Here is a 57,671-nt window from a genome sequence, read left to right on the forward strand (position 1 = left end):
CCCTGGCCAGCAGCCGCTCCAACATCCTCGCGCTCATGGTGCCACTGCGGACGGACATGTATGTGCCGGTGATGATGGAGATCGCCATCGCGGTCGCCACCACCGCCCGCTCCCACGGCTATGACGTCCTGCTGCTCACCGGCGAGGAGGGCCCGGCGGCGGTGCGCCGGGTGACCGGCAGCGGACTCGCCGACGCCATGATCGTGATGGACGTGGAGCTGGAGGACGAGCGGCTGCCGCTGCTGCACGCGGCCCGCCAGCCCACCGTGCTGATCGGGCTGCCCGCCGACACCGTCGGCCTGACCTGCGTCGACCTGGACTTCACCGCCACCGGTGCGCTGTGCGCCGAGCATCTGGCGGACCTCGGCCACCGGGAGATCGCCGTCGTGGGCGAGGCCCCGGCCGTCTATGAGCGCCACACCGGCTTCGCCGAGCGGACCCTGGAGGGGCTGCGCCGCCGCGCCGCCGAGCTGGGGGTGCGGCTGCTGCACCGGCCGGGCGAGGGCAGCTACGAGTCCATGGACGGCACCCTCTCCCGGATCTTCGACGAGCGGCCCGGCACCACCGGCTTCGTGGTGCAGAACGAGGCGGCCATCGATCCGCTGCTCAGCCTGTTGCGCCGGCAGGGCCGCGCGGTGCCCGAGGACGTCTCGGTGGTCGCCATATGCCCCGAGCAGGTGGCCACCCAGGCGTCGGTGCGGCTCACCTCGGTGGCCATCCCCGCGCAGGAGATGGGGCGGCGGGCCGTGGCACTGGCCGTGGCGAAGCTGGCGGGCGGCGCCCCCGAGGAGCAGGTGACCCTGCTCGCCCCGGAGCTGACCGTACGGGCCAGCTCGGGCCCGGCGCCCGGCACGTCCTGACGCGACCCCGCCGGGCCGGTGGCGTACCGCCGCCGCGTGGCTGGCGGCGGCGGTACGCGGATGTCAGCTCGCGCTCACCCCGAAGCCGTTGGTGCGGAAGTCCAGACCGCCGGCCGAGGAGGTGATCTCGTAGCCGAACTGGACGTCGCCGATGGTCACATCGCCGAACCAGCCCTTGGTGTTCTTGATCCAGTTCACGATGGGCTTGATGTCCACGGAGCCGGAGGTGGAGTTCGAGGTGCGGATGAACGAGAAGACCTCATTGGCCCCGTTGCTGCCCTTGTAGACGCTCCAGGTGTGGCCGCCGAGGGTGACGTTGCCCTGGGCGGTGCCGAGCGGGCCGACCGGGCCGGTCTTGTTGACCCACAGCATGATCTCGTAGTCGTAGTTGGAGTCCCAGATGTCGTACGAGGTGTTGTAGGCGCCCGAGGACGGCACGGTGACGTTGTAGGTGCTGGTCAGCGTGGAGATGGCGCTGATCTTCTTGCCGACGACCTTCTTGGCGTTGGGGTAGGACTTGATGCCGCCGGTGTTCGGGTGGTTGGCCCACACTCCCCAGTCGCTGTAGGAGTTGGCCCAGATGGTCTGGGCTCCGGCGCCGGAGCCCCAGATGTTGTTGTAGAGGGTGTAGCCGCCGTTGGACCAGGTGCCCCACTGGTCCGAGGAGGACCAGGTCGCGGCCTGGGCGGGGGCGGCGGCGAAGCCGATCAGCGCGAGTAACGCGATCAGCGGGGTCAGGAAGAGCGTTCGAGCGGCTCGTTGCACGGGACCTTCCCTTTCGGATGAGGGGTTCGGGCGGAGGTTCGGGCAAGGGATTCGGGCGGAGCTTCAGGCAAGGGGTTCGGATGGGGCCAGGACCATGACCGCGAAGCGGTCCAGCCGGACGCTGGTGTGGTGCGCGCGCCCGGTGAGCAGATCCGTCCGCGCGGCCGGAGCGGACGGCAGGGGGACGACCGCCGGGGTGCGGCCGTGGTTGAGCAGGAAGAGATACGGGCCGCGCCGCACCGCCTCGACGCCCTCGGGGAGGCCGGGCAGCGCGGGTGCCAGCCCCGCCTCCTCGGCGGCGCGGCCGAGCAGGACGCGCAGGGCGGCGGGTTCGGGGAGGGTGGAGACGTACCAGGCGGTGCCGGTGCCGTAGGCGTTGCGGGTGACGGCGGGGCGGCCGTCGAGCTCACCGCCCTTGATCCGGGCTACCGGTTCGGCGGTGGACGGCTCCAGGTCCTCGGACCAGAGGGTGCCGTGGAACGCGCCCAGCCAGGCGCCCTCGGCGGTGAGCGTCTCGCCCTCGTCCAGCGGCCACCACTCGTGGACCGTACGGATGCCGAGGAGGCCGCGGAGGCGGCGGTCCAACCCGCCGGGGCGCACCCGGTCGTCCTCGTCGACGACGCCGGTGAAGAAGCCGCAGACGAGGGTCCCGCCGCCGCGTACATACGCCGCGAGGTTGTCCAGCGCCTCGTCGGTCAGCAGATACAGCTGGGGGACGGCGACGAGGGCGTAGTCGGTGAGGTCGGCGTGCGGATGGGCGAAGTCGGTGGTGAGGTTCCGCTCCCACAGGGCCTGGTGCCAGGCGCGCAGCAGCCGTTCGCAGGAGACCAGGGAGGAGGGGCGGCCGTCCTGGACGGTGGCCCACCAGGAGTGCCAGTCGTGCAGGATCGCGGCCCGCGCGGGGACGTCCGTGCCCGCGACCGGGGCCAGTTCGCGCAGCTCGGCGCCGAGTTCGCGCACCCGGGCGAAGGTGCGGCTGTGCTCACCGGCGTGCGGGACCATCCCGGAGTGGAACTTCTCGCTGCCCTGCCGGGACTGCCGCCACTGGAAGAAGCAGACCGCGTCGGCGCCGCGCGCGACGGCCTGGAGGGACCACAGCCGCATCAGCCCGTGCGGCTTGGGGTGGTTCACACCGCGCCAGTTGACCGGGCCCGCCGCCTGCTCCATGAGGACCCAGGGGCCGCCCGCCTGGGAGCGGGTCAGATCCTGGACCAGCGCCCCGTAGGCGACCGCGTGCGGGTCCTTGGGGTCGGGGTAGAGGTCGACGGAGACCACGTCCTCCTCCGCCGCCCAGGCCCAGCCGTCCTGGCCGATGAACAGCGGATGGAAGTTGGTGGTCACGGGGATGTGCGGGGTGCGGGCGGCCAGCGCGTCGCGTTCGGCGGTGAAGCACTCCAGCAGGGCGTCGCTGGTGAAGCGGCGGAAGTCCAGCGCCTGCCCGGGGTTGATCAGGTACTGGGCGCGGCGCGGCGGGATGATCTCCTCCCAGGAGTCGTAGCGCTGGCTCCAGAAGGCCGTCCCCCACGCCTCGTTGAGGGCGTCCAGGTCGCCGTACCGCGTGCGCAGCCAGCGGCGGAAGTGCCGGGCGGTCTCGTCGCACCAGCAGTGGGTGCCGTACTCGTTGCCGACGTGCCACATCCGCAGCGCCGGATGGCCGCCGTAGCGGTCCGCCAGGTCCTCGGTGATGCGCAGGGCGTGGTCGCGGTAGACGGGCGACGAGGCGCAGAACTGGTTCCGTGAGCCGTACCAGACGACCGTGCCGTTCTCGTCGCGCGGCAGGGTCTCGGGGTGGCGGGAGCCCATCCAGGGCGGCGGGGAGGCGGTCGGGGTGGCCAGGCACACCTCGATCCCGCCCTCGTGGAGCAGGCCCAGGACCCGGTCCAGCCAGTCGAAGTCCCGTGCGCCGGGGCGGGGTTCGAGCCGGGCCCAGGAGAAGACGCCGACGGTGACGGTGGTGACGCCCGCCCGGCGCATCAGCCGGATGTCGTCGTGCCAGACGCTCTCGGGCCACTGCTCGGGGTTGTAGTCGCCGCCGTAGAGGACGCGGCCGCGGGTGGCGTCGTTCAGGTCGGGCATACCGGCTCCCGTCTCGGGTCGGCTGGGTACGGGGCGACCGGCGTCAGCCCTTGACGGCGCCGGTGAGCATGCCCTTGGTGAAGTGCTTCTGGACGAAGGGGTAGAGCACCGCGACCGGGATCAGCGCGAGCACCATGACGGCCATCTGCACCGCCAGTCCGGGGATCTGCTGGGTGGAGATCATCTGGGACATGCCCTGCGGCGCCTGCTGCTTGATCACCAGCTGGCGCAGGATCATCTGCAGCGGCCACATGTCCTGGTCGTTGAGGTAGAGCATGGCGTTGAACCACTGGCTCCAGTAGCCGACCGCGTAGAAGAGCGAGACCACCGCGATCACGGCCTTCGACAGCGGCAGCACGATGCGGAACAGGATCCGCCAGTCCCCGGCGCCGTCGATCCGGGCGCTGTCGATCAGCTCGGGCGCGATGTTCTGGAAGAACGCCCGCAGCACCAGGACGTTGAAGACCGAGACGGCCCCGGGAAGGATCATCGACCAGTAGCTGCCCTCCAGGCCGACACCGGTGACCAGCAGATACGTGGGTATGAGACCGGCGTTGAAGAACATGGTGACCAGCAGCACCATCAGGATCGGCCGGTGCAGGAAGGACCCCGGGCGGGACAGGCCGTAGGCGCACAGGACCGAGACGACGGTGCTGATCACGGTGCCCACGGCGGTGAGCGCGAGGCTGACGAGCGTCGCCCGGGTCACCGTGCCGCCGCTCAGCAGCTCGGTGTAGGCGCGGAAGGTGATCGTCTTGGGGAAGATCACCAGCCCCCCGGCGTCGGTGATGGTCCGCTGGTCGGAGAGGCTGGTGACGATCACCACCCACAGCGGGCCGAGGATCGCCAGACACACCCCGGCCAGGGTGGCCCCCTTGAGCCCCTGGCCGACCCTGCCGGGCTCCTCCTCCCACACCGGTCGCCTCTCGTCGCGGCGCCGCCGCGCGGGCGGGGCAGCGGGTCCGGCCGGGGCCGCGGTCCGTTCGGTCACGGTCATTTCCGGTAGACCCCCTGCTCGCCGAGCAAATGAGCGACCTTGTTGGCGATCAGCACCAGCACCAGGCTGAAGACGCCCTTGATCAGACCGCCGGCGGCGGCGATCCCGTAGTCGGTGTTGGCGATGCCGACCCACCACACATAGGTGTCGAAGACCTCCGAGGCGCCGGGCCCCACCGCGTCGCGCTGGAGCAGGATCTGCTCGAAGCCGACGGTCAGCGAGTCGCCGACGCGCAGCACCAGCAGCAGGGCGACCACGGGGCGCAGCGCGGGCAGCGTGATGTGCCACATCCGGCGCCGGCGGTTCGCGCCGTCCACGGCCGCGGCCTCGTAGAGGTCCTGGTTGACGGCGGAGAGCGCGGCCAGAAAGACGATCACGCCCCAGCCCGCGTCCTTCCACACCAGCTGGGCGGTGATCAGGAACTTGAAGACGCCCGGGTCGGTCATCAGGTCGAAGCCCTCGTGACCGTGGGCGCGCAGCTGCTGGGCGAGCAGTCCGGCGCCGCCGAGCATCTGCTGGAAGATCGTGATCACCAGCACCCAGGAGAAGAAGTGCGGCAGGTACAGGATCGACTGCACCAGGCCGCGGACCTTGTCGCTGAGCACGCTGTTGAGCAGCAGCGCGAGCGCGATGGGCACCGGGAAGAACAGCACCAGCTGGATGAAGGTGATGGAGAGGGTGTTGGCGAAGGCGTCCCAGAAGCGGCTGTCCTCGAAGAGGAGGGTGAAGTTGTCGAGGCCCACCCAGGGGCTGGTCCACAGCCCCTGGGTGAACGGGTCGTAATCCTTGAAGGCGACCGTGGTCCAGAGCAGCGGGACGTAGGTGAAGAGCAGGAGCAGACCGACGGCGGGAGCGGCCATCAGCAGCAGGGTGCGGTCGCGGCGCAGCCGGTGCCACCATCCGGTGCGGGCCGCCAGGGCGCCACGGGCCCGCTCGGCCATCAGGCGCCGCTGCCGTTCTTCTCGAGGAGCCCCGCGTACCAGTCGCGGAGCCGGTCGCCGCCACCGCTGCGCCAGTCGCTGACGGCCCGCTGGGCGTCCTTGATCGACTTACGGCCCCGGGTGACGTCCTTCGCGAGGTCCTCGAACGGCGTGTAGAGCGAGGCGTACCGATTGGGCTCCTGGATCTGCATTCCGTAGAAGAGCGGTTTCCTGGCGAACTTGCCCATCCGCTGCATCCAGCCGCAGTAGTCCTCGACCATCTGCGGGAAGTCCGGATAGGCGACGCTCGCCTGCGGGGAGACGATGAAGCGATACGTGTCCTGGACGTCCCGGATCCCCGTGGCGTTCTTGACCGGTACGCCCTTCTTCATGTCGTGGTGCACGCCTTCGACGCCGTAGTCGATGAGGCGCTGCTCCTTGGTCCCGAAGGGCGCGGCGATGAAGTTCGCGAGGGCGAGGATTTCCTCGATCTGATCCTTGGAGAGTTTCTTGTTGAGGAAGGACCAGATCTGGGCGGGCGGGTCGAGATAGATGACCGGGTCGCCGCCGTCGGGGCCGAACCAGTCCATTCCCTGGATCTTGAAGTCGGGGTTGGGACCGGCCTGTTCGAAGGTGGCGCCGTACCACTTGGCGTCGCCGTCGTTGTAGAGGAGGGTCTGCCCGGAGGTGAAGCGGGTCAGCGCGTCATTGGCCTTGCCCGCGACCGCGTCGGGGTGGACATAGCCCCCGGCGAAGAGCTTGCGGCACCATTCCAGGGCCTCGAGATAGTTCTCGGTCTCGACCTTGTGGACCAGCTTGCCGTTCTTCTCGATCCAGTAGTACGGCTTCTCCCCCGGGCAGCCGAAGAACCGCTGCGCCGACCACCACATGTCGTCGCAGGCCCACACCTTGCTCTTGGGCCGGGTGATCTCCTTGGCCAGGGCGAGGAATTCCGCCGGGCTCTTGGGGACCTGATAGCCCTCCTTGGTGAAGATGTCCTCGCGGTAGTAGGGAATGACGCCGGTGAGCGGACGGGAGGGCATCGGCAGCCCGCGGAGCTTGCCGCCGAAGACGGACATCTGCCAGGCGGCGGTGGGAATGGCGGCGAGGTTCGGATATTTCTTGACCTTGTCACCGGAGAGATACGGGCCCAGATCGGCGAACTTGGCGCTGACCGCGCCATGAATCCGCCCGCCCATCTCCCACAGCGGAATCATCACGATATCGGCGATGTCGCCGGAGGCGAGGACGGCGCCGAGCTTCTCGCCGTAGGTGTTGCCGTCCTGCGGCTGGAGCTTGACCGTGGCGCCGAGCGCCTCGTTGACCGCCTTGTAGTAGGCGTTGTTCTTGGGCGGCGGGGTGCCCCAGAGCGGTTCGAACATCGTGTAGCTACCGCCGTGGCCGGGCTTGCCCCGCACGGAGGCGACCAGTTCGGCGGCGGGCGGCGCCTTGGTGTAGCCGGGGCTGGAGCCGTTGACGCCGGGGATGTCCGGGTCCGACACCTTCGAGGCCACATAGGTGGGCAGCAGGTTCTTCAGCTCCTTGCCGGAGGTGGTGCCGCCCTTGCCGGAGCCCTCCTCGGTGGAGCAGCCGGTGAGCAGCGGAACCCCTCCCGCGACGGCCGCCGCGGCAACCGCCGTGGCGGCCAGGAAGGTTCTCCGGCTGGGAGGGGAAGTGGAGGCCGAAGCCTGGGAGTTCGGCATTGCGTCAACCCTTCGTGGCGTGCCCGCCGTACGACCGATGGTCGAGTTGGCCGGGATTGATCGAAGATTGGTCGAAGCGCTTCGATATTGCGCCGAGATTAAGGCGGGGGGTGGGGTCGCGCAAGAGTGGTGGCGCAAGGTGCTGATGGGTTGTGTTCCCGTGGAGCCTTGACAGGGTGGACACGGTGCGCCCAGCATCGAAGCGCTTCGAATCGACAGTCGAATCGAGTCGATTCGACGTCAGGGGCCGGGGAAGTCGGCGCACGAGCTGGGGAAGAGGGGCCGTATCCGTGAGCGATGACGGTGATCTGATCACGCGTCCGCCCTTCCGCGATCCGCCCTTTCGCGATCCACGGCTGCCGGTGCGCACCCGCGTCGAGGATCTGCTGGCCCGGCTCACGCTGGATGAGCGGATCGCGATGCTCCACCAGTACGCGCCCGGAGTGGAACGGCTCGGCCTCGCGCCCTTCCGCACCGGACAGGAAGCGCTCCACGGCGTCGCCTGGATGGGCCCTGCGACCGTCTTCCCCCAGGCCGTCGGGCTCGGCGCGACCTGGAACCCGGAGCTGGTGCGGCGCGTCGGCGAGGCGGTCGGCCGTGAGGCGCGGGCCATGCGCGCACGCGATCCGCGGGTGGGCCTCAATGTGTGGTCGCCGACGGTGAATCCGCTGCGCGATCCGCGCTGGGGCCGCAACGAGGAAGGGTACGCCGAGGATCCGTACCTCACCTCGGCCCTGGCCACGGCCTACACCCGTGGGCTGCGCGGCGACCACCCGGATCGTTGGCGCACCGCGCCCGTCCTCAAGCACTGGCTGGCGCACAACAACGAGACCGACCGGGACACCACCTCCTCCTCGGTGCGGCCGCGGGTACTGCACGAATACGATCTGGCGGCCTTCCGCGGGGCGGTGCGGGCGGGTTCGGTGGCCGGGGTGATGCCCGCGTACAACCTGGTCAACGGGCGGCCCAACCACGTCTCTCCATATCTGCGCGAGCACTTGCGCACCTGGACCGGCCAGGAGCTGGTGGTCTGCTCCGACGCGGGCGCGCCGTCCAATCTGGTCGACTCCGAGCACTACTTCGACACCCATGAGGAGGCCATCGCGGCGGCCCTGCGGGCGGGGGTGGACAGCTTCACCGACCACGACCAGAACCCGTCGAGGACGATCGCGCGGGTGCGGGGCGCGCTGGCGCGCGGGCTGATCGACGTGTCCACGGTCGACACGGCGGTGCGGCGGCTGCTGGGGATGCGGTGTGCGCTGGGCGAGTTCGACGACCCCGGCGGGCAACCAAAGGAATGCGACGGTGCCTTCGACACCCCCGCCCATCGGGCGCTCGCCCTGGAGGCCGCCGAACAGGCCGTCGTCCTGCTCACCAACGACGGTCTGCTGCCGCTCTCCGAGAGCGCCGTCCGCACCCTCGCGGTCGTCGGTCCGCTCGCCGACGAGTGCGAGCTGGACTGGTACAGCGGCAGCCTGATCCGCCGCAGTACGCCGCGCGAGGCGCTGGCCGAGCGGCTCGGCGCGGACCGGGTGGTGTTCGCGGACGGCCTGGACACCGTACGGCTGCGCACGGCGGCCGGTTGGGTGCGGGTGCCGGACGCGGCGACGGAGGACGAGGGTCCGACGGAGGACGAGGGTCCGGCGGAGGCGGTGGGCTCGCTCAACCCGGCGCATGCGGCGGGCCGTACCGATCCGCCGCCGCTGACCGTCGGCGACACCCCCACCGATCTGTCCCTGGCCGACTGGGGCGGCGGTGTGCTCACCCTGCGCGCGCCCTCCGGCCGCTGTCTGACCGTGGCCGAGGACGGCTTCGTCCGCGCGGCGGCGGAGCAGCCCGGGGGCTGGGTGGTCCAGGAGACGTTCACGCTCGAAGCGCACCCCGGCGGACACCTCCTCAGGCACCTGGGGACGGGTGGCTACGTCTGTGTCGCCGCGGGCGGGCTGAAGGTTGCCGAACGTGACGGCGGCGAGGAGGGGACCGGGACCGTCTTCCGGCTGGAGGTCGTCGAGCGCGGCGAGGACGCGGTGACCCGCGCCGCCGCGCGGGCGGACGCCGTGGTGGTCGTGGCGGGCAACGACCCGCACATCGGCGGCCGGGAGACCGAGGACCGCACCACCCTCGCCCTGCCCGCCCAGCAGGAGCGGCTGTGGCGCGCGGCGCACGCCGCCAATCCGCGGACCGCGCTGGTGCTGACCTCGAGCTATCCGTACGCGGTCGCGGAGGCGGCCGATGCGCTGCCCGCGCTGCTGTGGACGGCGCACGGCGGCCAGGCGGCGGGCACGGCGCTGGCGCGGGTGCTGTTCGGGGACGTCTCACCGGCGGGGCGGCTGCCGCAGACCTGGTACGCCTCCGAGCACGATCTGCCCGATCCGCTCGACTACGACATCATCGCCTCGCGCGCCACCTATCTGTACTTCGACGGCGCCCCGCTCTTCCCCTTCGGGCACGGCCTGTCGTACACCGCCTTCGCCTACGGCGAGCTGTCGGTGCGGCGGGAGGCGGGGCTGACCGTGGAGTGCGAGGTCACCAACTCCGGTCCGTGCGACGGCGAGGAGGTGGTGCAGATCTACGCGAGCGCCCCGGGGTCGCGGGTCCCGCTGCCGCACCGCCGGCTCATCGCCCATCGCAGGGTGTGGCTGCGCCGGGGTGAGAAGGTGCGGCTGTTCTTCACCGTTCCGGTCGAGGACGCGCTGGGCTTCTGGGACGTGGCGCACGGCCGCTGGACCGTCGACCCGGGGACGTACGAGATCCACGCGGGCGTGTCCAGCACGGACCTCCGCGGCACCGCCACCGTTACCGTCGAGGGCCCGCCGCCCGCACCGCGCCCGGTGCTGCGGCGCGGTCTGGAAGCCGCGGACTACGACGCGGCGGACGGGATCGTGCTCGTGGACCGCGCCAAGGTCCGTGGGGACGCGGTGGCCTGCCATGACGGCGCGGTCGGCCGGCTGCTCTTCCGCGCCTGCGACTTCGGCGCGGGGGCGGTGTCGATGACGGTCGAGGCCGCGTACGAGGTGACTGGGGCGGGGGACGTCGCGGCGGAGGGCGCGACGGTCGAGGTGCACCTCGCCGACGGCACCACCCTGGCCACCGCCGCCGTCCCGCCCACCGGCGGCCGCTACGTCTACACCACGGTCCGCGCCGCCCTGCCCACGTCGCCGGCCGGCGTGCGGGATCTGCACATCACGCTGCGCGGCGGCGGCCTGAGACTGGCCCGTCTCGGCTTCTCCGGTTGAGGGTCCGGAGTGGCCGGGACGGGTCAACCCGCTGCCTTCCCCATACGCCGGGCCCCGCGGCGGGGCCCGGCGGTGGGTGGGTCAGAGGTCGAGGCCGGTGAGGACCATGACCCGTTCGTAGGTGTAGTCCTCCATCGCGTACCGCACGCCCTCGCGGCCGACGCCGGACCTCTTGGCGCCGCCGTAGGGCATCTGGTCGGCGCGGTACGAGGGCACATCGCCGATGATCACGCCGCCGACCTCCAGCGCGCGGTGGGCGCGGAAGGCGGTCCGCACCTCGCGGGTGAAGACGCCCGCCTGGAGGCCGTACTTGGAGTCGTTGACGGCCGCGAACGCCTCGTCCTCGTCCGCCACCTTGTGCAGGGTGAGCACCGGTCCGAAGATCTCCTCGCAGGAGACGGTGACATCGGCGGGGACGTCCGCGAGCACGGTCGGGGCGTAGCTCGAACCCTCGCGCTTGCCGCCGGTGAGCAGCTTCGCACCGGCCCGGACGGCCTCGTCCACCCAGGACTCGACGCGCTTGGCGGCGTCCTCGCTGATCAGCGGGCCGACATCGGTGGCGTCCTCGGTCGGATCGCCGGTGGCCTGCGCCTCGACGGCCGCGACGATCTTCGGCACGAGCTCCTCGTAGACGGACGCGTCCGCGATCACCCGCTGCACGGAGATGCAGGACTGTCCGCCCTGGTAGTTGGAGAAGGTGCCGATGCGGGTGGCCGCCCAGTCGAGGTCGGCCTCGGCGGCGTAGTCCGACAGCACGACCGCGGCGCCGTTGCCACCGAGCTCCAGGGTGCAGTGCTTGAGCGGCACCGACTCCTTGATCGCGTAGCCGACCTTCTCCGAACCGGTGAAGGAGATGACCGGCAGCCGCTCGTCCTGGACCAGCGCGGGCATCCGGTCGTTGGGCACCGTAAGGACGCTCCAGGAGCCCGCCGGGAGGTCGGTCTCGGCCAGCAGCTCACCGAGGATCAACGCGGACAGCGGGGTCGCGGGCGCCGGCTTGAGGATGATCGGCGTGCCGACGGCGATCGCCGGGGCGACCTTGTGGGCGCTGAGGTTCAGCGGGAAGTTGAACGGCGCGATGCCGAGGACGGTGCCGCGCGGGAAGCGGCGGGTCAGCGCGAGCCGCCCGGTGCCACCGGCGTCGGTGTCCAGCCGCTGGGCGTCCCCGCTGTTGAAGCGGCGGGCCTCCTCGGCCGCGAACCGGAAGACGGACACGGCGCGGCCCACCTCGCCGCGCGCCCACTTGATCGGCTTGCCGTTCTCGTCCGAGATCAGCCGGGCGATCTCCTCGCCGCGCTCGGCGAGACGGCGCGACACATGGTCCAGCGCGGCGGCCCGGACGTGCGCGGGGGACGCGGCGAACTCCTCACGCACCGCGTCGGCCGCGGCCACGGCCTCCTCGATCTGGGCATCGGTGGGAACGCTCACCACGCCGACGCGGCGGCCGTCCCAGGGCGAGGTGACCTCGAGCGTGCTCTCGCCCGTCGCCTTACGGCCGGCGAGCCAGAACGCGTGGGTGACAGCTTCGTGTGTGTCTGGCACAGCGGATCCCGACCCTTCTGAAGTGGTGTCTCTCCTCCCACCGTAGGCGTGCCCCGCCCGCTCGGCGTTTGTCCGAGGCGTAGCAGTCGGACGCGCGGGGGCTACGCAATGGCGTGCCGGAATGGGGAGGGACCGGGAGGAGGCGGGTATGGGCGGTGACCGGAGTGGGGCGGCTGGGGCGGTGATCGGGAAGAGTCGGCGGCTCGGGGCGGGGGCGAAGGCGGAGGTGGAGGCGAAGGCGAAGGCGGAGGTGGAGGGCGGAAGCGGGCGGTTCAGGTTCAGGCCGAGGTGCCGGGGGCCGTGGCCTTGAGGGCCAGCCAGAGCTCCATGCGGACGTCCGGGTCGTCCAGCGAGCGGCCCAGGATCTCCTCGACGCGGCGCATCCGGTAACGCAGGGTGTGCCGGTGGACGCCGAGGTCGGCGGCGGCCGCGTCCCACTGGCCGTGCCGGGAGAGCCAGGCACGCAACGAGGCGACCAGATCGCCCCGGCCGGTGGCGTCGTGCTCGTGCAGGGCGCGCAGCATGCCGTCGGCGAACGCCCTGACGGCGTCGTCGGCGAGCAGGGGCAGTACCGAACCCGCCGCCACCTGCTCGTGCTCGACCAGCATCCGGCCGCGGCGGCGCGCCACCGACAGCGCCTGCTCCGCCTGGCGGTAGGCGGCCGCGGCGGCGATGGGTCCAGCGGGGGCGGACAGCCCGATGACGAGCTCGTCGCCGCGGGGCGCGGCGACCGCGGCGCGGTCACGGGGGCGGGCCTTCGTACCCCGGCGGTCCTCGACGGCCCGGGCGTGCTCGGCGCATGCAGCGACCGCCGCCCCGCCGTCGGGGGCCAGCACGATGAGCCGCTCACCGTCGGGCACGACCAGCACCGACTCGCCGATACGGGCCGCGGCCGCCTCCATGGTGTCGACGAGCGTGCCGAGGGGATCGGCCGCCTCGGCTTCACCCGCGGCCGTGGTGGTCGCTTCGGTGGGGAGTTCCGCGGGGGCGTCGTCCGCGGCGGACGGCGCCGCGTGCGCCTGCTGGGCCGTACCGCCGGACGGCACCTCGGCGACCAGCATCCGGAACGGCGCGTCGAGCAGCCCGCCGTACAGCCGCCCGGCGACCGCCCGCGCATGGTCGGGCTCACCCGCGAGCAGCATCCGCAGCACGGCGGCGCCGAGCCGCTGCTCGGCCTCCTGGAGGGCGCGGGAACGCTCGGTGGTCAGCGTCAGCAGCGCGACCGCGGAGTGCACGGCGTAGCGCTCGGCGGTGCCCAGCGGCGCGCCCGTGCCGACCGCGAGCACCCCACGCGTACGGCGCCCGGTGCCCAGCGACTGGAGCTCCACCCGGTCGGCGACGGCCGAGTCCTCGGCCGGTTCCGCGCCCGTGGCCCCGGCCGGTCCGCAGCCCCCGCCGACCACGATGCTCGCGGGGCCGGGGCGGGAGCGCAGCCGCTCGACGTCGGCGGTGAGCCGGGCGGCGCGGCGCGCGGCCCAGTCGGGGGCGGCGGCGACCACGGCGCCGGAGACGTCGTAGAGCGCGGCCCAGCCGTCGAGGTGGGCGGCGAGCCGGGCGAGCAGCGCGGTGGGCCCCTCGGCGCCGATGGCGGCGCGGGTCAGCTCGCGCTGCGCCTCGAACCCGGCCGTCACGGCCCGGTACTGGTCCGCGGCTATCGCCGCGGAGACGGCCTTGCTGATCGCGATGAACGGGGTGCGGCGGGGCACGCCAAGCAGCGGCAGCCCCTCCTCCTTGGCGGCCGTGGCGAGCGCGGGCGGCACCTCGGCGTAGTTGACGCCGAGCGCGAAGCCGAGCCCCACCACTCCCGCGCCCACCAGCCGCCGCACATAGCGGCTCATCTCCTCCGGGTCATCCGCCTCGATCTGCATCGCGGTGATCAGGAGCAGTTCGCCGCCGTCCATATAGGGCACGGGGTCGGCCAGCTCGCTGACATGCGCCCAGCGCACGGGCGTCTCCAGCCGGTCCTCGCCCGCGAGGACGGACAGCTTGAGACCGGGATGGCGGACGAGTGAGGCGAGCGTGGGAGGCATGGCACCTTCGAAGCGAATGCGACGACTTGCGACGACTTCACCGTCCCGTATGAACGGCTACTGCCGATTCTGCCTCAATGGAGGAAAACGCGGAATTGACGGCCTGATTTCGCCACGGGTATGGCCGTGACGCTGCGGTTCCGGTGGCCCCGGCCACCATGGCGGCCGGGGCAACCGTGGCGACCAGAGCAGAGCGGCCAATGACGGCGATGAGGACCGACCGGAACGGCCGGAACGACCGCACCGACCGGAACGCCCGGAACGGCCGCCGATCACCCGCGCAGATCCACCAGAACCGGGGGCCCGCCCTCGCCCCTTACGGAGGTCACCGACAGCACCGCATGCCCCGGGGGGACCGCATGGGCCAGTTCCGAGGCGGACCAGCGCTCGCGCTCCACCGTCCGTACGGTCACCGACTGGGTGGTCACCGCCCTGCCGGTGGCGACCTTACGGATGAAGTGCAGGACCTTGGTGAGCGGCTCCTCGGCGATGATCTGCCGGTCGGTGACATCCCGGGTCTCGACCCACTCCGTCCCCCACACCTCGGCGAACCGCGCCCCGTCCCAGGTCGTCACCCCGGCACAGGCCATCCGGCAGCCGACCGCGCCGAGCAGCGCGCTGCGCAGTGACTCGGGCACGTCGTCGAGGGTGCGGAGGGTGAGCACGGCGCCCGCGTGGGCGGAGCGGAGCCGCTGGATGCCGCGCAGGGCCTCGGGAGTGATGGTGTGCGAGGCGTCGTCCAGGACCAGGCAGGCGAACAGCGAACGGTCGACCCGGCCCACGGCGCACTCGGTGAACTGCGCCAGGACCAGCCGCGCCAGCATCCGCGACGCCTCCGCATGGCCGCGCTCGGGCAGGTCGATACGGACCCGGAGGGGGTGTTCGAGGGCGCGGAGCGAGAACGGGCGGCGGTCGCCCGCGGTGTCGAAGAAATCGGCGAACGCGGGCCGGTCCAGCAGCGCGATCCGGTCCGCGAGCAGCGCGCCCACGTCCCCGGGCGCACCCGACTGCCGGACCCGCGCCTCCAGCTCACGGGCCTGCGCCCGCTCCCCCGCCTCGTCCAGCGCCTCACGCAGCGCGTTGACTGCCGTCTTGGAACCGTCCAGCAGCTCCCGCAGATCCGGGACGGACGGGAAGCGGCCGTGGGCGGCGCGGTAGGGGCCGAGCAACTGGGCCAGCGCGGTGGCGGCGCGCCGGCTGTCCCCGCCGGGCAGCGAGGCCGCCATGTCGCCGATCAGGGCCTCGGCGAGGATGCCCGCGGCCTCGTCGGGGTCGGTGGTGCCGCCGTAGAGGTCGAGGTCATAGCCGGAGTCGGGCCGGCCGATCTTCACGACGACGTCGAACGCCTCATCCGCCCCGAGCCCGGCCCCCGCCGCCCCGACCGCCACGACCGCGACCTGCCCGGCGAGCGCCTGCAGACACAGCGACTCCACGACGGGCCGCACCACCCGCCCCGTCTTCCCCGAACCGGGCGGCCCGACGGCCAGCAGCGAGGTGCCGAGCACCTCGGGATCGAGGGCGAGCCCGACGCCACGGTGCTGGTAAGGATTGCGGGGATCCTCAGCCGCGGTGCCGAGGCGGACCTGATGGGCGAGGAGATCATGCCGCGCCGTCCGGGCGGGCAGATCCCGCGCCCCGGACGGATGGCCGTACGAGGCGGCGCCATTGCGCAGCACGGTGTCGGTGAACGAGGCGAGCGAATTCCGCCCCGCCCGCACGGACTGCCAGGCGCGCTCGATCCGGGCGTGGTCGACGTCATTCATCGCCCCCCCGCGCGCGTCCGCCGCCAGCCGATCAGCCGCACTGTGGCCCCCCGCGGCCCGCAATTGCGGCCACTCCACCGGATCCCCCTCCGGCCGCCCCGCGGCAGCCGCCTCAGGAGCGGGCTCATCCCAGGCCCGCCGGAAAAGGGGCGCGACGTAACGGCGCCAGACCTCGGGCCAGTGGCCGACGCGACCGAAGATCACGGCGAGGACCCCTGCGAAGATGACTTGGTAGATGCGCCAAGCCCAGACGAACGCCATCTTGTCGTCGCCTTCGACCCAGGACTCCGGGGTCAGCAAGTACAGCGGCCAGAGGTAGAAGCTGCCGAAGTACTCGTAATAGATCAGTGACCAGACCAGCCAGCCGCACAGGGCCGAGATCAGGGCCCCGCTGAGCAGCCGCTGCCCCGGAATCCGATCCGGCTCCTCCGGTGCCTTCGGCTTGTGCTCGTACGTCCACACCCCCGGCCCCGCCTCGGATCGCGGAGCGCGCAGCCAGGCGACGAAGGACGGGCGGGCCGCGGGCGCGGGGACCGGAGGGGCGCCGGGGGCCGCCGGGGGCGCGGTCGGCGGCATCGGCGGCGGGGTGGCCGGAAAGGAAGGCGGGGATTGCGGAGGCGGGGGTGGGGGCGGGTTGTGGCGTGTGCTGCGTGGGTCGAACGTGCCCTCGGTGTCCATGTGCTGCCCCTTGCCCCCTGACCGGCTGTTCCTCGGCTTTCGCGCCATCGCTCAATCTAGTGTTCCCGCGCGGGGAGTTCAGCGACCCGGGCGGGCCCGTCTCACTCGCGGGGTCCGTAAGGCCGTCGTCGGGCTATGGCCGTCGCGGACAAGGAAACACGCGCAGTGCTCCCGAACGGAACATGCCTCATCCCTCGCCACGCCCATAGCCTGCGACTAAAGCCCCCTGTTCTTTCCCCTGGAGCCCGTCATGACCGAACTGTCCGGAGGCCCGGCCCTCCCCCAGGAGCGTCGCGTCGTCACCGCCATTCCCGGCCCGAAGTCGCAGGAGCTGCTCGCCCGTAAGAACGCGGCGGTCGCCAGTGGGGTGGGGAGTGTGCTGCCGGTCTTCACCGTGCGCGCGGGCGGCGGTGTGATCGAGGACGTGGACGGCAATTCGCTGATCGACTTCGGTTCCGGTATCGCCGTGACCTCCGTCGGCTCCTCCGCGGAGGCCGTCGTGCGCCGGGCGTCCGCGCAGTTGGCGGACTTCACGCACACCTGTTTCATGGTCACGCCGTACGAGGGCTATGTGGAGGTCTGCGAGGAGCTGGCCCGGCTCACGCCCGGCGACCACGCCAAGAAGTCGGCGCTGTTCAACTCGGGCGCCGAGGCGGTGGAGAACGCGGTGAAGATCGCGCGTTCGTACACCAAGCGCCAGGCGGTCGTCGTCTTCGACCACGGCTACCACGGCCGGACCAACCTCACCATGGCGCTCACCGCCAAGAACATGCCGTACAAGCACGGCTTCGGCCCCTTCGCGCCGGAGGTCTACCGCGTTCCGCTCGCCTACCCCTACCGCTGGCTGACCGGCCCGGAGAACTGCGCCGAGGAGGCCGCGGCCCAGGCCATCGACATGATCAGCAAGCAGATCGGGGCCGAGAACGTGGCCGCGATCATCATCGAGCCGATCCTCGGCGAGGGCGGCTTCATCGAGCCCGCCAAGGGCTTCCTGCCCAGGATCGCGGAGTTCGCCAAGTCCAACGGCATCGTCTTCGTCGCGGACGAGATCCAGTCCGGCTTCTGCCGCACCGGCCAGTGGTTCGCCTGTGAGGACGAGGGCATCGTCCCGGACCTGATCACCACCGCCAAGGGCATCGCGGGCGGTCTGCCGCTGGCGGCCGTCACCGGCCGCGCGGAGATCATGGACGCGGCGCACTCCGGCGGTCTCGGCGGCACCTACGGCGGAAACCCGGTGGCGTGCGCGGCGGCGCTCGGCGCGATCGAGACGATGCGCGAGCTGGACCTCAACGCCAGGGCCAAGCGCATCGAGGGGGTCATGAAGGGCCGCCTCGGCGCGATGCGGGAGAAGTACGACATCATCGGCGACCTCCGCGGCCGCGGCGCCATGATCGCAATCGAACTCGTGAAGTCCGGCACCAAGGACCCCGACCCCGCGGCCACGGCCGCCGTCGCCAAGGCGTGCCACTCGGCCGGGCTGTTGGTGCTGACCTGCGGTACCTACGGCAATGTGCTGCGTTTCCTGCCGCCGCTGGTGATCGGCGACGACCTTCTGAACGAAGGTCTCGACATCCTCGAGAGCGCCTTCGGCGAGCTGTGACTGTGAGTGATCGATGGGTGGCGTGAAGAAGATGTGCGGGGCCGATGACAGGTGGGTGATCGGTCTGTCGGGCGGGGCTTCGCTGCCGTACGGTCATTGCAGATGAGAGAAACACCCCGCTCGCAGGGGACTGCGGGCGATGCCGAGCCGGTGCTTCCCCAGCCCCGACCCGGCTGTGCCCTCGCGCACACCACTGGAGCCTCCGGCTCCGGATCTCCTCACCGATCGGACGGCCGCCCGCCCCAAACCCCCCGGGGCGCGCGGCACACCGATCGCCACGGCGGCCCCGGAACCACCCCCCCTGTTCCGGGGCCGCCGACTGTTCACTCCCCTTCCGCGCCACGGGCGCCCCTTTCCGCGCTCCGCACGCCCCTCGCACTGATCGCGTTGCTCGCGCTGTGCACCTGGCAGATCGCCGTCCACGGCCCCCTGCGCGCCTACGACGAACGGCTCGGCCGGGCGATCGCCGGCTCGGCGCTCCCCTCCCCCGTCGCCGAGTTCCTCGCCGACCTCGGCAATACGGCGGTCGCGGTACCCGTCCTCGCCGTCGCCATCGGCTGGGCGGCGTGGTGCACCCGGCGCGCGGAAGAGCCGCGCTGGTGGCTGCCGCCGCTGGCCGCCGCGGTGGCGATGGCGGCGGTTCCGGCACTGGTGGTTCCGTTCAAGGCGCTGATCGACCGCCCCGGCCCGCCCGGGCCGCTGGCGGACGAGACCGGATTCTTTCCCTCCGGCCATGCCGCGACGGCCGCCGTCGCCTACGGCGCGGTGGCGCTGCTGCTCCACCCTCTTCTGCGCCCGCGGCTCCGGCGGCCCCTCCTGGTGGCCGTCGCCGTGCTGAACCTCGCCGTGGCAGCCGGGCTGGTCCGGCGCGGCTACCACTGGCCGCTGGACACCGTCGCGAGCTGGTGTCTGTCCGGTCTGCCACTGTGGACGGTGCTCAGGGTCGGCCGTTTGAGCCACAGCGGTCAGCGGTCCAGTCCGGACTCGCGGACCCGACGGTCACCCCGGGCCGCGCCGAGCGACCCGGACTGACCACGGCGCGCGGGCTCCGCCCTCAGCTGTCGAACCCCAGCCCCACCTTGTCCATCGCCTTCAGCCACAGATTGCGGCGCCCGCCGTTCTCGTCGGCCCGGGTCATGGACCACTGGGTGATGCCGATGCCCGCCCACCGCACCGGCTCCGGCGGGAAGGGCAGGGGCTTGCTGCGGACCATCTCCAGGCGGGTACGCTCGGTGCGCTCCCCGGCGAGCAGATCGAGCATCACCTCGGCGCCGAACCGGGTCGCCCCGACGCCCAGGCCCGTATAGCCGAGCGCGTACGCCACCCGCCCCCCGTGCGCGCTGCCGAAGAAGGCGGAGAAGCGCGAGCAGGTGTCGATGGCACCGCCCCAGGCGTGGCTGAAGCGCACGCCCTCCAGCTGCGGGAAGCAGCGGAAGAAGTGCTGGGCGAGGGTGCGGTAGGTGGCGGGGTGGTGATCGTATTCGGCGCGCACGCGCCCGCCGTAGCGGTAGACGATGTCGTAGCCGCCCCACAGGATGCGCTGGTCGGCGGTGAGCCGGAAGTAGTGGAAGTGGTTGGCGGTGTCGCTGAGTCCCTGCCTGCCCCGCCAGCCGATCGCGTCGAGCTGCTCCTGGTTGAGCGGCTCGGTCATCAGCGCGTGATCGTAGACGGGGGTGACGTACGGGCGGACGCGGCGTACCAGCGCGGGGAAGGCGTTGGTGGCGAGCGCCACCTGGCGGGCGCGCACCCGGCCGTACGGGGTGCGGACGTCCATCGCCGCCCCGGCGCCGGCCAGCCGTGCGGCCGGGGTGTGTTCGTAGATCCGTACGCCCAGTTCGGCGCAGGCCCGCGCCAGGCCCCAGGCGAGCTTGGCGGGGTGCAGCATGGCCACGCCGCGGCGGTCCCACAGCCCGGCCAGGAAGGTGGGCGAGTCGACCTCGGCGCGCACCGCGTCGCGGTCGAGGAACTCCTGCTCGCCGACGCCGATTTCGGCCGCCAGCTGGGCGGCCTCGCGCAACTCCGCCACCTGGTACGGCTCGGTGGCCACGTCGATCTCGCCGGTGCGCTCGAAGTCGCAGTCGATGCCGTAGCGCTCGACGGCGGACTCGATGGCGTCGAGGTTGTGGTGGCCGAGCCGTTCGAGTTCGGCCAGTTCATCGGGCCAGCGGGCGGCGCCGTTGCCGAGGCCGTGGGTGAGAGAGGCGGCGCAGAAGCCGCCGTTGCGCCCGGAGGCGGCCCAGCCGATCTCCTGGCCCTCGACCAGGACCACCTCGCGGCCGGGGTCGCGCTCCTTGGCGATCAGGGCGGTCCACAGCCCGCTGTAGCCGCCGCCGACGACGAGCAGATCGCACTGCTCCTCCCCGACGAGGGCGGGGCGGGGGCCGGGCCTGCCGGGGTCGTCCAGCCAGTACGGCCGGTACGCGGCCCCGGCCAGGGCCTTCCAAGCGGACGGGGTGGGGGCACCCTCGCCCCCGGACGAGCGGGTCATGGCGTCCGTGGCCATGGTTCTCAGCTCCTCTTGCGGCGGGCGCCGGCCAGTTGGCCGACGAGAACGCACAACACCGCGACCGCGAACATCGCCGTTCCGATCACATTGATCTGCACGGGCGTGCCGCGCTGTGCGGATCCCCAGACGAACATGGGGAAGGTCACGGTCGAGCCGGCGTTGAAGTTGGTGATGATGAAGTCGTCGAAGGAGAGCGCGAAGGACAGCAGCGCGCCCGCGGCGATCCCGGGCGCGGCGATCGGCAGGGTGACGCGCAGGAAGGTCTGCACCGGGGAGGCGTAGAGGTCCTGGGCGGCCTGCTCCAGCCGGGGATCCATGGACATCACCCGCGCCTTGACGGCCGTCACCACGAAGCTCAGGCAGAACATGATGTGGGCGATGAGGATCGTCCAGAAGCCGAAGTCCACGCCCATGTTGAGGAAGAGGGTGGCCAGCGAGGCGGCCATGACGACCTCGGGCATCGCCATCGGCAGGAAGATCAGGCTGTTGACCGCGGGGCGGGCCCGGAAGCGGTAGCGGGCCAGCGCGAAGGAGATCATCGTGCCGAGGACGGTCGCGCCGATCGTCGCCCATATCGCGATCTTCAGGCTGAGCGAGAGCGAGCCGCACAGGTCGGCGACGCCGCACGGATCGGTCCAGGCGTCGGTGGAGAACCGCTGCCATTCGTAGTTGAACCGGCCGTTGGGCTTGTTGAAGGAGAAGACCAGGACGACGACGTTGGGCAGGATCAGATACGCGAGGGTGCCGAGCCCCGCGATGATCACCAGGTTCCGCCGTATCCAGCGCGTCAGGGCCGTCACACCAGGTCCTCCGTCCCGGACTTGCGGATGTAGACGGTGACCATCGTGAGGATGGCCGCCATGAGGATGAAGGACAGCGCCGCCGCCGTCGGATAGTCCAGCACCCGCAGGAACTGCGACTGGATGACGTTGCCGATCATCTTCTGGTCGGTGGAGCCCAGCAGTTCGGCGTTGATGTAGTCGCCCGCGGCGGGGATGAAGGTGAGCAGGGTGCCCGCGACGACGCCCGGCATGGACAGCGGGAAGGTCACCTTCCGGAAGATGGTGAAGGGGCGGGCGTAGAGATCTCCGGCGGCCTCGTGCAGCCGGGGGTCGATGCGCTCCAGGGAGGTGTAGAGCGGAAGGATCATGAAGGGCAGGAAGTTGTACGTCAGCCCGCAGACCACCGCGAGCGGCGTGGCCAGCACCCGCTGCCCCTCGGTGATCCCCAGATAGCTGGTCACGTCCAGGATGTGCAGCGAGTTGAGCGCGCCCACCACCGGGCCGCTGTCGGCCAGGATCGTCTTCCAGGCGAGGGTGCGGATCAGGAAGCTGGTGAAGAACGGCGCGATGACCAGGATCATCACCAGATTGCGCCAGCGGCCCGCCCGGAAGGCGATGAGGTACGCGAGCGGATAGCCGAGCAGCAGGCACAGCACGGTGGCGGTGGCGGAGTAGAGCACCGAGCGCAGGAAGTGCGGGTAGTACTCGGTGAGCGCGTCCCAGTAGGTCTGGAAGTGCCAGGTGACCTTGAAGCCCTCTTCGAGGGAGCCGGTCTGCACGGAGGTCGACGCCTGGTAGATCAGCGGCGCGGCGAAGAAGATCAGCAGCCAGAGGATGCCGGGGAGCAGCAGCCAGTAGGGCACCAGCCGCTTGCGGACGGCGGGCTTGATCAGGGGCGGCTTCTTCTCCCCCTCGACCGCCGGTGGCGCCTCGGGAGTCGCCGTAGCGCTCATGGGGCCTCCTCGTCCAGCTCCGTACCGGCGTCGATGTCCTGGGCCGCGTCGAGGCCGAAGGTGTGGGCGGGGTTCCAGTGCAGGACGACCTCGGCGCCGGGGACGAGTCGGGCGTCGCGCTCGATGTTCTGCTCGTAGACGGTGATCTCGGGGCAGTCCGGGGTGGTGATGAGGTACTGGGTGGAGACACCGATGAAGCTGGAGTCGACGATCCGCCCGGTGATCCGGTTGCGCCCCTCGGGGACGGTCCCTGCGTCCTCGGAATGGGCCAGGGTGATCTTCTCGGGACGCACCCCCACCAGCAGTTTCCCACCCGTGCGGACGGGCGCGCTACATCGGTCGGCGGGCACGGCGAGCTTGCCGCCGGCGGCGGAGAGCACGAGGTCGCCACCGCTCTTGTCGGTGATCTCGGCCTCGATGAGGTTGGAGGTGCCGAGGAAGTTGGCGACGAAGGTGGTGCCGGGGTTCTCGTAGAGCTCGGCGGGGGCGCCGCGCTGCTCGACCCGGCCGCCGTTCATCACCGCGACCGTGTCGGCCATGGTCATGGCCTCCTCCTGGTCGTGGGTGACATGGATGAAGGTGATGCCGACCTCGGTCTGGATGCGCTTGAGCTCCAGCTGCATCTGACGGCGCAGTTTGAGGTCCAGCGCGCCCAGCGGCTCGTCCAGCAGCAGCACCCTGGGGTGGTTGATCAGGGCGCGGGCGACGGCGACGCGCTGCTGCTGGCCGCCGGAGAGCTGCTGCGGTTTGCGGCGGGCGAAGTCACCGAGCTGGACCAGCTCCAGCATCTCCTCGACCTGCTTCTTCACCGATTTGACGCCGCGTCGGCGCAGTCCGAAGGCGACGTTCTCGAAGATGTCGAGGTGCGGGAAGAGGGCGTAGCTCTGGAAGACGGTGTTGACGGGCCGCTTGTGGGGCGGAAGGTCGGTGATGTCCTCGCCGGCCAGCCGGACGGTCCCGGTGGTGGGGTCCTCCAGGCCCGCGATCATGCGCAGGGTGGTGGTCTTGCCGCAGCCGGAGGCGCCGAGCAGGGCGAAGAAGGAGCCGGCGGGTATGTGCAGATCGAGCGGGTGGACGGCGGTGAAGGACCCGTAGGTCTTGCTGATCCGGTCGAGCCGGACGTCGCCGCCGGAGGTGGGCTGGGTCATGGCGGTGCGCTTCCTCGCTTGTCAGGCGCCGGTGAGCTTGGCGAACTTGTCCTCGAATGCCGCCTCTTCCTTGCTGGAGAGCGAGCGGAAGGAGTGGGACTTGGCGGCCATCTCCTCGTCCGGGAGGATCAGCGGATTGTCCGCCAGCGCCTTGTCGATCTTCGCGAGCTCCTCGCGCACGCCGTCGACCGGGCAGACGTAGTTGATGTACGCGGCGATCTTCGCGGCGACCTTGGGCTCGTAGAAGTAATCGATGAGCCGCTCGGCGTTCTTCTTGTGGCGCGCCTTGCTGGGGACCAGGAGGTTGTCCGTGGCCGTCATATAGCCGGCGTCGGGGATGGCGAACTCGATCTCGGGGTTGTCCGACTGGAGCTGGATCAGGTCCCCGGCCCAGGCCATACAGGCGGCGATGTCGCCCTTGGTGAGGTCGCCGGTGTAGTCGTTGCCGGTGAAGCGGCGGACCTGGCCCCGGTCGGACGCCTTCTGGAGGCGGGCGATCGCGGCGTCGTAGTCGTCGGCGGTGACCGTCTCGGGGTTCTTGCCCATGTCCAGGAGGGTCAGTCCGACGGTGTCGCGCATCTCGGTCAGCAGCCCGACCCGGCCCTTGAGCTTGGGGTCCTCCAGCAGCTGCGAGACCGAGGTGACCTTACGGCCGCCGGTGGCCTTCTTGTTGTACGCGATGACGGCGGGGATGCCGGTCCACGGGTAGGAGTGGGCGCGTCCCGGGTCCCAGTCCGGAGTGCGAAAAGGTTTCGCCAGGTTGGTGTAGGCATGGGGCAGTTGGGCGGGGTCCAGCGGTTGTATCCAGCCGAGCCGGATCATCCGGGCGGCCAGCCAGTCGGTGACGCAGATGAGGTCGCGGCCGGTGTCCTGGCCCGCCGCGAGCTGCGGCTTGATCTTGCCGAAGAACTCGACGTTGTCGTTGATGTCCTCGGTGTACTTGACCTTGATGCCGGTACGGCGCTGGAACGCGTCCAGGGTCGGATGGCGGCCGCCCTTGCCGACGTCCATGTACTCGGTCCAGTTGGAGAAGGCGAGCCGCTTCTCCTCGGCCGAGTGGTCATCCGAGGCGTTGTCCACCTCGGTGCGCCCTGCGGGCGGGATACCGCAGCCACCGAGCGCCCCGAGCCCGCCGACGGCGATCGCCCCGGCGCCTCCCGCACGCAGCAGGGAGCGGCGGGTGAGCGCCATACGGCCGCTGGTCATGGAGCGCCGCATCGCGGCGATCTGTGGTGGGGACAGGCTCTCGGGCTCGTGCCGTGCTTCCATAAGCTGTGCCTTTCGAGGGTGTCGGCCGGTGGCGGCCGGCCGAGGCCACGCGGAGGTGGCCGCACATTCAGGTCTGTCGGTCCCCGAAGACCGTGCGGTGCCAGTCCTTGCGGACCACCGCGGTGTTATCGGACATCACATGCTTGACCTGCGTGTACTCCTCGAAGGAGTACGCCGACATGTCCTTGCCGAAGCCGGATGCCCGCACCCCGCCGTGCGGCATCTCGCTGATGATCGGGATGTGGTCGTTGATCCAGACGCAGCCGGCCCGGATCTCGCGGGAGGCGCGGCCCGTACGGTAGACATCGCGGCTCCACGCGGAGGCGGCGAGACCATAAGGGGTGTCGTTGGCGAGCGCGATGCCCTCGTCGTCGCTGTCGAAGGGGAGGACGACCAGGACCGGGCCGAAGATCTCGGACTGCACGACCTCGCTGTCCTGGGGCGCCCCGGTGATGAGCGTGGGCCGGTAGTAGGCGCCCTTGGCGAGGTCGCCGCCCGGGGCCTCGCCGCCGGTGACGACGGTGGCGTAGCCGCGGGCCCGCTCCACGAAACCCGCCACGCGGTCGCGCTGGGTGTGGGAGATCAGCGGGCCGAGGTCGGTGTGCGGATCGAAGGGATCGCCGAGCCTTACGGTCGCCATGAGATCGGCGACGGCGGCGACGAACGCCTCGTACAGCGGACGCTGCACATAGGCCCGGGTGGCCGCGGTGCAGTCCTGTCCGGTGTTGATCAGCGCGCCCGCGACGGCGCCATGGGCGGCGGCCTCCAGGTCCGCGTCGTCGAAGACGACGAAGGGCGCCTTGCCGCCGAGTTCGAGATGGATCCGCTTGACGGTGGCCGTGGCGAGCTCCGCGACCCGCTTGCCGACCGCCGTGGAGCCGGTGAAGGAGGTCATCGCCACGCCGGGGTGGGAGACCAGGCGCTCGCCCGCCTCGCGGCCGGTGCCGCTCACCACGTTGACGACGCCGTCCGGGAGGCCCGCCTCCGTGGCCGCCTGGGCGAACATCAGCGAGGTCAGGGGCGTCAGTTCGGCGGGCTTCAGCACGATGGTGTTGCCCGCGGCGATGGCCGGGAGGACCTTCCACGCCGCCATCTGGAGGGGGTAGTTCCAGGGGGCGATGGAGCCGATGACGCCAATGGGTTCGCGGCGGACGTACGAGGTGTGGTCGCCGCTGTACTCGCCGGCGGCCTTGCCCTCCAGGTGGCGGGCGGCGCCCGCGAAGAAGGCGGTGTTGTCGATGGAGCCGGGCACATCGAACTCGGCGCTGAGCTTGATGGGCTTGCCGCACTGCAGCGACTCGGCGTGCGCGAGGTCGTCCGCCCGCTCGGTGAGCGCCGCGGCGAATCGGTGCATCGCGTCGGACCGCTCGCCGGGGGTGGCGCCCGCCCACTCGGGGAAGGCGGCCCCGGCGGCGGCCACGGCGGCGTCGACATCGGCCGTACCGGCGAGCCGGTAGCTGAACACCTGCTCGCCGGTGGCCGGGTCGACGACCGCGTGCGTGCCCTCGGAGCCGCCCTCGCGCAGCCGGCCCGCGATGTACTGGGCACCGTCGGCGAATCGCTCCGTCACGTCGAACCGCTGATCCATCGCGCTCTCCTCCGCCGATCCGCCCATAGGGGCACGGCGTAGCTACAACCGGAATTGATGGCCGATCCTGACAGAGGAGCAGCGCTTCAACAAGGGATTCCGTTGTTGCTTTTTGGTTTCGCGACGGATTCAGTGATCAGAGTGGGTCCGGCGTCACCGTTTCCGAGCCGGACCCCGGTCCGGACCGACGGATTGAGCAGCCGGTCCGGACGGCGGTCCGGGCGCCGTCTGGAAGACGGAGTCGATGGCGGCTAGAAGACGGAGTCGATGGCGGCGTCCAGCGCGGCGAGGTAGATCGCCGGGAGCACCATGCCGATGATGCCGCAGACCAGACCTGCGGTGGCCGAGCCCCCGTTGTTCGCCTCGCCGCGGCCGACCTTCCCCTTGCCGATGGCGCCGAAGATGATCGCCAGGATGCCGAGGATGACCGCGAAGACCCACAGGAAGTAGGTGATCCCGCAGACCAGACCGACGATGCCGCAGACCAGCGCGGCCGTGCCCATGCCATTGCTCAGCTGCATCGGCATCCCGGCCGCCCCCGGGTAGAGGGGCGGCGCGGCGGGGTAGCCGGCCCCGGGGTACGGCGGCTGCTGGGCCGGGGGCTGCGCCGGCGGCGGGGGCGCGGCGTAGGGATTGGCCTGTGGGTCGTACGGTCCCTGCTGTGGACCGGGTGTGTTGCTGGACATCGTCGGTCTCCCCTCCTGATTAACGTCCGGCAATGTTATGGGCAGGACTCATCCCTGGACAGCTCGATTGCGCAGGTCGGCGGGGCTGTCAGTGGCGGGTGCGAGAATCCTGGGCATGAAGACGAACGGGGTGGGGGATTCGGTTTCGGCGGAGGGGAGTCCCCCGGTTTCGGCGGACGGGGCCCCTCGGTCGGTCGAGGAGCTGGTCGAGCGGGCCGCGCGCGGTGACCGCCTGAAGTACGTCTGGTTCTGGGGGCATCGGCCCAGGCCGGATGGAAGCGTGGGTTCGGGGTGCTTCAGCCAGTGGTGGCCGTCGCCGTTCACCGTGGACGGGGTCACCTATGCGACGGCCGAGCACTGGATGATGGCGGGCAAGGCGCGGCTGTTCGGCGACGCGGAGGCCGAGCGCTCGGCGCTCGACGCCTCCCACCCCAAGCAGGCCAAGGACGCGGGCCGCGCGGTGCGCGGCTTCGACGAGGAGACCTGGCGGCGCCATCGCTTCGGGCTCGTGGTCGAGGGCAGTGTGCACAAGTTCGGCCACCCCCCGAGTTGCGCGACTATCTGCCGGGCACCGGGTCGCGGGTGCTGGTGGAGGCCAGCCCGGTGGACCGGGTGTGGGGCATCGGGCTGGCTGCGGACGACGAGCGGGCGGCGGACCCGGTCCGCTGGCGCGGGCTCAATCTGCTGGGGTTCGCGCTGATGGAGGCGCGTCAGCGGCTGATATCGGCGAGTGGGGGCGGGAGCACCGCAGGGGCCGAGACACTGGCATAGCCCGGGTCGTCATCGCTGCCCGAGTCGTCGTCCTCGGTGGCTATGTAGACGAAGATCATGACGACGCTCGCCACCACGGCGATCACCCCGAGGATCACCCCGGCCAGCGCCGAGCCGCCGTTGGTCGCCTCGCCGCCGGCCGCCCTGGAGCGGCCGAGCACCCCGAAGATGATCGCGAGCACACCGAGGACGATGCCGAGCACGATGCTCGCGAAGAGCACCAGGCCGATGATGCCGAGCACCAGGGCGGCCGTGCCATGGCCGTTGTTCGGCACATACGGCCCGCCCGGCCAGCCCTGGCCGTACGCCCCTCCGGGGTAGGCGGCACCGGGGTAGCCGGAGCCGGGGTAGCCCGTGCCGGGCTGGGCGGTGCCGGGGTAGCCCGTGCCCGGGTAGGCGTAGCCGGGATGGCCCTGGCCCTGCGCCCCGCCGTACGGCGACTGCTCGTACGGCGCCTGCTGCCCGTACCCGGGCTGGGGGTATCCGTTCGGCTGGGCGTATCCGCTCTGGCCGTACCCGTTCGGCGGGTAGCCCGCGGGGCCGTACGGCGCGGCGGGGTAGGCACTGGGCGTGCCCGGGCCGGTCGGCGCGGGCGGCGGTGGGGGCACCGCGCCCGGCGGGGTCACCTGGCCCCGCGGCCGTGCGGCGCTCGGCGGGGGCGGCGGAGGGGGCGGGGGCGTCGGGCCCGGCGGGGCGGGATGGGAGGTGAGGGTTGGCTGCTCGGCCACCCTGGGCCGGGGAGCGGGGACCGCCGGGGGCCGGGGCGCGGGTATGCCCGGCTCGCCCACACCTACCGCTCTGTCCGCCGCCTTGTCCGCCACGCCCGCGCCACCCGCCACGCCCGCACCGCCCGCACCACTGTCCGCCGCGTCCGTCTCCCCGGCGGCCTTGTCCATCGCGACCCGCCGCGCCGGCGGAGCCCACGGGTCGCGGTCGACCGGCTCGGGCTGCCTCGGCGGCCCGGGTCGCCGCTGCTCATCCTGCGGCTCGGACGGGTCGTGCTGGTCGGCCATGGAGCTCCCCACAAAGACGTCCGACCATGCTACGGCCTGTGGCGAGCCCGTCGGCGCCACACAATACGATGACCGGAACCCGCCGTCGGCGGGCGTCTCCCGGAGGTTTTGTTGACCGATCTGACCACCTTCATCGCCGGGCTGCCCAAGGCGGAGCTCCATGTGCACCACGTGGGATCCGCCTCGCCGCGCATCGTGGCCGAGCTGGCCGCCCGCCACCCCGACTCCAAGGTGCCCACCGACCCCGAGGCCCTCGCCGAGTACTTCGTCTTCCGGGACTTCGCGCACTTCATCGAGATCTACCTCTCCGTGGTGGACCTGATCCGCGACGCCGAGGACGTCCGGCTGCTGACCTACGAGATCGCCCGCGACATGGCCCGGCAGAACATCCGCTACGCCGAGCTGACCGTCACCCCGTACAGCTCGACCCGGCGCGGCATCCCGGACACCGCCTTCGTCGAGGCGATCGAGGACGCCCGCAAGGCCGCCGAGTCGGATTTCGGCACGGTGCTGCGCTGGTGCTTCGACATCCCCGGCGAGGCCGGTCTCGAGGCCGCCGAGGAGACCACCCGGATCGCCTGTGAGCTGAACCCCGAGGGGCTGGTCGGCTTCGGCCTCGGCGGTCCGGAGATAGGGGTGCCGCGCCCCCAGTTCAAGCCGTACTTCGACCGGGCCATCGCCGCCGGGCTGCGCAGTGTGCCGCACGCGGGCGAGACCACCGGGCCGCAGACGATCTGGGACGCCCTCGTCGAGCTGCGGGCGGAGCGCATCGGCCATGGCACCAGCGCCGTCCAGGACCCGAAGCTGCTCGCCCATCTCGCGGAGCACCGCATTCCGCTGGAGGTCTGCCCGACCTCCAACATCGCCACCCGCGCCGTCGCCACCCTCGGTGAGCACCCGCTGAAGCAGATGGTCGAGGCCGGGGTGCTGGTCACGATCAACAGCGACGACCCGCCGATGTTCGGCACCGACCTCAACACCGAGTACCAGGTCGCGGCCCAGCTGCTGGACCTGGACGCGGCGGGCGTGGCGGCCCTGGCCAAGAACGCGGTCGAGGCGTCCTTCCTGGACGCCGAGGGCAAGGCGCGGCTCTCGGCGGAGATCGACGCCTACACGGTGGTCGCGGGCCGATGAGACCGGCGGGGGCGGGATGCGTCCCGGTCGGCCACCGCGGCGACCCGTATGTGTGCCGTGAGAACACCCTGCCCTCGATCCGCTCCGCGGTGCGCGCGGGGGCGGGCGCGGTCGAGATCGACGTACGGCTGACCCGGGACGGTGTGCCGGTGCTGCTCCACGACGCCACGCTGAAGCGGCTGTGGGGCCGGGAGCGGCCGCTGTCCGGGCTGACCGCCGAGGAGGTGCGGCAGCTGACCGGCGGGGGCGTGCCGACCCTGCGCGAGGCCCTCGTCTCCGCCGGCTCCACCCGGCTGCTGATCGACCTGCCGGACGCCTCGGCCGCGCCCGCCGCCGTCGCCCAGGTGCGGGAGGGCGGGGCGGCCGGCCGGGTGTACTACTGCGGCGCGCTGGCGGCCCTGCACGCGGTGCGGCGCGCGGATCCGGACGCCGAGATCGCGCTGACCTGGACCACACTGGCCCCGCCGCGTCCGGCGCTGCTGGCCGCGCTGCGTCCCCGGTGGCTCAACTACCGCTTCGGGCTGGTCTCCCGCGAGCTGGTCGCCCGGCATCACGCCGACGGGCTGCTGGTCTCCGCCTGGACCGCCGACACCCGCCGGTCGATGTCCCGGCTGCTGCGGGCGGGCGTCGACGCGATCACCACCAACCGCGTCGCCGCGCTCACGGCCCTGGTCCGGATGTCCCCCCTTGGTCATGACGGATGACCCTGCCATGACCAAGTGACAAGCCCGGCGCGGGAATCGGCCCGCGCCGCACGGCCGGGGCGGACCTCGGCCCGCCCCGCGCGGGAATCAGCCCGGCGTCAGCCCGGCATCAGCCCAGGGACGTCATGACGTGCTTGATGCGGGTGTAGTCCTCGAAGCCGTACGCGGACAGATCCTTGCCGTAGCCGGACTGCTTGAAGCCGCCGTGCGGCATCTCGGCGACCAGCGGGATGTGGGTGTTGATCCAGACGCAGCCGAAGTCGAGGGCCTTGGACATCCGCATCGCGCGGGCGTGGTCCTTGGTCCACACCGACGAGGCCAGCGCGTACTCCACACCGTTGGCGTAGGAGATGGCCTGCTCCTCGTCCGAGAAGGTCTGCACGGTGATGACCGGGCCGAAGACCTCGTTCTGGACGATCTCGTCGTCCTGCTTGAGCCCGGAGACCACGGTGGGCGCGTAGAAGAAGCCCTTGTCGCCGACCCGGTGGCCGCCCGCCTCGACCTTGGCGTGCGCGGGGAGCCGGTCGATGAAGCCGGTGACCTGGGCCAGCTGGTTGGCGTTGTTCAACGGGCCGTACAGCACGTCCTCGTCGTCCGGCGCGCCGGTCTTGGTCTCGGCGGCGGCCTTGGCGAGCGCGCTCACGAACTCGTCGTGGATCGACTCGTGGACCAGCACCCGGGTGGCGGCCGTACAGTCCTGGCCCGCGTTGAAGAAGCCCGCGACCGAGATGTCCTCGACCGCCTTGGGGATGTCGGTGTCCTCGAAGACCACCACGGGGGCCTTGCCGCCGAGTTCCAGGTGCACCCGCTTGATGTCCTTGGAGGCGCTCTCGGCGACCTGCTTGCCGGCCCGCACCGATCCGGTGATGGACGCCATGGCGGGCACGGAGTGCTCGACCATCAGCCGACCGGTCTCGCGGTCGCCGCAGATCACGTTGAACACGCCCTGCGGATGGCCCAGCTCCGCCAGCACCCCGCCGATGATCTCGGCGAACAGCACCGTGGAGGCGGGCGTGGTGTCCGAGGGCTTGATGACGACCGTGTTGCCCGCCGCCAGCGCCGGGGCGAACTTCCATACGGCCATCATCATCGGGTAGTTCCACGGTGCGACCTGGGCGCACACCCCGACCGGCTCACGCCGGATGATCGAGGTGAGCCCCTCCATGTACTCGCCGGCCGAGCGGCCCTCCAGCATCCGGGCCGCGCCCGCGAAGAAGCGGATCTGGTCGATCATCGGCGGGATCTCCTCGTCCCGCGTGAGACCGATCGGCTTGCCGGTGTTCTCCGACTCGGCGGCGATCAGCTCCTCCGCCCGCGCCTCGAAGGCGTCGGCGATCTTGAGCAACGCCTTCTGCCGCTCGCCGGGCACCAGGTCGCGCCAGGCCGGGAAGGCGGCCTCGGCGGCGGCCATCGCCGCGTCCACGTCCGCGGCGCCCGACAGCGGCGCGGTGGCGTAGGGCTCGCCCGTGGCCGGGTTGACCACCTCCGTGGTCCGCCCGTCCGCGGCGTCCCGGAACTCTCCGTCGATGTAGTTGCGCAGACGACGCAGTTCGGTGGTCACGTGCCACCCCTCCTGTCAGCTGTCCGATGGGTGAGACACCCACAGTAGTCGCCGGTGCTGCGTTTTCAACATACCCGCCACACCAGAACGACGGAATCAGTGTTTTCAAGGTCCCTTAACGACGAAATTCATCGAAGAAGGGTTGCGACACGGGCGAGGCTCGTGCACAGTGAGGGTCGTGGCCACACCTGACAAGAACGGCACGCCGACCCTCGACTCCGTATCCCTGGCGATCATCGAGCAGCTCCAGGAGGACGGTCGCCGGCCGTACGCCGCCATCGGAAAGGCCGTCGGGCTCTCCGAGGCCGCCGTACGGCAGCGTGTGCAGAAGCTGCTCGACCAGGGCGTGATGCAGATCGTCGCCGTCACCGATCCTCTCACCGTGGGGTTCCGGCGGCAGGCGATGGTCGGCATCAACGTCGAGGGCGATCTCGACCCGGTCGCGGACGCGCTGACCGCCATGGACGAGGTCGAGTACGTGGTCGTCACCGCGGGCTCCTTCGATCTCCTGATCGAGATCGTCTGCGAGGACGACGACCATCTCCTCGAAATGATCAACAAGCGGATCCGCACGCTGCCCGGTGTGCGCTCCACCGAGAGCTTCGTCTACCTCAAGCTCCGGAAGCAGACCTATACCTGGGGAACGAGATAGCAATGAGCGCCGACCTCTCCAAGACGGCGTACGACCACCTGTGGATGCACTTCACCCGCATGTCGTCGTACGAGAACTCCCCCGTGCCGACGATCGTGCGCGGTGAGGGCACGTACATCTACGACGACAAGGGCAAGCGGTACATCGACGGCCTGGCCGGCCTGTTCGTGGTCAACGCGGGCCACGGCCGGGTCGAGTTGGCGGAGACGGCCTACAAGCAGGCCCAGGAGCTCGCCTTCTTCCCGGTGTGGAGCTACGCCCACCCCAAGGCCGTCGAGCTCGCCGAGCGGATCGCGGGCTACGCGCCCGGCGACCTGAACAAGGTCTTCTTCACCACCGGCGGCGGCGAGGCCGTCGAGACCGCGTGGAAGCTGGCCAAGCAGTACTTCAAGCTGACCGGCAAGCCCACCAAGCACAAGGTCATATCCCGGGCGGTGGCCTACCACGGCACCCCGCAGGGCGCCCTGTCGATCACCGGTCTGCCGGGGCTCAAGGCCCCCTTCGAACCGCTGGTCCCCGGCGCCCACAAGGTCCCCAACACCAACATCTACCGCGCCCCGATCTTCGGTGACGACCCCGAGGCGTTCGGCCGCTGGGCCGCCGACCAGATCGAGCAGCAGATCCTCTTCGAGGGCGCGGACACCGTGGCCGCGGTCTTCCTGGAGCCGGTGCAGAACGCGGGCGGCTGCTTCCCGCCGCCGCCCGGGTACTTCCGGCGGGTCCGTGAGATCTGCGACCGCCATGACGTGCTGCTCGTCTCGGACGAGGTCATCTGCGCCTTCGGGCGGCTGGGCACGATGTTCGCCTGCGACAAGTTCGGCTACGTCCCGGACATGATCACCTGCGCCAAGGGGATGACCTCCGGCTACTCCCCGATCGGCGCGTGCATCATCTCCGACCGGCTCGCCGAGCCCTTCTACGAGGGCGACAACACCTTCCTGCACGGCTACACCTTCGGCGGCCATCCGGTCTCGTCCGCCGTGGCCCTGGCCAACTTCGACATCTTCGAGCGCGAGGGCCTCAACCAGCATGTGCTGGACAACGAGACCGCGTTCCGCTCCACGCTGGAGCGGCTGCACGATCTGCCGATCGTCGGCGATGTCCGGGGGAATGGTTTCTTCTACGGCATCGAGCTGGTGAAGGACAAGGCCACCAAGGAGTCCTTCGACGAGGAGGAGACCGAGCGGATCCTCTACGGCTTTCTCTCCAAGGCACTGTTCGAGAACGGGCTGTACTGCCGGGCCGACGACCGAGGCGACCCGGTCGTCCAGCTGGCCCCGCCGCTGATCGCCGACCAGGCGGTGTTCGACGAGATCGAGCAGGTGCTGCGGTCGGTGCTGACGGAGGCGTGGACCAAGCTCTGAGGCTGCCAGGGCAGTTCAAGCCCCGGCGTCCCACGCCCAGTTCCACACTCAGCTTCACGCCCACTTGAGGGCGAACCACAGCTCCATACGGACGTCCGCGTCACCCAGGTCCACATCCAGCAGGGCCCCGGCGCGGGCGATCCGCTGACGGACCGTATTGCGGTGGACCTCCAGCGCCACCGCCGTACGGTCCCAGCTGCCGTGCAGCGACAGCCACACCCGCAGCGTCTCCAGCAGCGCCGGTGCGCCCTCGAGCGGCGCCAGCAGGGCCCGGCCGTGCGCCCCCGCCTCGGCCGGGTCCACCAGCGAGCCGACCCCGCCCGCGCGGGCCGGGCCGTCCCGCACCAGCGGCACCCGCTCGGCCACCGCCCGCCGCAGAGCGCGGGCGGCGTCGGCGGCGCCGCGCGTCAGGTCCGCGGCCGGTACGGGCGCCCCGACGCCCAGGGTCCAGCCGGGCTGCGCCCGAACCTCCCCCTCGCCCGGGACGAGGGCGCTCAGCGCGTCCCCGTCGAGGTCGACCAGCGGCGTCCCGAGCCCTGCCGCGAGCGCCGCCGTGGCCAGCAGCCCGTCGTCCCGGCCGCGACCGCGCCGCCGCCCGTGCACCACGGTCCACAGCCCACCGTCCTCCGGGGGCTCGAGAGACGTCCCGGGCTGCCCTGGCTGCCCCGGCGTGCCCGGCTGGGCTGACTGGGCTGACGTCCCCGGCTGCCCCGGCGTCCTCGATTGTCCGGGCTGCCCTGGCGTCCCCGGGTGACCTGGCTGCCCCGGTGTCCCCGGGGGTCCCGCCAAGGGACTCAGCAGCCCCGCCACCCGCGCTGGTTCGGCACCGAGCATCAGCCGCACCAGCGCCGATGTGCGCTCGGCCTCGGCCCCGACCACCCGGCGGGCCGTCAGCAGCGACAGCAGCACCACGGCCACCCCCACGATCGCCCCGTCCGCCCCGTCCCGCCGGGGTGCGCAGACGCCGAGCGCGAGCCGGTCCTCCGGCCCGGCCGGGCCGCCCAGCCCGTACGCGGTCAGCAGCAGCTCCTCACCGGCCGCCCCGGTCGCCCTGCCCGCCGCCGAGGACGGTCCCGAGCGCAGCCGCGCCGCGAGCGCGCCGAGCGCCTTACGGGCCTCGCGCGGCGGCCGCGGCCCGGCGGCCGCCAGCTCCGCGCCGTCCGGGGCGTCCGGACCGGCCGGGCCGTAGAGCACCGTCCAGGCCCCGAGGTGCTGGCCGAGCTGGCGCAGCACGGCCGGTACGGGGTGCGGGCGCGCCGCGGCCGTCGCCAGCGACTGCTGCGCCTCGGTGAGGCTCCGCAGCTCATGGTGGCGGCGCTCGGCCATCGCGTCCCATACGGCGCTCGCCACGGCCGTGAAGGTCGTCTGCCGGGGCACCTCCACCAGCGGCAGCCCGTGCCGGTCGCACGCCTCCGCCAGCGCACGGGGCACCGTTTCGTGCACCGGCGCGATGCCGAAGCCGAGCGCCGCAGCGCCCGCCTGGACCGTACGTGCCACATAGCGGTCCCAGTAGGTGCCGGCGCCCGCCGCCTCCGGGCAGTGCACCCCCGCGCTGAGCAGCAGCTCTCCGCCCAGCAGATACGGGACGGGGTCCTCCATCTCGCTGGTGTGGACGAAGTACACGGGCGTGTCCGTCTCGCGCCCGCCCGCGACCTGCCGCAAGCCCAGGGCGGGCTGGCGAAGGAGGGTGGAGAGCGGGACGGGGGCCGTCGGGGGGACGCGGTCGTTCATCACGGCGGGGCCTCGCGAGGGGATGGTTCGTACATCCCGGGGATCGGGAGTGGAGGAAACGTACACTTCCCGGACGCTTCGGCGACACCTAGGGTCTCCGTCACTCCCCACGTTTCCCCACACCCCCCCGGGGCTCGATCCCCGCGGATCACCGGGACCTCCCCGATCCCGTGCGTCTCCGCCCTCCCGACGCCCCGACCTCCCGACCGCCAGCCGACCCCCGCCGGACCGAGGAGCACCGCCATGACCGCTGTCGACTACACCGTGATCGTCGTCTATCTCGCGGGCATGCTCGCGCTCGGCTGGTGGGGGATGCGCCGCACCAGTTCCACCAGTGACTTCCTGGTCGCGGGGCGGCGGCTGGGGCCGCTGATGTACTCCGGGACGATGGCCGCGATCGTGCTCGGCGGCGCGTCCACCATCGGCGGCGTCGGGCTCGGCTACCAGTACGGGCTCTCCGGCGCCTGGATGGTCATCGCCATCGGCCTCGGGCTGCTGGCGCTGTCGGTCTTCTTCTCGGCGCGCATCGCCCGGCTCAAGGTCTACACGGTGAGCCAGATGCTGGACCTGCGCTACGGCGGCTCCTCCGGGCTGATCTCGGGCATCGTGATGTGGGCCTACACCCTGATGCTGGCGGTCACCTCGACCATCGCCTACGCCACCATCTTCGATGTGATCTTCGGGCTGGACCGGGTCGTCGCCATCGTGCTCGGCGGGGCGATCGTGGTCTGTTACTCGACCCTCGGCGGCATGTGGTCGATCACCCTCACCGACATGGTGCAGTTCGTGGTCAAGACGGTGGGCGTGCTGCTCCTGCTGCTGCCCATCGCGGTGGTGAAGGCGGGCGGCTTCGACGCGATGAAGGCCGAACTCCCACACGGCTACTTCTCCCCCATGGGCATCGGCGGCCAGACCGTCTTCACCTATGTGCTGATCTACTCCTTCGGCATGCTGATCGGCCAGGACATCTGGCAGCGGGTCTTCACCGCCCGCGATGACCGGGTCGCCCGCCTCGGCGGCACCGCGGCCGGTACGTACTGCCTGGCCTACGCGGTCGCGGGCGCGATCATCGGCACGGCGGCCAGGGTGCTGTACCCCAAGCTGGGCGCCCCGGACGACGCGTTCGCGACCATCGTCAAGGACGCCCTCCCGGTGGGTGTGAAGGGGCTGGTGCTGGCCGCCGCGCTGTCCGCGGTGATGTCCACCTCCTCGGGCGCGCTGATCGCCTGCGCGACGGTGGCCAACAACGACATCTGGGCCCGGCTGCGCGGCCGTACGCTCCGTACGGCCGGCGCCTCCCATGACGAGATCGGTGGCAACCGCGTCTTCATCCTCATCATGGGCGTCGCCGTGATCGGCATCTCCGTGGCGCTCAACGATGTCGTCGAGGCGCTGACCGTCGCCTACAACATGCTGGTCGGCGGGTTGCTGATGCCGATCCTGGGCGGGCTGCTGTGGAAGCGCGGCACGGGCGCGGGCGCACTGGCCTCGGTCGGTGTCGGCGGCCTCACGGTCATCGCGCTGATGGGGTGGAAGGGCATCCTCGCCAACGAGCCCATCTACTTCGGGCTGCTGGCCTCGCTGGTGGCGTATGTCGCGGTCAGCCTCGCCACCAAGCCGACGGACGCGGCGATCCTGGACGTCTGGCGGCGACGGCTGGCCGGTGAGCCCGCCGCCCCCGTCTCGAAGACCACCAGTCCGGCCACCGCAGGCGCCTGACACCGCATCACACTCGCTCTCTTCGATACACATCGTCAGAAAGGCACCAATCCATGCCCACCGCACAGCGCGCGCGTCACGGCGGCGATCTCGTCGTGGAGTCCCTCACCGCGCTCGGGGCGAGCACCGTGTTCGGGCTTCCCGGACAGCACGCTCTCGGGGCGTTCGACGCGCTGCGGCGGTCCGGGCTCACCTATGTGGGACTGCGGGTGGAGAACAACGCCGGGTTCGCCGCCGACGCCTTCGCGCGTGTCACCGGCACGGTGGCGCCGCTGCTGGTGTCCACAGGGCCGGGGGCGCTCATGACGCTCGCCGCGCTGCAGGAGTCGGCGGCGGCGTCCGCGCCGGTCCTCGCCATCGGCAGCCAGGTGCCGACGGCGGGGCTGGGTGGCGGGCGCAAGGGCTATCTGCATGAACTCGTGGACCAGAAGGCGTCGTTCCGCGACGTGGTGAAGTCGGTCCACACGGCCCGTACCGCCTCTCAGATCCCCTCCGCGGTCGCCGCCGCCTGGGCGTCCGCGCTGGAGGCCCCCGCCGGGCCGGTGTGGCTGGAGATCCCGCAGGATGTGCTGCTCGCACCGGTCTCCGTGCCGCCGGTGACCTCCCTGCGGGCCGAGCCCCGGCCGCTGTCGCCCCGGCCCGAGCTGACGGCGGAGGCGGCGAGGCTGCTGAACGCCGCCGAGCGTCCGGTGATCCTGGCCGGGGGCGGGGTGGTGCGCGCCGGGGCGCGGCAGGAGCTGCGGGCGCTGGCCGAGGTGCTGGACGCGCCCGTGGCGACGACCTTCGGCGGCAAGGGCGCGTTTCCATGGGATCATCCGCTCTCGCTCCAGTCCTGGCTGGAGGACGCGCACACCACCGAGTTCCTGGAGGACGCCGACGTCCTGCTGGTCGTCGGCTCCGGACTCGGTGAACTCTCCTCCAACTACCACACGTTCAGCCCGCGAGGCCGTCTCGTACAGATCGAGGCCGACCTCGGCAAGCTGGAGTCCAACCACCCGGCGCTCGGCATCCACGCCGACGCCCGCGAGGCGCTGGCCGCGCTCACCGAGGCCGTGACGCCCCGCCCGCCGGGCACCGCGGCCAAGGCCGCGGCCGGGCTGCTCACCCGGGTGCGGGAGCGGATCGACGCGCAGGGCCTGGAGCTGGAGCGGCGGGTGCTGGACGCGGTGCGGGACGCGCTGCCCGATGACTCCCCCAGCTTCTGGGACATGACGATCCTCGCCTACTGGGCCTGGTCCGCCTTCGATCCCCGTGCGGGCGCCCTGCACTCGGCGCAGGGCGCGGGCGGCCTCGGCTACGGCTTCCCGGCCGCCCTCGGGGCCGCCGCCGCGGACCGCGGACGGCCGGTGCTGGCCGTGTCGGGCGACGGCGGCGCCATGTACTCGATCGCCGAACTCGCGACCGCCCATCAGTACCAACTCCCCATCACCTGGCTGATCGTGGACGACGGCGGCTACGGCATCCTGCGCGAGTACATGACGGACACGTTCGGCGAGGCGACCGCCACCGAGCTGTCCCGCCCGGACTTCGTCGCGCTGGCCGAGTCCTTCGGCGTCCCGGCGGTCCGTACCACACCCGAGCGGCTGCGCACGGATCTCGCCGACGCCCTCGCGGCCCCCGGGCCGTCGGTCGTGGTACTGCCCGCGCTGCTGCGGATGTTCGCGCCCACCCACCTCGACCGGCCGGCCGACGGCGGCCCGGACGGCAGCCCCGACGGCGGCCCCGGTCCCGGTCAGCCCTGATCGGTGCCCGACCCCGATCAGGGCTGATCGGAGGAAAAGGGGGCCACCCGCGCCGAGCCTGGGCGCGGGGCCCCACCCGAGTCCTTACCGTGCCTGTGACCCATTGGCTCCGCGCTCGTTCACCCAACCGGGGGAATGAGACGGTCGCAGGTAAGGCGAGGTGCTCGGGATGGTGGCTCCGCCGGACGACGACATGCTCGCGGCACGCACCGTGTCGTACGCCTACGGCGGCTCGCCCGCCCTCACCGGGGTCTCCCTCGGCGCCCGGAAGGGTGAGATCGTCGCCGTCACCGGTCCGCGCGGCTGTGGCAAGACCACCCTCCTCGCCTGCCTGGCGGGCCAACTCGTGCCGGACAGCGGGGAAGTGTGGTTCAAGGGCGTCCCCGTGCACTCCCTCCCCCCACTCGGCCTCGAACGGCTGCGGCGCGAGCACTTCGGCTGGATCGGCACCGAACCCCAGCTCGTCCCCGAACTCACCGCCTGGGAGAACGCCGCGCTCGCCCTGATGCTGCGCGGCACCGGGCGCCGCGCCGCGAAGAGCGCCGCATGCGAATGGCTGGACCGGCTCGACATCGGCGAGTGCGCCCGGGCGCGGCCCGCCGCACTGCTGCAGTCGCAGCGCCAGCGGGTCGCGCTCGCCCGCGCGCTGGCCGCCGGGCCCGGCGTGCTCTTCGCCGACGAGCCCACCGCCCCGCTGCACCAGACCGACCGCGCCCAGATGCTGCGCACCCTCACCTCGGCGGCCCGCTCCCACGGCATCACCGTGGTCCTCGCGACACACGACCAGGAGGTGGCCACCCTCGCCGACCACACCGTCGCCCTGCTCGACGGGCGCCGGGTGGGCTCGGACCCCTCCGAGGCGGAAGGCAGGGCCGCGTGCTCAGCCTCCGCCTAGCCCGTGGCGCCCGCCCGTCGGTGCTGCTGCGGCGGTCGCTGGTCACCGTCGCGGCGGCGGGCGCGAGCTTTCTGCTGCTGAGCGCCCTCGGGTTCGCCTCGGGCCACCCGGACGACTCGCAGGGCGCGGTGGGGCGGCTGCTGTGGTGCCTCGTACCGCTGGCCGCGACCGTCCAGCTGGCCGTCGCCGTGGGCCGCGCCGACCCCAGCACCGGCCCTGGCCCCGGTTTCGCGGCGGCCGGAGCGGGCCCGGCCCGGGCGGCGCTTCTCGCGGCGGTCTCGATGGCGGCCGCCTGCGCGCTCGGCGGTGTGCTGGCGCTGCTGGTCTTCCTGCATCTGCGCGGCGATCTCGGGGACTCCTGGCTGGACTGGGCCGGAAGCGGGGCGGCCGGCCGGCGGCTCGGCGGCGGCCGGTCCCTGCCCTTGGCCGGCACGGTCACGCTGCTCGCCGTCGTCCCCGTGGCGGTGGGCGCCGCGTGCGCGGCCGGGCTGTGGCCCCGGCAGCCGAGGGCGGCGCACCAGCCGGTCCGCGGACCACGGGGCGCCCGCCGCCCGGCGGCCCCGGCCCGGCCCACCGTTGTGACCGGGCCGGTCGCCCCCCAGCCCCACCAGGCCACCTCCGGACTTCCCTGGGGCATCGCCCTGACCGCGGCCGGGCTCGCCCTGCAGGCGTACGCGAGCGGTGACGCGCCCCCGCTCCCCGACGCCCTGCTCGCCGTGCCGGGCCGGCTCGGCGGCAACCCGCCCGGTGTGGTGGGCGGCTGGGCCCTGGCGGCGCTCGGGCTGGTGCTGGCCGGGCCCGGCCTCACCCATCTGTGCGGCAGGCTGCTGGCCGTCGGGCGGCCTGGGGTGCTGCGGCTGCTGGCCGGGCGGTTGCTCCAGCAGGAGGCCGGGCTGATCGGGCGCCCGGTCGGCGCGCTGTGTGCCCTGGCCGCCGCCGGATTCACCGTCCTCGAACTGTACGGAAGGGCCTCCGGGCCGTCCGGCGCCCATGCCTTCGGCCCGCTCACCGGTCTGGGCGCGGCCCTGGTCACGCTGTGCGCCGCGGCTACGACCCTGACCGCGGTCGTGGAAGCGAGGAGCGCGCGCGAGCGCACGACGGCCGCCCTCGTCCGCCTCGGCGCCCCGGCCCGGCTGCTCCGCGGGGCGGCCGCGCTGCGCGCGACGGCGCTACTGGCGCTCCTGGTGCCGCTGGTCTGGGTGGTGGCGCATCTCACGGCGATGCCGTTCCACCGCTGAAAATCCCGGGTGTCGGTGTTCATGCCTGGATTGTGCGGCGAAGCGGCCCGGTCACGATTGCCCCAATCCACAGCCCCCCACCTCCGGTGTGATTAGCATGTCGGCGTGCAGGAACCAGACCGGGAAATAGAGTCCATCGAGGAGTTCGACCAGGTCGTCGCCCGCGGCACCCTGGCCGGGTTCCGGGTCCAGTCCGTGGACCTGACAGGCCGTACGGCCGCGCTCCTCTCCACCGACACCAGCGAGTCCGTCTTCCTCGGCTGCCCGATGGAGACCGAGGCGGCGGCGAAGGTCCGGGCCGGGGGCGCGCTGGTGTTCCCGCCGGTGCCGGATCTGCCGTTCGACCCGTACCGCGGCACCCTCTACTCCCCCGCGGAGCTCTTCGAAGGCCTCACCGAACACGGTTACGTGCGGACGCCGGACGCGCTCGCCTACGCCTGGTTCCAGCGGACCAAGACCGACGGCGACATCTTCGCCTCGATGCTGCGCTCCATCCACGACGACGCGGTCTCCGACGCGCTCGACGAATTCCTCGTCGGAACGCGGGTGGTGGGCGTCATGGGCGGCCACGCGCTGGAGCGCGGCTCCGACGGATTCGCGGGCGCCGCACGCCTCGGCCGGGCCCTGGCGCGGACCGGCCTCACGGTCGCGACGGGCGGCGGGCCGGGCGCGATGGAGGCCGCGAACCTGGGCGCCTACACGGCCCCGCACGAGGACGCGGTGCTGGACGAGGCGCTCGAACTGCTCGGCAAGACGCCCTCCTTCCGGCCGTCCATCGGGGCCTGGGCCGAGGCCGCCTTCGCGGTGCGCGAGCGCTGGCCGGACGGCGGGGCGTCGGTCGGCATCCCCACCTGGTTCTACGGCCATGAGCCGCCGAACGCGTTCGCCTCGCACATCGCCAAGTACTTCGCCAACGCCACCCGCGAGGACGGGCTGCTGGCGCGCTCGACCGCGGGCGTGGTCTTCCTGCCCGGCGCCGCCGGGACCGTCCAGGAGATCTTCGACAACGCGACGCCGAACTACTACGAGTCGCGCGGTGAGCCGACCCCGATGGTGCTGGTGGACCGGGACCACTGGACGCGGCGGCTGCCGACCTGGCCGCTGCTCGAAGCGCTCGCGGAGGGACGGTCCATGAAGGCCCGTATCGCTCTGGTGGACTCGGTGGACGAGGCGCCGGAGGCGCTGCTGTCGATGCTGGGCTGAACCGGCGTCGGGGAAGCGCTGAGTACCGGGGGAGGCGTACCAGCGGAGGGCAAGGAGGCCCCGGCTCAGGGTTCGGGGTCCAGGAGCACCACGTCGGCCGGGTCGATGACCACCCCGGCCCGGGCCCCCGCCTCCGGGGCGTCCCGCAGGGCGCACGACGCCTCCAGACGCGGCGCGGCCGGGTCCGGCAGCCGCAGGATGAGCGCCACATGGTCGCCGCGGAACGTGCGCGCCACCACGGTGCACGCCAGACCCTCCTCGGGGTCCGTCAGCCGCACCCCGGCGGGGCGGACCAGCAGCCTGCCGGGGCCCGGCCGGGAGCCGGGCGGCACTGGCAGCTTGCCCCATACGGTGTCGGCGACCTCGCCGTGCACGATCGCCTCGACCACATTGTCGAAGCCGAGGAAGCGGGCGACGAACTCGGTGGCGGGCCGCTGCCACACCTCCAGCGGGGTGCCGGTCTGGGCGATCCGGCCGTTCTCCATCACCACCACCCGGTCCGCGAGCGCGAACGCCTCCCCCTGGTCGTGGGTGACCGCGAGGACGGTGGTGCCCAGCCGTCCGAAGAGCTCGCGCAACTCCACCACCAGCCGCTCCCGCAGCCCCCGGTCGAGCTGGCCCAGCGGCTCGTCCAGCATCAGCAGCTTGGGCCGTGGGGCAAGCGCGCGGGCGAGCGCCACCCGCTGCTGCTCACCTCCGGAGAGCGAGTCGACGGGGCGGCGCTGGGCGCCCGGCAGCCCCACGAGCTCCAGCAGTTCGGCGACCCGGCGGTCCGCCTCCGCGCGCCCCATCTTGCGCATCCGCAGCCCGAAGGCGACGTTGCCGCCCACGTCCCGCTGCGGGAACAGCTGGTGGTCCTGGAACATGAGCCCCACCCCGCGCCGGTGCGTGGGCACCCCGCCCTGGTCGCGTCCGGCGAGCCACACCCGGCCGGTGTCGGGGCGCTGCAGTCCGGCCACCACGCGCAGCATGGTGGACTTACCGCTTCCGCTCGGGCCCAGCACAGAGACCGTCTCGTGCTCGGCGACCTCCAGGTCCACGGCGTCCAGCGCGTCGCGCCGGCCGAACCTTACGGTCACCTCGTCGAGTCGCAGCAGCGTCATTCAGAACTCTCCGGAACGGTCGGTGCGGATGCGCTCGAGCGCCAGCAGCGATCCGGCGCAGACCAGCATCAGGATCGTGCTCAGGGCCATCGCCTGTCCGTAGGTGAGCTGTCCGGCCCGGCCCAGGAAGCGGGCGATGGCCACCGGGAGGGTCGGATGGTCGGGGCGCGCGATGAAGACGGTCGCCCCGAACTCGCCCAGGGAGACGGCGAACGCGAAGCCCGCCGCGACCGCCACGGCCCGTCCGACCAGCGGCAGGTCCACCTCCCGCCAGACTCGCCACGGGGACGCCCCGAGCACGGCCGCCGCCTCCCGGAGCCGGTGGTCCACCGCCCGCAGCACCGGCAGCATGGTCCGTACGACGAAGGGCACGCCCACCAGGGCCTGGGCGAGCGGCACCAGGACCCAGGAGGCGCGCAGATCCAGCGGGGGCTCGTCCAGGGCGATCAGGAAGCCGAATCCCACGGTGACGGCCGAGGTGCCCAGCGGCAGCATCAGCAGCGCGTCGAAGCCCCGCACCAGCCTGCCCGCCTTACGGGTGAGCGCCGCGGCGGCGAGACCGCCCACGACGAGGGCGAAGACGGTGGCGACCGCCGCGTACCACAGGGAGTTCCCGACGGCCTCCATGGGAGCCACGAAGAAGGTGCCCCCACTGTCGGCGGCCGACCGCAGCGCCTCGTAGTAGGTGAACCCGTAGCCGTCCGGCCCGTTCAGCGAGCGCTCCACCAGCACCGCGAGCGGTGTCACGATCAGCAGCGCGACCATGGCCAGCACGCCCCACAGCAGCGCCCACTGGGCCGGGCCCTTCGGGCGGCGCGCGGTGCGGCCCGGGTCCACGAGCCGCAGGGCGCTCTCGCGACGCCTTACGGTCCACGCGTGCAGGGCCAACACGGCCGCGACCGCGGCGAACTGGACGAGGGTCAGCACCGCGGCCGTGGGGAGGTCGAGCAGTTGCGCGGTCTCCCGGTAGATCGCCACCTCCAGGGTGGCGTAGCGGGGGCCGCCCAGGATCTGGATCACGCCGAAGGAGGTGAAGGTGAACAGGAACACCATCAGCGCGGCGGCGGCCACGGCCGGGGCCAGGGCGGGCAGCGTCACCCGGCGCCAGGCCGACGGCCGGCTCGCGCCGAGCACCCGCGCGGCCTCCTCCTGACGCGGGTCGAGCTGGGCCCACAGCCCGCCCACGGTCCTGACGACGACCGCGTAGTTGAAGAAGACATGGGCCAGGAGGATCGCCCAGACGGAGGTGTCCAGCCGCACCCCCCACAGCTCGTCCAGCAGCCCGCCCCGGCCGAGCAAGGCCAGGAAGGCAGATCCGGCGACGACGGTCGGCAGGACGAACGGCACGGTCACCACGGCCCGCAGCAGCCCCTTGCCGGGGAAGTCGAAGCGGGCGAAGACATACGCGCCGGGCAGCGCCACCGCGAGCGTGAGGGCGGTGGACGCGACCGCCTGCCAGCAGGTGAACCACAGGACGTCCAGCGTCGCCGGATCGGTCACCACTTCGGCGATCCGGCCGAACCGCCACCGCCCGCCGACACGCAGCCCCCGGGTGACGATGGCGGCCACGGGATAGGCGAAGAAGACCGCGAAGAAGGCGAGCGGCACCGCCATCAGGGCGAGCCGGAGGGCGATCGCGCGACGGCCGCGGTGGTCCGCCGTGTCGGCCTTACGGTGGCCGTCGGCCTTCTTACGGTTCTCGCGGGGCTCTACAGGACCAGCGAGGACCATGTCTTGACCCACGGCTCACGGTTCTTGGCGATCTTCTGCGGCGCCAGGGTGGCCGAGTCGGCGATCCTGACCCCGTATCGGGTGAACAGCTCCGGCAGCTTGGCGTCCTCGCGCACCGGGTTGACGTACATGTTCAGCGGGACGTCCTCCTGGAACCGCTTGCCCAGCAGGAAGTCCAGCAGCGCCTTGCCGCCCTTGGTGTTGCCCGCGCCGTTCAACAGCCCGGCGAACTCCACCTGCCGGAAGCAGGTGCCCGTCGCCACCCCGGTGGGCGCCTTCGCGGGCTTGCTCTTGGCGTCGGCCACCTCGGCGGGCGGGCTGGAGGCGTAGGAGACGACGAGCGGCCGGTCGCCCTTGCCGCCGCCCGCCGAACCGGAGAACCGGTCGTAATACGCCTGCTCCCAGCCGTCGACGACCTCGACGCCGTTGGCCCGCAGCTTCTTCCAGTAGCCCTTCCAGCCGTCGTCGCCGTACTTCGCGGCCGTGGCGAGGAGGAAGCCGAGACCGGGGGACGAGGTTGCCGCGTTCTCGGTGACGAGGAGGTTCTTGTAGGCGGGCTTGGTCAGATCGTCCAGCGTCCGGGGCGGCGTCAGCTTCTTGTCGGCGAAGTACTTCCGGTCGTAGTTGACGCAGATGTCGCCGAAGTCGACGGGGGTGACGCGGTGCTCGGCCCGGTCGAGCTGGAGGGCCGCCGGGACCTTGTCGAGCCCCTTCGCCGTGTAGGGGGTGAACAGGTCGTTGTCGAGCGCGCGGGAGAGGAGCGTGTTGTCGACGCCGAAGAACACATCGCCCTGGGGGTGGCCCTTGGACAGGATCGCCTGGTTGACGGCGGCTCCGGCGTCGCCCCCTGCCTGCACGCGCACCTTGTAGCCGGTCTCCTTGGTGAACTCCTTGAGGACCGCCTTGGAGGCCGCGAACGAGTCATGCGTGACCAGGGTGACCGTCTTGGAGTCCGAGCCGCTCTTGGTGTCCTCGCCGCAGCCGGCGAGCGCCCCCAGGGCCAGTGAGCCGAGGAGGGCGGCCGAGATGGCACGCCGAAGCTGACTGTTCATGGTGATGCTGACTCCCTACGCCGGTATGACCCGGATCAGGTCCGAGGGTCTGCGGCCGTGCCGCACTCTCAGCGCTCTGAGCGCTCCCCTGTCGGAATGTTCACTTGTACGGATGTTCAGTTCTATGACGATCGCATGGCGCACCGATCCCCAGGCACCCTATCAGCCGGTGCTCAGCGCTCCGAAGCCGCCAGCTGCCCGCAGGCCCCGTCGATCTCCTGGCCCCGGGTGTCCCGGACGGTCACCGGCACCCCATGGGCCTCCAGGGCCGCCACGAACGCCTTCTCGTCCTCGGGCCGCGACGCCGTCCACTTGGAGCCTGGCGTCGGGTTGAGCGGGATGAGGTTCACATGCACCCGGTGGCTCTTGAGCAGCCGGCCGAGCAGATCGGCGCGCCACGCCTGGTCGTTGATGTCCTTGATCAGCGCGTACTCGATGGAGATCCGGCGGCCGGACTTCTCCGCGTACTCCCACGCGGCGTCCAGGACCTCGCGCACCTTCCAGCGGGTGTTGACCGGCACGAGGGTGTCGCGCAGCTCGTCGTCGGGCGCGTGCAGCGACACCGCGAGCCGGCACTTGAAGCCCTCGTCCGCGAACCGCAGCATCGCCGGGACGAGGCCGACGGTCGAGACGGTGATACCGCGCTGCGACAGACCGAGCCCATCGGGCTCGGGGTCAGTGAGCCGGCGGATGGCGCCGACGACGCGGTTGTAGTTGGCCAGCGGCTCGCCCATGCCCATGAAGACGATGTTGGACAGCCGGGCCGGACCACCGGGGATCTCCCCGTCCCGGAGGGCCCGCATCCCGTCGACGATCTGGTGCACGATCTCGGCGGTGGACAGATTGCGGTCCAGCCCCGCCTGCCCGGTGGCGCAGAACGGGCAGTTCATCCCGCAGCCCGCCTGTGAGCTGATGCACATGGTGACCCGATCCGGGTAGCGCATCAGGACGGACTCCACGAGCGTGCCGTCGAACAGCCGCCACAGCGTCTTGCGCGTGGTGTCGTCGTCACAGCTGATGTGCCGCACCACGCTCATCAGATCCGGCAGCAGCCCGGCGGCCAGCTTCTCGCGCGCCGCGGCCGGGATATCGGTCCACTGAGTGGGGTCTTCGGCAAAGCGCGCGAAGTAGTGACGCGACACCTGACCTGCCCGGAAGGGCTTCTCCCCGAGGGCGGCGACGGCCTCCCGGCGCTCGGCGGGTGTGAGGTCGGCAAGATGCCGCGGGGGCTTCTTGGCCCCACGCGGCGCGACGAAGGTGAGTTCTCCGGGCTTAGGCATGGTTTTCCCAGTGTCGCAGACGTACGAAGGGCCCCGCGCCGGGAGTGGCGCGGGGCCCGTGGGCGGGCGTGGTCAGCCGCCGCCCACGAAGATCACCAGCAGCAGCCACACCACCGGCGCGGTGGGCAGCAGCGAGTCGAGCCGGTCCATGATCCCGCCATGGCCGGGCAGCAGCTTGCCCATGTCCTTGATGCCGAGGTCACGCTTGATCATGGACTCACCGAGGTCGCCGAGGGTCGCGCTGACCGCGACGGCGAGGCCGAGCAGCAGACCCTGCCACCAGACGCCGTCGTCGATGAGGTACTGCATGCACAGCGCGCCCGCGACCATCGCGAAGGCCACCGCTCCCAGCAGCCCCTCACGGGTCTTGCCGGGGCTGATGCGCGGGGCCAGCGGATGCTTGCCGAAGCGCCAGCCCACCGCGTACGCCCCCGTGTCGCTGACCACGGTCAGCAGCAGGAAGGTCAGGACCCGCCACGGGCCGTCGTCGGTGTCGAGCATCAGCGCCACGAAAGTGGCCAGAAACGGCACGTAGAAGGCGGCGAAGACGCCCGCGGTGACATCCCTGAGGTAGTTGTCGGGCGGCTCGGTCATCCGCCAGACCAGCACGGCGAGCGCCGTAAGGGCGACCGCCACCACTGCTCCCTGGGCGCCGCGCACATAGCCGGCGACGACCATGGCGACCCCGCCGACGGCGAGCGGCACCAGGGGGACCCGGATGTCCTTGCGCTCGGTCAGCCTCGAGGTCAGCTCCCAGAGCCCGACCACCACCGCGACCGCCACCACGCCGACGAACACGGGCTTGTAGATGAAGAGCGAGGCCAAGATGATCACACCGAGGCCGATGCCCACCCCTATCGCGGCGCGCAGGTTCCGGCCCGCACTCTTCTTGCCCTGCCCGGCGCCGGCGCCACGCGCGCCGTCGGCGGAGGCCGGGTCGGGCGCGGGGTCGGAGGGCGTCGGCCGACGCCCGGCGGGCTGCCGGGGGCCGGGCTGCGGCTCCCGCTCGTCGCGGAAGAGGGGGCCGCTCAGCCGAGCGGCCCCCCGGTCACGGTCGGCGGCCTCGCCGGAGTCGCCGCCCGCGTGGGGCACGGTGGGCATGGGGCGAGTCTGCGCCGCCTCGCCCACCTCGTGCGCGGGACCCGCCGAAGAAGTGGGCACCTCCCAGCCATAGCCGGGGGAGGTGCCCTGACGGCCCGGTCCCCGGAGTCCGGCGCTTGGTGGGGCCCCCCAGGAAGAGTCGTTCATCAGACCTCGAGGAGCTCGGCTTCCTTGTGCTTGAGCAGCTCATCCACCTGCGCGACATACTTCGCCGTGGTGTCGTCGAGCTCCTTCTCGGCGCGGCGCCCCTCGTCCTCGCCGACCTCGCCGTCCTTGATCAGCTTGTCGATGGACTCCTTGGCCTTGCGGCGGACGCTGCGGATCGAGATCTTCGCGTCCTCGCCCTTGCCCTTGGCGACCTTGATGAACTCCTTACGGCGCTGCTCGGTGAGCTCGGGGAACACCACACGGATGATGTTGCCGTCGTTGCTCGGGTTGACGCCCAGATCGGAGTCCCGGATCGCCTGCTCGATGTTGCGGAGCGCGGTCTTGTCGAACGGCGTGACCACGGCCATCCGCGGCTCCGGCACCGAGAACGACGCCAGCTGATTGATCGGCGTCAGCGCACCGTAGTAGTCCGCCACGATCTTGTTGAACATCGCCGGGTGCGCACGCCCGGTGCGGATCGCGGCGAAGTCCTCCTTGGCGACCACAACGGCTTTCTCCATCTTCTCCTCGGCCTCGAGGAGGATCTCTTCGATCACCACTTGCTCCTGGTGTTATCAGTAAGCAGAGCCTCGCCCCTGCGTGCGTCTTCTCCTGCACGGTGTCCGACCGGCAGGCCGTTGTCCATCCCCCGTTCGAGCCGTCAGGCCCGGGAGCCCTGGTCGCTCACCAGCGTGCCGATCTTCTCACCCTTCACCGCACGCGCGATGTTTCCTTCGGCCAGGAGCTCGAAGACGAGGATGGGCAGCTTGTTGTCCCGGCACAGGGTGATCGCGGTGGCATCTGCGACCTTGAGGTCCCGGGTGATCACCTCGCCGTACTCCAGGGCGTCGAACTTCACCGCGTCGGGGTTGCGGGCGGGGTCGGAGTCATAGACCCCGTCCACGCCGTTCTTGCCCATGAGCAGGGCCTGCGCGTCGATCTCCAGCGCTCGCTGGGCCGCGGTGGTGTCCGTGGAGAAGTACGGCATACCCATACCCGCGCCGAAGATGACCACACGCCCCTTCTCCAGATGGCGCACCGCACGCAGCGGAATGTACGGCTCCGCGACCTGGCCCATGGTGATGGCGGTCTGGACGCGGGAGTCGATGCCCTCCTTCTCCAGGAAGTCCTGGAGGGCGAGACAGTTCATGACGGTTCCGAGCATGCCCATGTAGTCCGAGCGGGCCCGGTCCATACCGCGCTGCTGCAGCTCAGCACCGCGGAAGAAGTTACCGCCGCCGATGACGATGGCGATTTCGGCACCGTCCCTGACCACGGCGGCGACCTCGCGGGCGATGGCGTGCACGACATCGGGGTCGACACCGAGTCCCCCGCCTCCGGCGAACGCCTCGCCGGACAGCTTCAGCAGGAAGCGACCGTGTGGGGCCGCGCCGTGCGCCTTCTTGTCATCGGCGGCCTGTTTGGCGTCCGCGCCGTGATTCATTGGAGATCTCCTCGTGCACATACGAAGAAGGCCACTGCCGGACGGGTCCTGTTACGACCTCTGCGGCAATGGCCTCCTCGTCACATCTGCGGCCGACCGGTCGACGGTTGGCTGCCTACGACCCTATCGGGGTCGCCGGTCATTCGCTGCTCGGCTCAGACGCCGACGCGGAAACGGGCGAAGCGCTTGAGCGAGACACCGGCCTCGTCCAGGATCTTCTGGACGGACTTCTTGTTGTCCTTGGCGAACGGCTGGTCCACCAGCACGTTCTCCTTGAAGAAGCCGGTGACGCGACCCTCGACGATCTTCGGCAGGGCGCCCTCGGGCTTGCCCTCCTCGCGGGCGGTGGCCTCGGCGACCCGGCGCTCGTTCTCGACCGTCTCGGCCGGGATCTCGTCGCGGGTGAGGAACTTCGGGGCGAAGGCGGCGATGTGCTGCGCGACGTCCTTGGCGACCGTGGCGTCTTCCTTGTCCAGCTCGACCAGGACGCCGACCTGCGGCGGCAGGTCCGGGCTGGTGCGGTGCATGTACGCCGCGACGAAACCGCCGGAGAACTGCGCGAAGCGGTCCAGGACGATCTTCTCGCCGAGGGTCGCGTTGGCCTCGTCGACGAACGCCTGAACGGTCTTGCCCGCCTCGATCTCGGAGGCCAGCAGGGCCTCCAGGTCGGCCGGGGAGGTCTTGGCGACGTGGGCGGCGATGGCGTCGGCGACGGCGACGAACTTGTCGCCCTTGGCCACGAAGTCGGTCTCGCACTTCAGCTCGACCAGCACGCCGGAGGACTTGTCGTCCGCGATGAGGGAGACGACAGCACCGTTCTCGGCGTTGCGGCTCTCACGCTTGGCCACGCCCTTCTGGCCCTTGACGCGCAGGATCTCGACGGCCTTGTCGACGACGCCCTCGGCCTCGTCCAGCGCCTTCTTGCAGTCCATCATGCCGGCGCCGGTCAGCTCACGGAGCTTCTTGACGTCAGCGGCGGTGAAGTTCGCCATGATCTGTGAATCTCTTCTCGAAAGTCGAAAGCTCTACGGGTGAACGGCGGGGGCGGCGCCACCGGCACCGTCCCCCGCCGTCATACACCGTCTGAGTGACGTCTTAGTGGTCAGCCCTGCTCGGTGCCCGCGGCGGGGGTCTCGGCAGGCTTGTCCGCAGCGTCCTCGGCGGGCTTGGCGTCCTCGGCAGGCTTGTCCGCGGCGGCCTCGGCGGGCTTGGCGGCGTCCTCGGCGGGCTTGTCCGCGGCGGCCTCGGCCGACTTGGCCTCGGCCTCATCGGCCTTCTTCTCGCCCTCGTCAGCCTTCTTCTCGCCCTCGAGCAGGTCGCGCTCCCACTCGGCGAGCGGCTCGCCCGCGGCCTTGTCGGCCTTCTCGTCACCGGTGGCGACACCGGAACGGGCGATGAGGCCCTCGGCGACGGCGTCCGCGATCACCCGGGTGAGCAGGGTGACGGAGCGGATCGCGTCGTCGTTGCCCGGGATCTTGTAGTCGACCTCGTCGGGGTCGCAGTTGGTGTCGAGGATCGCGACGACCGGGATCCGGAGCTTGCGCGCCTCACCGACGGCGATGTGCTCCTTCTTGGTGTCCACGATCCAGACGGCGCTCGGCACCTTCTGCATCTCGCGGATACCGCCGAGGGTCTTCTCCAGCTTGGCCTTCTCGCGGGAGAGGACCAGGAGCTCCTTCTTGGTGAGGCCGGAGGCGGCCACGTCCTCGAAGTCGATCTGCTCGAGCTCCTTCAGGCGCTGCAGGCGCTTGTAGACGGTCGAGAAGTTGGTGAGCATGCCGCCCAGCCAGCGCTGGTTGACGTACGGCATGCCGACGCGGGTCGCCTGCTCGGCGATGGCTTCCTGCGCCTGCTTCTTGGTGCCGACGAACATGATGGAGCCGCCGTGGGCGACGGTCTCCTTGACGAACTCGTAGGCGCGGTCGATGTACGACAGCGACTGGAGCAGGTCGATGATGTAGATGCCGTTGCGCTCGGTGAAGATGAAGCGCTTCATCTTCGGGTTCCAGCGGCGGGTCTGGTGCCCGAAGTGGACGCCGCTCTCCAGCAGCTCCCGCATCGTGACGACGGCCATGGCCGTACTCCTTGAGGTACTCGGTTCCACGGCGGCCGGGCGGCCGCCGCTCCTGACGTCCCGGCGCGCCTGCCACGGACGGGGCCCTTTCGGGAGGTCGTCCGAGGACCGAGGGGCGCGGCCACCGAGCTGACCGATGCGCGATCGGAGCACCGGTGGCGGGGCGTGCGAAGTCGATCCGGTGACCCGGATCGCCATAAGAAGTGTACGGGACCGGTACGGTGCCGGGTGACGGCGTTATCCACAACCCGTGAGTAGTCCCCCGATTCCGTCCATGATCCACCCGTTTCGGGCCGCCCGGCCATCGTGGGGGCATGCGAAGGCTTGTGGTGGGTTGGGCTCTTGCCCTGGTGATTCTCGTGCTGTCGGTGCTGTCGGTGCTGTCGGTGCTGTCGGTGCCGACGGCCTCTCTTCCGGTGACACCTCTTTCGACGGCACCGGCCGCGGCGGCGGATCCGCGCGCGGCGCCTGCATCGCGCGCGGCGCCGGAGCCGGGGACGAGGCCGGGCGGGGGACGGTCGACGCCGGGCGGGGAGCGGTCGAGCCCGGGCGGGGGGCGGTCATGGCCGGTCGACGGTGCGCCGGGCGCGGTGCGGCCCGCCGTACTGAGGGGCTGGCGGCCGCCTCCTGCGCCCTGGGCAGCGGGGCACCGGGGGGTCGACCTCGCGGCGCGTCCGGGCGAGCGGGTCCGCGCGGCGGGCCCGGGGCGGGTGAGCTTCGTGGGCCCGGTCGCGGGCCGTGGTGTGCTGGTGATCGAGGTGTCCGGGACCGGCTCCCCTCCCCTGCGCATCACCTACGAACCGGTGCGCGCCAGCGTGGCCAAGGGGGAACGGGTGACCGCCGGGCAGGTGGTCGGCGTGGTGGCGCCGGGCCCCTTCCACTGCGGGTCGGGCTGTCTGCACTGGGGGCTGCGGCGCGCGGACCGTTATCTCGATCCGCTGTCACTGCTGCCGCCGTCGATGTTGCGGGGCGGGCCGTCCCGGCTGCTCCCGGTGTTCGGGGTGCGCGACGCGCCCACGGTCTCCGCGCTCGCCTCCCCCGCCGGGGACACCCGGCTGCCGACGGCCGCGGCGCTGGTGGCGGCATCCCTCTGGGCCCGGATCCGGCTGGGTCGCCCGAGTCGGTCCCGGTCGCCCGGTCGTCCGGGCCGCGTCCCGCGCGCGCCCGCAGGGGCAGTGGAAGGGCCGGGCGGTCAGCCCCGGACGCCGCGCAGGGCCATGGCGACGGCCGCCTCGGTGATCCGCTCGGGGTCCTCGGCCGCGCCGAGCTCGATGCGGCGGACCGCGGCGTCCACGACGCCCTGGAGCAGCACGGCAGAGAGCCGGGGCTGCTCATGCCCGAGGGTCGCGAGGGCCTCGACCACCATGGCGATCAGCCCGCCGTGGGCCGCCCGGATCTTCTCCCGCGCGCCCGCGTCCAGCTCACCGGCGGAGATCGCCACCACCGCGCGGTGCCGACGGTCGCCGACGAGCGCGAGCTGCCGGCGGACATACGCCTCGATCTTCGCCTCAGGCCCGTCGGCCCGCTCCATCGCGGCCTCGACCTCGGCGGCCCAGACCGGGAAGTCCACGGCGCAGAGCTCCTCGACCACGGCGGCGCGGGAGCGGAAGTACTCATAGACGGAGGACCGTGCGAGTCCCGTGCGCTCGGCGAGGGTGGGGAAGGTCAGCGCCTCCGTACCGCCCTCGGACAGCAGGGTGCGGGCGGCCTCCAGCAGGGCCGCGCGCTGCATCGTCCGGTGCTCGGCCACTGAGGCCGCTCGAATCCTGGGCACCCGACCACTCTACGGAAGAGGCCGCCCGGAGGGGATGCCGGAGGGACGATTCAGCGCCCGACGTCGGCGAGTTTCGCCCGCAGCTGGAGCACCGACTTGGTGTGGATCTGACTGACCCGGCTCTCGGTGACGCCGAGCACCTGGCCGATCTCGGCGAGCGTGAGCCCCTCGTAGTAGTAGAGCGTGACTACGGTCTTCTCCCGCTCCGGGAGGGTGTTGATCGCCCGGGCGAGCAGCCGCCGCAGCTCCCGGTCCTCGGCCACCTCGACGGGGTTGTCCGCCGCGGTGTCCTCGAGGGTGTCCATGAGGCTGAGCCGGTCACCGCCCTCGCCGCCGACGTGCAGCAGCTCCTCCAGGGCGACCACATTGGCGAGCGACAACTGGCTGAAGACGCCGTGCAGTTCCTCGAGGCTGATGCTCATCTCGGTGGCCACCTCGGCCTCCGAGGGGGTGCGGCGCAGCTGGGCCTCCAGCGTGGCGTACGCCCGCTCCACGGCCCGGGCCTTCTGGCGCACCGACCGCGGGATCCAGTCCAACGCCCGCAGCTCGTCGATCATCGCGCCGCGGATCCGGGTGATCGCGTAGGTCTCGAACTTGATGGCGCGCTCGGGGTCGAACTTCTCGATGGCGTCGATGAGTCCGAAGACCCCGGACGAGACGAAGTCCGCCTGCTCGACATTGGAGGGCAGCCCGACGCTGACCCGGCCGGCCACATATTTCACCAGCGGTGAGTAGTGCAGGATCAGCTGCTCCCGCAGCCGGCCGTCGCCCGTGGTCTTGTACGACCGCCACAGCTCGTCGAGCGATGAGGGCGCGGCAGGGTGCACCGCGCCGCGGGCCGCGGGCGGCGCCGCGCTGTCAGACCCGGAGATGTGCTGGGGCATTCGTCGCCTTGAGCCGTTCTGCCATGACATGGGTGAGGACGTACGCTTCCGCCGGAAACCTTGTGAGCGTAGCGTGACTGGGGCGTCGCGGTATGCGAAGGGCGTCGGCTCGGCGGTGTGCGGATACGGTCATCGCCTCAACCCTTTCACCCGATTGCCCCGATTCGGGGGATCGCCTCGCCGTGCGCCGTCGCTCCGATGCAGGGGCGGGACCAACTCCCATCGATCGCCATGACGTTCGACAAAGCCCAGGGCGAGCAGTTCATGGAGTCGGCCCAGGGCCTCGTCGCAGCCGGTCCCGGATTCCCGGGCCACATCCCGCAGGTGGTTGCCGCCCCGTGCCGACAACGCTTCCAGCACCCGTGCCGTCACGGGATCGAGCAGGTCCCGCTCGACCAGCGGTCCCCGCCGCTCCGGGGCGAGGTCTCCGATGCCGCCGATGAGTTCGGCCACTTCGGCGGCGTCGGTGACCAGGACGGCCTCGCCGCGCAGCAGTTCATGCACCCCGGCCGAGAGCCCGCTGGTCACCGGTCCGGGCACCCCCATGGTGGACCGCCCGAGCTGTTGTGCCCGGCGCGCGGTGACCAGCGATCCGCTGCGGTACTGGGCCTCGACCACGACCGTGCCGCGGGTGAGGGCGGCGATGACCCGGTTGCGGAGCACGAATCTGGGACGCGTCGGATGCGCTCCGGGTGGCAACTCGGCCAGCACCAGGCCCTGTTCCGCGATGCGCTCGATCAACTCGGTGTGCGCACGCGGATAGGGGACGTCCACACCGGAGGCGAGCACCGCGATGGTGGCCCCGCCAACGGCGAGCACGCCTCGGTGAGCCGCGCCGTCCACGCCGTGGGCCGCCCCGGAGACCACCACCCAGCCCCGCTCGGCGAGCCCTGTGCCGAGAGACGCCGCGACATGCGCGCCGTAATCGCTGCAGGCTCGGGCGCCCACCACGGCGACCGAGCGCAGCGCCCACATCCGCAAGTCGGCCCGGCCGCGCACCCATAACCCGACCGGGCGAGCGTCACCGAGATCGTCGAGCTGACCGGGCCAGTCCAGATCCCCGGGACAGATGAACCGCCCGCCGCACCGGGCGATCAGCGCGAGGTCGGCGACCGGGTCCACCCCGGCCGCCCGGAGGGCACATCCGGCCAGCCGCTCCCCGGTGGCCCCGGGCGGGGGCTTGCCCTTCCCGGTGAGCGCCCGCCACAGCGCCACCGGACCCATACGGCGCAGCCAGCGCCCCACGGTCTCGTCCCCGGGCTCCACGAGCCGGGTGAGCGCCGCCCGCGCCAGCCGCTCCTCGCCCGGAGCGCCCAGCCGCTCAGCGGGCCCCCGCCCCACGTCCGGGGCGGCCCGTTCCTCGAAGAGCTCCCGCCCCTCCTCCGGGACGCCCCGTCTCTCGGGCAACCCCTGCCGCTCATCCGCGACGCCCCGCCCCTCAGGGAGCGCCTGCCCCTCGTCCCAGCCGCCCTGCCCCTGCCCAGGCTCGGAGAACAGCGCGGGGACGGCGCCGCGACCGCCCGTCGAAGAAGCCGACATCAGCACTCCCCCACCGGGACCGGCACCCCGCGGCTGATCCCGGTGCGCAGTTGCAGCGCCTGGGCGATGTCCGGCGCCATGGGTCGGTCGTGCCCGGCCAGGTCGGCGACGGTCCAGGCGACCCTCAGCACCCGGTCGAGCCCCCGGGCGGTGAGCAGCCCGCGCTCCATATCGCGCTCGGCCTCGCGCAGCGCGCCGGGGGACGGCTGCCAGCGGGTGCGCAGCTCATGGCCCGGCACCTCGCTGTTCAGCCGCCAGGGGGTGCCGTGGAGCCGGGCGGCGGATCGTTCCCGGGCCTCCTTGACCCGGACCGCGACGGACGCGCTGCTCTCCGCCCCGGCACGCGCCCCGGTGAGCTCGGTCCGGCTCACCGCCTCGACGCGGACCCGCAGGTCCACCCGGTCCAGCAGCGGTCCGGACAGCCGTGCCTGATAGCGGCGGACCGTGGCGGGCGAGCACTCGCAGACGTCGCCCATCAGACCGTGGCGCCCGCAAGGGCAGGGGTTGGCCGCCAGCATCAGCAGGAAGCGCGCCGGCATCCGCATCATCCCGGCGGACCGGGCGACCACCACATGCCCCGATTCCAGGGGCTGCCGCAGGGCGTCCAGCGCCTTCCCGCTGAACTCGGGAGCCTCGTCCAGGAAGAGCACTCCACGGTGGGCGAGCGAGACCGCACCGGGGCGGGGCAGGCCGTTGCCCCCGCCGACGAGCGC

44 protein-coding genes, 2 pseudogenes and 1 riboswitch (2 of these 47 running past the window's edge) are annotated in these 57,671 nt (G+C 71.7%); of the genes and pseudogenes, 15 read left to right on the plus strand and 31 right to left on the minus strand.

What is annotated here, in order from left to right; translation table 11 throughout:
* Window positions 1–860, plus strand: the 3' portion of a protein-coding gene (locus LIV37_RS15645; protein ID WP_020868098.1) for a LacI family DNA-binding transcriptional regulator. The gene continues 157 nt to the left of window position 1, outside the view; 860 of the gene's 1,017 nt are visible here — the last part of the coding sequence; the start codon falls outside the window, past its left edge; its stop codon occupies window positions 858–860.
* A gap of 63 nt (window positions 861–923) precedes the next feature.
* On the opposite strand, the gene LIV37_RS15650 is transcribed toward LIV37_RS15645, so the two are convergent.
* From LIV37_RS15650 to LIV37_RS15670, 5 genes are all read right to left on the minus strand, one after another.
* Window positions 924–1,625, minus strand: a complete 702-nt coding sequence (locus LIV37_RS15650; protein WP_020868099.1) for a glycoside hydrolase family 12 protein — start codon at window positions 1,623–1,625, stop codon at window positions 924–926.
* A 63-nt stretch (window positions 1,626–1,688) separates the two neighbouring features.
* Window positions 1,689–3,701, minus strand: a complete 2,013-nt coding sequence (locus LIV37_RS15655) for a beta-galactosidase (RefSeq protein ID WP_020868100.1) — start codon at window positions 3,699–3,701, stop codon at window positions 1,689–1,691.
* Between the two features lie 43 nt (window positions 3,702–3,744).
* The gene (locus tag LIV37_RS15660; protein WP_020868101.1) at window positions 3,745–4,698 is read right to left on the minus strand and encodes a carbohydrate ABC transporter permease; all 954 of its coding nucleotides are present in this window, start codon (window positions 4,696–4,698) and stop codon (window positions 3,745–3,747) included.
* A complete protein-coding gene (locus LIV37_RS15665; protein ID WP_020868102.1) occupies window positions 4,695–5,639 on the minus strand; it encodes an ABC transporter permease in 945 nt (314 codons plus the stop codon). The genes LIV37_RS15660 and LIV37_RS15665 overlap by 4 nt, the downstream gene beginning before the upstream one ends.
* The gene (locus LIV37_RS15670) at window positions 5,639–7,321 is read right to left on the minus strand and encodes an extracellular solute-binding protein (RefSeq protein WP_020868103.1); all 1,683 of its coding nucleotides are present in this window, start codon (window positions 7,319–7,321) and stop codon (window positions 5,639–5,641) included. The genes LIV37_RS15665 and LIV37_RS15670 overlap by 1 nt, the downstream gene beginning before the upstream one ends.
* A gap of 290 nt (window positions 7,322–7,611) precedes the next feature.
* Between LIV37_RS15670 and LIV37_RS15675 the strand changes: the two genes are divergently transcribed.
* The gene (locus LIV37_RS15675) at window positions 7,612–10,557 is read left to right on the plus strand and encodes a glycoside hydrolase family 3 C-terminal domain-containing protein (protein ID WP_020868104.1); all 2,946 of its coding nucleotides are present in this window, start codon (window positions 7,612–7,614) and stop codon (window positions 10,555–10,557) included.
* 81 nt (window positions 10,558–10,638) lie between these two features.
* Here the strand turns inward: LIV37_RS15675 and LIV37_RS15680 are convergent, their stop codons facing one another.
* From LIV37_RS15680 to LIV37_RS15690, 3 genes are all read right to left on the minus strand, one after another.
* Window positions 10,639–12,099 (minus strand): aldehyde dehydrogenase family protein, encoded by a 1,461-nt coding sequence (locus tag LIV37_RS15680; RefSeq protein ID WP_020868105.1) that lies wholly within the window; start codon window positions 12,097–12,099, stop codon window positions 10,639–10,641.
* Between the two features lie 278 nt (window positions 12,100–12,377).
* A complete protein-coding gene (locus LIV37_RS15685; RefSeq protein ID WP_020868106.1) occupies window positions 12,378–14,129 on the minus strand; it encodes a PucR family transcriptional regulator in 1,752 nt (583 codons plus the stop codon).
* A gap of 272 nt (window positions 14,130–14,401) precedes the next feature.
* A complete protein-coding gene (locus LIV37_RS15690) occupies window positions 14,402–16,570 on the minus strand; it encodes a type IV secretory system conjugative DNA transfer family protein (RefSeq protein ID WP_121824902.1) in 2,169 nt (722 codons plus the stop codon).
* 250 nt (window positions 16,571–16,820) lie between these two features.
* Here LIV37_RS15690 and gabT point away from each other — a divergent pair, with 250 nt between their 5' ends.
* Both gabT and LIV37_RS15700 read left to right on the plus strand, forming a co-directional pair.
* Complete coding sequence (gene gabT / locus LIV37_RS15695) at window positions 16,821–18,170, plus strand: 4-aminobutyrate--2-oxoglutarate transaminase (protein ID WP_020868108.1); 1,350 nt, start codon at window positions 16,821–16,823, stop codon at window positions 18,168–18,170.
* 102 nt (window positions 18,171–18,272) lie between these two features.
* Complete coding sequence (locus LIV37_RS15700; protein ID WP_121824901.1) at window positions 18,273–19,202, plus strand: phosphatase PAP2 family protein; 930 nt, start codon at window positions 18,273–18,275, stop codon at window positions 19,200–19,202.
* 22 nt (window positions 19,203–19,224) lie between these two features.
* Here LIV37_RS15700 and LIV37_RS15705 read toward each other — a convergent pair whose 3' ends face one another.
* The 7 genes from LIV37_RS15705 to LIV37_RS15735 all read right to left on the minus strand — a co-directional run bounded on the left by LIV37_RS15705 (window position 19,225) and on the right by LIV37_RS15735 (window position 27,102).
* Window positions 19,225–20,673: an NAD(P)/FAD-dependent oxidoreductase gene (locus tag LIV37_RS15705; protein WP_020868110.1), complete on the minus strand. Its 1,449-nt coding sequence runs from the start codon at window positions 20,671–20,673 to the stop codon at window positions 19,225–19,227.
* A 5-nt stretch (window positions 20,674–20,678) separates the two neighbouring features.
* Window positions 20,679–21,476, minus strand: coding sequence for an ABC transporter permease (locus LIV37_RS15710; RefSeq protein WP_020868111.1), 798 nt, complete (start codon window positions 21,474–21,476; stop codon window positions 20,679–20,681).
* Entirely contained in the window at window positions 21,473–22,411 is a 939-nt protein-coding gene (locus LIV37_RS15715) for an ABC transporter permease (protein WP_020868112.1), read from the minus strand. Before LIV37_RS15715 ends, LIV37_RS15710 begins: the two co-directional genes overlap by 4 nt.
* Complete coding sequence (locus LIV37_RS15720; protein ID WP_020868113.1) at window positions 22,408–23,559, minus strand: ABC transporter ATP-binding protein; 1,152 nt, start codon at window positions 23,557–23,559, stop codon at window positions 22,408–22,410. Before LIV37_RS15720 ends, LIV37_RS15715 begins: the two co-directional genes overlap by 4 nt.
* Before the next feature lie 21 nt (window positions 23,560–23,580).
* Entirely contained in the window at window positions 23,581–24,828 is a 1,248-nt protein-coding gene (locus LIV37_RS15725) for a polyamine ABC transporter substrate-binding protein (RefSeq protein WP_020868114.1), read from the minus strand.
* A 67-nt stretch (window positions 24,829–24,895) separates the two neighbouring features.
* Entirely contained in the window at window positions 24,896–26,416 is a 1,521-nt protein-coding gene (locus tag LIV37_RS15730; protein ID WP_020868115.1) for a gamma-aminobutyraldehyde dehydrogenase, read from the minus strand.
* Window positions 26,417–26,667: 251 nt separating this feature from the next.
* Complete coding sequence (locus LIV37_RS15735) at window positions 26,668–27,102, minus strand: DUF4190 domain-containing protein (RefSeq protein ID WP_020868116.1); 435 nt, start codon at window positions 27,100–27,102, stop codon at window positions 26,668–26,670.
* 115 nt (window positions 27,103–27,217) lie between these two features.
* Between LIV37_RS15735 and LIV37_RS15740 the strand changes: the two are divergent.
* A pseudogene (locus LIV37_RS15740) lies at window positions 27,218–27,873 on the plus strand (NADAR family protein).
* On the opposite strand, the gene LIV37_RS15745 reads toward LIV37_RS15740, so the two are convergent.
* Window positions 27,813–28,886, minus strand: a complete 1,074-nt coding sequence (locus LIV37_RS15745) for a DUF4190 domain-containing protein (RefSeq protein WP_121824900.1) — start codon at window positions 28,884–28,886, stop codon at window positions 27,813–27,815. The pseudogene LIV37_RS15740 and the gene LIV37_RS15745 overlap by 61 nt on opposite strands.
* Before the next feature lie 111 nt (window positions 28,887–28,997).
* Between LIV37_RS15745 and LIV37_RS15750 the strand changes: the two genes are divergently transcribed.
* Together LIV37_RS15750 and LIV37_RS15755 are read left to right on the plus strand one after the other, a co-directional pair.
* On the plus strand, window positions 28,998–30,020 hold the full coding sequence (locus LIV37_RS15750; RefSeq protein WP_020868118.1) for an adenosine deaminase: 1,023 nt from the start codon (window positions 28,998–29,000) through the stop codon (window positions 30,018–30,020).
* Window positions 30,017–30,724: a glycerophosphodiester phosphodiesterase gene (locus tag LIV37_RS15755; protein ID WP_020868119.1), complete on the plus strand. Its 708-nt coding sequence runs from the start codon at window positions 30,017–30,019 to the stop codon at window positions 30,722–30,724. The genes LIV37_RS15750 and LIV37_RS15755 overlap by 4 nt, the downstream gene beginning before the upstream one ends.
* A 109-nt stretch (window positions 30,725–30,833) precedes the next feature.
* On the opposite strand, the gene LIV37_RS15760 is transcribed toward LIV37_RS15755, so the two are convergent.
* On the minus strand, window positions 30,834–32,285 hold the full coding sequence (locus tag LIV37_RS15760; protein WP_020868120.1) for a gamma-aminobutyraldehyde dehydrogenase: 1,452 nt from the start codon (window positions 32,283–32,285) through the stop codon (window positions 30,834–30,836).
* A gap of 178 nt (window positions 32,286–32,463) precedes the next feature.
* Here LIV37_RS15760 and LIV37_RS15765 point away from each other — a divergent pair, with 178 nt between their 5' ends.
* Together LIV37_RS15765 and LIV37_RS15770 are read left to right on the plus strand one after the other, a co-directional pair.
* Window positions 32,464–32,937 (plus strand): Lrp/AsnC family transcriptional regulator, encoded by a 474-nt coding sequence (locus tag LIV37_RS15765; RefSeq protein WP_020868121.1) that lies wholly within the window; start codon window positions 32,464–32,466, stop codon window positions 32,935–32,937.
* Window positions 32,938–32,939: 2 nt separating this feature from the next.
* Window positions 32,940–34,301 carry an aspartate aminotransferase family protein gene (locus tag LIV37_RS15770; RefSeq protein ID WP_020868122.1) on the plus strand — a complete coding sequence of 454 codons (1,362 nt, stop codon included), beginning with the start codon at window positions 32,940–32,942 and terminating at the stop codon, window positions 34,299–34,301.
* Window positions 34,302–34,355: 54 nt separating this feature from the next.
* On the opposite strand, the gene LIV37_RS15775 is transcribed toward LIV37_RS15770, so the two are convergent.
* Entirely contained in the window at window positions 34,356–36,032 is a 1,677-nt protein-coding gene (locus LIV37_RS15775) for a PucR family transcriptional regulator (protein WP_121824899.1), read from the minus strand.
* 243 nt (window positions 36,033–36,275) lie between these two features.
* Here LIV37_RS15775 and LIV37_RS15780 point away from each other — a divergent pair, with 243 nt between their 5' ends.
* The 5 genes from LIV37_RS15780 to LIV37_RS15800 all read left to right on the plus strand — a co-directional run bounded on the left by LIV37_RS15780 (window position 36,276) and on the right by LIV37_RS15800 (window position 42,829).
* Complete coding sequence (locus tag LIV37_RS15780) at window positions 36,276–37,751, plus strand: sodium:solute symporter family protein (RefSeq protein ID WP_020868123.1); 1,476 nt, start codon at window positions 36,276–36,278, stop codon at window positions 37,749–37,751.
* A 53-nt stretch (window positions 37,752–37,804) separates the two neighbouring features.
* Window positions 37,805–39,493 (plus strand): thiamine pyrophosphate-binding protein, encoded by a 1,689-nt coding sequence (locus LIV37_RS15785; RefSeq protein ID WP_020868124.1) that lies wholly within the window; start codon window positions 37,805–37,807, stop codon window positions 39,491–39,493.
* 169 nt (window positions 39,494–39,662) lie between these two features.
* Window positions 39,663–40,388 (plus strand): ABC transporter ATP-binding protein, encoded by a 726-nt coding sequence (locus LIV37_RS15790; RefSeq protein ID WP_020868125.1) that lies wholly within the window; start codon window positions 39,663–39,665, stop codon window positions 40,386–40,388.
* Entirely contained in the window at window positions 40,370–41,626 is a 1,257-nt protein-coding gene (locus tag LIV37_RS15795; protein WP_121824898.1) for a hypothetical protein, read from the plus strand. Before LIV37_RS15790 ends, LIV37_RS15795 begins: the two co-directional genes overlap by 19 nt.
* Window positions 41,627–41,731: 105 nt before the next feature.
* Window positions 41,732–42,829: an LOG family protein gene (locus LIV37_RS15800; protein WP_020868126.1), complete on the plus strand. Its 1,098-nt coding sequence runs from the start codon at window positions 41,732–41,734 to the stop codon at window positions 42,827–42,829.
* A gap of 65 nt (window positions 42,830–42,894) precedes the next feature.
* Here LIV37_RS15800 and LIV37_RS15805 read toward each other — a convergent pair whose 3' ends face one another.
* The 9 genes from LIV37_RS15805 to rpsB all read right to left on the minus strand — a co-directional run bounded on the left by LIV37_RS15805 (window position 42,895) and on the right by rpsB (window position 52,761).
* Window positions 42,895–43,932, minus strand: a complete 1,038-nt coding sequence (locus LIV37_RS15805; RefSeq protein WP_020868127.1) for an ABC transporter ATP-binding protein — start codon at window positions 43,930–43,932, stop codon at window positions 42,895–42,897.
* Complete coding sequence (locus tag LIV37_RS15810) at window positions 43,933–45,546, minus strand: ABC transporter permease (RefSeq protein ID WP_121825435.1); 1,614 nt, start codon at window positions 45,544–45,546, stop codon at window positions 43,933–43,935. It abuts the gene before it with no gap.
* Window positions 45,547–45,641: 95 nt separating this feature from the next.
* On the minus strand, window positions 45,642–46,715 hold the full coding sequence (locus LIV37_RS15815) for a thiamine ABC transporter substrate-binding protein (protein WP_020868129.1): 1,074 nt from the start codon (window positions 46,713–46,715) through the stop codon (window positions 45,642–45,644).
* Window positions 46,711–46,815: riboswitch (TPP riboswitch) on the minus strand. Its footprint overlaps the gene before it by 5 nt.
* A gap of 73 nt (window positions 46,816–46,888) precedes the next feature.
* Entirely contained in the window at window positions 46,889–47,995 is a 1,107-nt protein-coding gene (rlmN, locus tag LIV37_RS15820; RefSeq protein ID WP_020868130.1) for a dual-specificity RNA methyltransferase RlmN, read from the minus strand.
* A gap of 72 nt (window positions 47,996–48,067) precedes the next feature.
* On the minus strand, window positions 48,068–49,243 hold the full coding sequence (locus tag LIV37_RS15825) for a phosphatidate cytidylyltransferase (protein ID WP_121824897.1): 1,176 nt from the start codon (window positions 49,241–49,243) through the stop codon (window positions 48,068–48,070).
* A complete protein-coding gene (gene frr / locus LIV37_RS15830) occupies window positions 49,243–49,800 on the minus strand; it encodes a ribosome recycling factor (RefSeq protein ID WP_030834259.1) in 558 nt (185 codons plus the stop codon). The genes LIV37_RS15825 and frr overlap by 1 nt, the downstream gene beginning before the upstream one ends.
* Window positions 49,801–49,904: 104 nt before the next feature.
* A complete protein-coding gene (pyrH, locus tag LIV37_RS15835; protein WP_020868133.1) occupies window positions 49,905–50,687 on the minus strand; it encodes a UMP kinase in 783 nt (260 codons plus the stop codon).
* Window positions 50,688–50,842: 155 nt separating this feature from the next.
* Entirely contained in the window at window positions 50,843–51,679 is an 837-nt protein-coding gene (tsf, locus tag LIV37_RS15840) for a translation elongation factor Ts (protein WP_020868134.1), read from the minus strand.
* A 110-nt stretch (window positions 51,680–51,789) separates the two neighbouring features.
* Entirely contained in the window at window positions 51,790–52,761 is a 972-nt protein-coding gene (gene rpsB / locus LIV37_RS15845) for a 30S ribosomal protein S2 (protein ID WP_020868135.1), read from the minus strand.
* Between the two features lie 314 nt (window positions 52,762–53,075).
* Here rpsB and LIV37_RS15850 point away from each other — a divergent pair.
* A pseudogene (locus tag LIV37_RS15850) lies at window positions 53,076–53,639 on the plus strand (peptidoglycan DD-metalloendopeptidase family protein); the annotation flags it as partial.
* A gap of 314 nt (window positions 53,640–53,953) precedes the next feature.
* On the opposite strand, the gene LIV37_RS15855 reads toward LIV37_RS15850, so the two are convergent.
* From LIV37_RS15855 to LIV37_RS15870, 4 genes are all read right to left on the minus strand, one after another.
* Window positions 53,954–54,493 (minus strand): TetR/AcrR family transcriptional regulator, encoded by a 540-nt coding sequence (locus LIV37_RS15855; protein WP_121825434.1) that lies wholly within the window; start codon window positions 54,491–54,493, stop codon window positions 53,954–53,956.
* A 92-nt stretch (window positions 54,494–54,585) separates the two neighbouring features.
* Entirely contained in the window at window positions 54,586–55,419 is an 834-nt protein-coding gene (whiG, locus tag LIV37_RS15860) for an RNA polymerase sigma factor WhiG (RefSeq protein ID WP_020868137.1), read from the minus strand.
* Window positions 55,420–55,548: 129 nt separating this feature from the next.
* Window positions 55,549–56,958 (minus strand): DNA-processing protein DprA, encoded by a 1,410-nt coding sequence (dprA, locus tag LIV37_RS15865; protein ID WP_243146226.1) that lies wholly within the window; start codon window positions 56,956–56,958, stop codon window positions 55,549–55,551.
* Window positions 56,958–57,671, minus strand: the final stretch of a protein-coding gene (locus tag LIV37_RS15870) for a YifB family Mg chelatase-like AAA ATPase (RefSeq protein ID WP_020868139.1). The gene runs 909 nt beyond the window's last position; only the last 714 of its 1,623 coding nucleotides appear in the window; its start codon lies off the right edge, out of view — the gene reads right to left on this strand; it ends in the stop codon at window positions 56,958–56,960. Before LIV37_RS15870 ends, dprA begins: the two co-directional genes overlap by 1 nt.

The organism is Streptomyces rapamycinicus NRRL 5491 (assembly GCF_024298965.1).
GTDB classification, from domain to species: Bacteria; Actinomycetota; Actinomycetes; order Streptomycetales; family Streptomycetaceae; genus Streptomyces; species Streptomyces rapamycinicus.

What these genes read in the sequence shown, in the direction of transcription:
- LIV37_RS15655 (WP_020868100.1), bottom strand. Translation starts at nt 3,701, where the DNA reads ATGCCCGACCTGAACGACGCCACCCGCGGCCGCGTCCTCTACGGCGGC.
- LIV37_RS15660 (WP_020868101.1), bottom strand. Translation starts at nt 4,698, where the DNA reads ATGACCGTGACCGAACGGACCGCGGCCCCGGCCGGACCCGCTGCCCCG.
- LIV37_RS15665 (WP_020868102.1), bottom strand. Translation starts at nt 5,639, where the DNA reads ATGGCCGAGCGGGCCCGTGGCGCCCTGGCGGCCCGCACCGGATGGTGG.
- LIV37_RS15670 (WP_020868103.1), bottom strand. Translation starts at nt 7,321, where the DNA reads ATGCCGAACTCCCAGGCTTCGGCCTCCACTTCCCCTCCCAGCCGGAGA.
- LIV37_RS15685 (WP_020868106.1), bottom strand. Translation starts at nt 14,129, where the DNA reads ATGCCTCCCACGCTCGCCTCACTCGTCCGCCATCCCGGTCTCAAGCTG.
- LIV37_RS15690 (WP_121824902.1), bottom strand. Translation starts at nt 16,570, where the DNA reads ATGGACACCGAGGGCACGTTCGACCCACGCAGCACACGCCACAACCCG.
- gabT (WP_020868108.1), top strand. Translation starts at nt 16,821, where the DNA reads ATGACCGAACTGTCCGGAGGCCCGGCCCTCCCCCAGGAGCGTCGCGTC.
- LIV37_RS15700 (WP_121824901.1), top strand. Translation starts at nt 18,273, where the DNA reads ATGAGAGAAACACCCCGCTCGCAGGGGACTGCGGGCGATGCCGAGCCG.
- LIV37_RS15705 (WP_020868110.1), bottom strand. Translation starts at nt 20,673, where the DNA reads ATGGCCACGGACGCCATGACCCGCTCGTCCGGGGGCGAGGGTGCCCCC.
- LIV37_RS15715 (WP_020868112.1), bottom strand. Translation starts at nt 22,411, where the DNA reads ATGAGCGCTACGGCGACTCCCGAGGCGCCACCGGCGGTCGAGGGGGAG.
- LIV37_RS15720 (WP_020868113.1), bottom strand. Translation starts at nt 23,559, where the DNA reads ATGACCCAGCCCACCTCCGGCGGCGACGTCCGGCTCGACCGGATCAGC.
- LIV37_RS15725 (WP_020868114.1), bottom strand. Translation starts at nt 24,828, where the DNA reads ATGGAAGCACGGCACGAGCCCGAGAGCCTGTCCCCACCACAGATCGCC.
- LIV37_RS15730 (WP_020868115.1), bottom strand. Translation starts at nt 26,416, where the DNA reads ATGGATCAGCGGTTCGACGTGACGGAGCGATTCGCCGACGGTGCCCAG.
- LIV37_RS15735 (WP_020868116.1), bottom strand. Translation starts at nt 27,102, where the DNA reads ATGTCCAGCAACACACCCGGTCCACAGCAGGGACCGTACGACCCACAG.
- LIV37_RS15745 (WP_121824900.1), bottom strand. Translation starts at nt 28,886, where the DNA reads ATGGCCGACCAGCACGACCCGTCCGAGCCGCAGGATGAGCAGCGGCGA.
- LIV37_RS15755 (WP_020868119.1), top strand. Translation starts at nt 30,017, where the DNA reads ATGAGACCGGCGGGGGCGGGATGCGTCCCGGTCGGCCACCGCGGCGAC.
- LIV37_RS15770 (WP_020868122.1), top strand. Translation starts at nt 32,940, where the DNA reads ATGAGCGCCGACCTCTCCAAGACGGCGTACGACCACCTGTGGATGCAC.
- LIV37_RS15775 (WP_121824899.1), bottom strand. Translation starts at nt 36,032, where the DNA reads ATGAACGACCGCGTCCCCCCGACGGCCCCCGTCCCGCTCTCCACCCTC.
- LIV37_RS15780 (WP_020868123.1), top strand. Translation starts at nt 36,276, where the DNA reads ATGACCGCTGTCGACTACACCGTGATCGTCGTCTATCTCGCGGGCATG.
- LIV37_RS15785 (WP_020868124.1), top strand. Translation starts at nt 37,805, where the DNA reads ATGCCCACCGCACAGCGCGCGCGTCACGGCGGCGATCTCGTCGTGGAG.
- LIV37_RS15790 (WP_020868125.1), top strand. Translation starts at nt 39,663, where the DNA reads ATGGTGGCTCCGCCGGACGACGACATGCTCGCGGCACGCACCGTGTCG.
- LIV37_RS15805 (WP_020868127.1), bottom strand. Translation starts at nt 43,932, where the DNA reads ATGACGCTGCTGCGACTCGACGAGGTGACCGTAAGGTTCGGCCGGCGC.
- LIV37_RS15810 (WP_121825435.1), bottom strand. Translation starts at nt 45,546, where the DNA reads ATGGCGGTGCCGCTCGCCTTCTTCGCGGTCTTCTTCGCCTATCCCGTG.
- LIV37_RS15815 (WP_020868129.1), bottom strand. Translation starts at nt 46,715, where the DNA reads ATGAACAGTCAGCTTCGGCGTGCCATCTCGGCCGCCCTCCTCGGCTCA.
- rlmN (WP_020868130.1), bottom strand. Translation starts at nt 47,995, where the DNA reads ATGCCTAAGCCCGGAGAACTCACCTTCGTCGCGCCGCGTGGGGCCAAG.
- LIV37_RS15825 (WP_121824897.1), bottom strand. Translation starts at nt 49,243, where the DNA reads ATGAACGACTCTTCCTGGGGGGCCCCACCAAGCGCCGGACTCCGGGGA.
- pyrH (WP_020868133.1), bottom strand. Translation starts at nt 50,687, where the DNA reads ATGAATCACGGCGCGGACGCCAAACAGGCCGCCGATGACAAGAAGGCG.
- tsf (WP_020868134.1), bottom strand. Translation starts at nt 51,679, where the DNA reads ATGGCGAACTTCACCGCCGCTGACGTCAAGAAGCTCCGTGAGCTGACC.
- rpsB (WP_020868135.1), bottom strand. Translation starts at nt 52,761, where the DNA reads ATGGCCGTCGTCACGATGCGGGAGCTGCTGGAGAGCGGCGTCCACTTC.
- LIV37_RS15855 (WP_121825434.1), bottom strand. Translation starts at nt 54,493, where the DNA reads ATGCAGCGCGCGGCCCTGCTGGAGGCCGCCCGCACCCTGCTGTCCGAG.
- whiG (WP_020868137.1), bottom strand. Translation starts at nt 55,419, where the DNA reads ATGCCCCAGCACATCTCCGGGTCTGACAGCGCGGCGCCGCCCGCGGCC.
- dprA (WP_243146226.1), bottom strand. Translation starts at nt 56,958, where the DNA reads ATGTCGGCTTCTTCGACGGGCGGTCGCGGCGCCGTCCCCGCGCTGTTC.